We start from the raw sequence: 57,303 nt of genomic DNA on the forward strand, positions 1-57,303 counted from the left end.
GCCGTGGGGTACAGTGGACTCAAGGACAAGCATGCCATTACCCGCCAGTGGTTCAGCCTGCACCTGCCGGGCAAGGACGATCCTGACTTTGTCTGGCCTGAAGGACTGCGGCTTTTGCAGGGGATACGGCACCGGCGCAAGCTGAATCGGGGTACCCACCGGGCCAACGGCTTTGTGCTTCGCGTTACCGGTTTTCAGGGTGATCGTCAGACTGTGGAGCAGCAACTGGCGACCATTGATCGCCAGGGCGTGCCGAATTATTTCGGCGAGCAACGCTTTGGTCGTGGTGAAGGCAATCTGGTTCGCGGTACAGCATGGTTGAGTGGCGGCGAAGCGCCCCGCAAGAAAGCCCTGCGCAGCTTATGGCTGTCAGCAGTGCGCAGCGACCTGTTCAATCGTGTGCTGGCCGAGCGCGTTGAACGCCAATGCTGGGACCGGGTACTGGCTGGCGACCTGCTGCAGCCGGAAGGCAGTCGTGGTCTGTTTCCGGCGGACGAGGATCCTGACGCCGGGGAAAGGGTGATTGCCGGTCAGGTTCATCCCACCGGCCCTTTGCCGGGGGTGCCGGGCATGGCATCATCTGGCCCTTGCCGGGAACTGGAGCAGCAGGTGCTTGCTCCGCATGCCACCGTTATCCACGGCCTGTGCAAGATGGGTGTTGACGAAGCTCGTCGGGCCACACGCTTGCCGGTACGGGACTTGCAATGGTCCTGGCAATCGGAAAGGGAAGGAGAAGCGTGTCTGGAGCTGGCGTTTACGCTGCCTACAGGCGCTTTTGCCACGACAGTGATGGCGGAAATTATAAAGCCTGAATAATCCGCCGAGAGGCAAATCCAGAGGCAAAAGAAGTACAGATGGATATCCAACTTAGTGGCATCGGCATGACCTCTGCACGGACCCGGGATCGTCTGGTGCAGCGGCTACGCGATGCCGCCATCAGTGATGAGCGGGTACTTGATGCCATTCGCAATACTCCACGTCACCTGTTTATTGAAGAAGCCCTGGCTCACCAGGCCTACGACGATACCGCGCTGCCCATCGGCCACGGCCAGACCATTTCCCAGCCGTGGGTGGTGGCACGTATGACCGAATTGTTGATCGCTAACGGCAGGCCCACCAAGGTACTGGAGATTGGCACTGGCTGTGGTTATCAGACCGCGGTGCTGGCCCAGTTCTGTGATGCACTTTATTCCGTGGAACGGATCCGGCCGTTACAGGATCAGGCGCGCAAGCGGTTGATAAAGCTGGGCCTGGCGCGGGTACAACTCAAACATGCGGATGGCGGTTTCGGCTGGAAGAGCGAAGCGCCTTTTGATGGCATTCTCGCCGCCTGTGCCCGTGCAGAAATTCCCGATGATTTGTTGTCACAACTGGCAGACGGCGGTCGTCTGGTGATGCCGGTGGGTGGTGACCGTCAGCAGATCCTCACGGTCGTCGACCGCGACGGAGACAAGTTTCATGTGCAATCACTGGATGCGGTCCGCTTCGTGCCGTTCCAGCGTGGGGTAATGCGATAAGGCAGCTACAAGCTTCAAACTGCAAGCTACAAGGCGCGACCAGAATGGAAATTAGCGAATAAGCATTGCCCGCGGCCAATCGTCTGGAGCGCGGAATCTGGTGGCGATGAAACTACAATACTGAGCCCGTGTTGCAGCTTGAAGCTTGTAGCTTGCGGCTTATCAACAACGCAGGGGCAACATGATCCGACCCGGTATTTTTTTTCGCGGCATGGCCATGGGCGCGGCCGATGTGGTGCCCGGTGTGTCTGGTGGCACCCTGGCGTTGATCACGGGCATTTATGAAGAGTTGATCGATACCTTGGGGGGGCTGACACCGCGCCTGCTGAAGGTGTGGCGCCAGCAGGGTTTCATGGCGTTCTGGGTCCAGGCCAACCTGACTTTTCTGATCACCCTGTTAGCGGGCATCGTCACGAGTATTGCCCTGCTGGCCCGCCTGATAACCTGGCTGCTGGATACCCATCCAGTGCCGGTATGGGCCTTCTTCAGCGGCCTGATTCTGGCCAGTATCTTTCTGGTGTTAAAACCCCTGCAACAGCGAGGGGGCGCTCAGGTTATGGCTTTTCTGGCAGGCACCGCCGTGGCCGTTGCTATCGGCTTGGCCCCCGCCCTGTCGGCAGTGGGGAGCGGCGCCACGGTGTTTTTCTTCAGTGGCATGCTGGCTATCTGTGCCATGATCCTGCCCGGCATTTCCGGCAGTTTTATCCTTCTTTTACTGGGAATGTACCAACCGGTGCTGGAGGCCGTGAAGCAAGGTGAGATACCGTTGTTGCTGGCTTTTATGGCCGGCTGCGCCATCGGGCTGCTGAGTTTTGTGCATGTGCTTAAATGGACCCTGCACCGTTACCACGACACGGTAATGGCGTTGCTCGCCGGGTTTATGGCCGGTTCGCTGCTGAAACTGTGGCCCTGGCGGATAGCGGAAGGTGAGGGTGTGGCTGATCGCTGGCTCACACCCGCGCAATACGCCACCCTGACCGGCGAGGGGTCGCAACTGGGACTGGCCCTGTTGGCCGCGCTGCTGGCGTCCGTGCTGGTGTGGCTATTGTATCGGCTGGCGCCGGTGCATAATGTTGCGCAGGGCTCGTAGCCAATGCATTTCGGTACCGCGGGCGGGTACCCTTACGACGGAGTGGGTAATGGTTTGCCAACAGGCGACAGGTAGCAATTCCTTCTGATGCGTACCCTGGCGACGGCATTGATATTCCTGATGGTCAGCGGCTGCAGTGCGCGTAATTTCGCGCCGGTTGTTGATATCTACGGACAAGAGCCGCGAACCAGCAAGGTAACGGCGGGGACCCATGAAGTGCGTCGCGGCGAGACGCTTTACTCCATTGCCTGGCGTTATGGCTGGGACTATCGAGAGCTGGCCCGCGCCAACCGCATACCGGCGCCCTATACCATTTATCCGGGGCAGCGAATTTCCCTGGCCTTGAAAGCGCCCGCCAGCGGTGGCTCCACTTCGTCAACCGGCAACAGAAAACCGGCAACGCAAGCGGCAAGCAAACCTCAACGCCAACCCGTCAGTAAGCCGGAACCGGCCAAGCCGCAAACCCCGCCTGCCTCCAAACCGTCTGATACTGCTTCTGCCGGCTCCACGGTGGGTCCGGTGAGCTGGCGTTGGCCAGCAGGGGGCCAGGTTGTGGAGACCTTTTCCAGTGCCAACCATGGTCGCAAGGGGATTGCTATTTCCGGTAAAAACAACAGCCCGGTGGTGGCAGCCGCAGACGGCCGGGTGGTGTATCGCGGCAGCGGCTTGACCGGGTACGGCAATCTGCTCATTCTCAAGCACAGTGATCGCTGGTTAAGCGCCTACGCCCATAATGACAAGATGCTGGTGAAAGAAGGCGATGCAGTGAAAGCCGGACAGCAAATCGCCGCCATGGGAGCCACCGGTACTTTCCGGACTCAGCTGCATTTCGAGATTCGCAAGGACGGCAAACCCGTGGATCCGCTCCTCTATCTGCCGAAGAAATAGCCTCCATGGTCGCTAACGGAATGCATTCATGACCAGTGAAAACCGCCGGGAACATCGCCTGTTGATGATCGCCGCACTGGCGTCAATCGTCACCGCGTTGCTGCTGATTGCCGCCAAGACGGTGGCCTGGCTGATGACCGGGTCGGTGAGTCTGCTGGCATCCCTGGTGGATTCGGTGATGGATTCGCTGGCCTCGCTGATCAATTTCTTTGCCATTCGCTATTCCCTGGTGCCCGCGGATGAGGAGCATCGCTTTGGCCATGGCAAGGCGGAAGCCCTGGCGGGTCTGGGGCAGGCAATTTTCATTGCCGGCTCGTCGTTATTCCTGATCCAGCAGTCCGTTTTCAAATTGATGGATCCGCAACCGATTGAGCAGAACGCCGTGGGGGTCGCGGTGATGGTTTTTTCCATCGTGCTGACTTTCGGACTGCTGCTGATCCAGAAATTCGTGGTCAGAGAGACCGGTTCAACCGCCATCGAGGCGGATTCGCTTCACTATCTGTCAGATCTCTCTGTCAATGCAGGGATCATCCTGGTGCTGGTGGTCAGCCAATACGGTTTTCTGTGGCTGGATGGGGCCATGGGGCTAGTGATAGCCCTGTTTATTCTTTACAGCGCCTGGTCGATTGCCGGCGAGTCCATCCAGTTGCTGCTGGACCGTGAGATACCCGGTGATGTGCGCGATGTGATTGGCGCCATTGTGGCGGAGCATTCCCCGGCATTGGGTTTCCATGACCTGCGTACCCGCCAGTCTGGGCGCACCCAGTTTATCCAACTGCATGTGGATATGGATCAGAACCTGTCATTGCGGGAAGCCCATGATCTGGCCGAACGTATCGAGCGGGGAATCCGTCAGGCTTATCCGGCGGCGGATGTGATTATCCATCAGGATCCGGTGGCGGTGGGCCCCAGCGTGCCGGTGTCCCGTCCAGAAAAAAACGATTCCTGATCCCTGTTTACCGGCCAATTGTTCTGTGCGGTCAAGTCTCCCTGTCTGAGTAAACACATTGTATTCATGTGGTCTTTTGAGTAGCTTCAAGGCTGTATTTTTGCGTTGAGGACAGACCATGAAAAGCCAGCTTCAGGCGCGGCGGATTTCCGCCATGTGGCAACAGGGCATGGCCCGCCGACGGTTTCTGAAATGGGGCCTGCTGGGCTCTGCCGGCGTGGCTGCGGTGGCCGCCGGCGGCTTTGCCTTGCTGCGCCGTTCTCCCCTGGACCAGCAATCCTCACCGGCCTGGGCGAAGGGCCTGTCCGATGCGGAATACCATCTTTTCAATCGTGCCCGGCAGGTGCTGTTACCCGTTGACGGCACAGCGTTGCTGCCCAGCGAACAGGTGCCAGTGGTGCAAAATGTGCAAACCCTGTTGGGGCACCTGCACCCGCTGACACGCAAGGAGGTAGCCTCCGGTCTGGGTCTGTTCGACAACGCTGCAGTGCTGACCCGGGGCAGTCGGTTTGTGGACCTGAATGATGAGGATGCCCGCGCCTATTTCGATAGCTGGGGGCAGGGCAATGTGATCCAGCGAACCTTGGCCACCGTGATCAAGCAACTGGTCTACAGCGCTTATTGGCAGGACCCTGCCACCTGGCCGCCCACCGAGTTCGATGGCCCGGTGAGTGACAAGTGGGGGTTGGCGTATCTGGGCAATGCACCCCTGCCGGAGAGTGTGGCTGACGGGGAGGCACGGGCATGAGCGAAGTGAAATGGCAGGCATCCGGTTTGCGTGTTCACCAGGCCAGTGATGTCACCCGTGACCAGCTGCAGCTGGACGCCGATGTGGTGATTGTCGGTTCCGGGGCGGGTGGGGCGGTGAGCGCCTATGAACTGGCCAAACGAGGTTTCAAGGTAGTGGTACTGGAAGCGGGTCCGTATGTGCCCTCGAAAGACTTCACCGAGAACTTTACCGACAGCCTGGATACCCTCTATCAGGATCACGGTGGTCAGAGTAACAATGATGGCGATTTGCTGGTCTTGCAGGGGGCCTGTGTGGGCGGCTCCACCGTGGTCAACGGTTGTGTCTGCTTCCGTACCCCGGATTTCATTCTTCAGGACTGGCAGCGGGATTTCGGGCTGAATGAACTCACCGTTGACGAACTGGCGCCGTACTTCGATGAAGTGGAAAAGAACCTGGCGGTTCATGATAACGGTGAGCACGAAATCCCCCGGCATGGTCGCCTGATTCGCGCCGGCGCCAACCGACTGGGCTGGTCGGTGAAACCTCTCAAGCGCAATATCCGGCAATGCGGGCTTACCGGTCATTGCCTGTCCGGCTGCAAAACCGAACGCAAGCAATCCATGCTGGTCACCTATCTGCCCTGGGCTGCGGCCCATGGCGCGCAGATTTATGCGGATACCCGGGTGGAAAAAATCCTTACCCGTGACGGCAAGGCCAGCGGTGTGGAGGCGATCATCACTGGCCGCGACGGGGCGGTGGCGGCAACCTTGACGGTGTCTGCGCCCCGGGTCATCCTGGCCGCCGGGGCGGTTCAGACTCCCTTGCTCCTGCTCAAGAGCGGACTGGCTAACCGGTCCGGTCAGGTGGGCAAAAACTTCGCCTGCCACCCCTCATTGTATGTGCCGGCCCGTTACCCGGAGCCGGTATACCCCTGGCGGGGCGCCATGCTGGGGGTCTATGTGGATGAGTTCATGCATCCGGACAAGGGCGGTTTTGTGCTGGAAGATGGGGGAGCAGGGCTGGTGGAGCTGACCATGGCCGCAGAACCCGGCACCGGCAAACCGTTCATGGACTACATGGCAAATGCCAAGTATCTGGCCGGACTGGTTACCCTTATCCACGATCATAATGTGGGCAGCATTGAATGGGATGGCGAGCGCAAAAAAATCAACTACAAGCTCAGTGATACCGACTTTCCTTCCATGCAGCGGGCGTTGAAAGCCGCTGCCCGGTTGCACCTTGCCTCCGGGGCGACCGAAGTCTATGTGCCAGCCAGTGATCAGCGGGTTATCCGTAGTGAAGCAGAGATTGATAGTCAGGTGGACAGCCTGGAAAACCTGCCTCAGCACCTGCGTATGGTCAGCTACCACCCGCAGGGTACCTGTCGGATGGGAGCCGATCCGGCGCAGAGCGTTGTCGCCGCCAATGGCCAGACCCATGATGTGCCAGGCTTGTACGTGGCAGACGCCAGTGTGCTGCCCACTTCCATCATCGTTAACCCGCAGATTACCGTGTATGCCTTGGCGACACGGATTGCCCGCCAGATGGCCTGACTCAGGTCCTGCGACCCGACCGGGAAATGCCTGACAGGGGGGCAGGCTGTTCCCGGTCATCGGGGAGCCTCTTAATCCCCCCTTGAATGCCCGGTCTGGATGACCCGGGAGCATGGGCTGAGCACGACAGAGCCAGGGCCTGCTCTGAAGGGCCCATCGGCTGCGTGCTGTCGCCGGGAACGGGAACCACCGGCATCCTTCTGGCCACGCTGAGTACCCAAGGGGTTATTCAGGGCTCCCAAGGGCTTTGGCGTTTGTAACGGTTTGTTATAGACTGGGGTCTGCGTCCGTAGCCTCATGGCGATGCCTGACGTAAGCCGTTGCCGTTACAGTAAATTTTCTTCAGTCGGTTGTGTTCCCAGATACGCCGCTTGTTCATGAAAGGCCTGTGACAACAACGTCTTCGCCATGCATCCCCGCTAGGGCCACGGATTCGGATCGCTAAAAAATTACCGCTCCACCAATAACAACAAGGGCCCAATGGACGCCGGGCCTGCCCAGGAGAGGGTTCGATGAATAACAACAAGCGTGCGCCGCTGCCCGGCTTCCTTGCCGGCCTGGAGCCGTTGAGCCGCCGCAGTTTTCTGCGTAGCTCCGTGCTTGCCAGCGCTGCAGTCACTTCCGGTTGTGCCAGCATGTTCGGGCGCAGAGACGCTCCGCAGACGCTGCAATATCACAGTCTCAATCAGGATGAAGCCCGGGTTATCAGCCGCCTCACGGAAGTGATGCTACCCACGGCTCAATACGGACTGCCGTCCAGCACCGAGGTTGTGCCCACCGTCAAAAACGTGGATGCCATGGCGCAGCGGATGCCTCAGCAGACCCGTGAGTTGCTTGGTCTCGGGATCTGGGTATTCAACAATCGGCCAATGGTCAGCTTCAAGTTCAGTCAGTTCACCTCCCTCTCCGACGACAAGGCCCTGGATTACGTCAACGCCATGCAGGAAGGCTCCTTTTTCGAGCGAGGCCTGATGACCACGTTGAAAGCGCTGGTGGCGTTGAACTATTGGCGTGATGAGCGCACCTGGCCGGGACTGGAATACCACGGTCCGGTAACCGAAGTATGGGGCGTGCGACGCCTCGGTAATGCGCCGTTGCCGCGAGCCTGAGGGGGAATTATGGCTTTTGTACGTGTCGCCCGTGACGGTGTCCCTGTCACCGAGGCAAAAGATGTGGCCCTGGACGCAAACCTGGGCAAACGGTTCACCCTGAAAACCGATGTGGTTGTGGTTGGTTCCGGCGCGGCCGGTTCCATTGTCGCCTATGAAATGGCGAAAGCCGGCCGGGACGTGTTGGTGCTGGAATCCGGTCGCTATTACCCCAGCTCCAAGTTTACCGAACACCTGGGCGATACCATGACCCAGATCTATCAGGATCAGGTTGGCCAGGTGAATACCACTGCGGACATCATCTTTGTCCAGGGGGCCTGTGTCGGTGGCTCCACGGTGATCGGCGCTTGCGTGATGGAAGAGCCTGGCGATGAGGTACTGGATCGCTGGGCCAGCGACTATGGTCTTGAGAACCTGGCGGCGAAAAAATTCCGCCCCTATCTGGATGGGGTGGCCGACCAGTTGCAGATCCACATCAATGAAGCGCACGAAATCAACGCCTGCGCCCACAAGGTGATTCAGGGCTGCGAGAAAATGCAGTTTTCCTGGAAACCGGCCCAGCGCAACGTGAAACAATGTGCCCTTACCGGGCACTGTCTGGCAGGCTGCCCCTCCGACCGAAAAATGAGTTCCCTGGTGACCCATCTGCCATGGGCGGCCGCCCATGGCGCGCGGATTTTCTCGGATACGGAAGTGGTCCGTGTGCGCACCCGTGATGGTCGTGCCCGGGGGGTAGAAGCGCGCATTACCGATCCCGACAGCGGCGCCCACGTGGCTGACATGCAGGTGGATGCGGACATGGTGGTACTGGCCGCCGGGGCTATCCATACGCCACTGATCATGCAGCGTAGCCAGCTGGCGGATCGCAGTGGTCAGCTGGGTCGAAATCTGTCTATTCAGCCTTTCACTCAGGTTCTGGGCAAGTTCAAGGAGCCGCTCTATGGCTTCCGTGGAGCACTGGTCGGCGTGCAGGTTGACGAGTTTACCCGCAGCGATGGTTACACCATTTTCTCCGGTTTGGCTGAACCGGAATCCCTGTTGGCTCAGGGTGACATGAAGGCGGGCAAGGCCCATATCGACTTCATGAAAGACTACAAGTACTACGCCGGTGTAAATGCCTTCAGCACCGACCAGGGCAGGGGATATGTGGAATGGTCCGGGGATGCCTACAGCGGTGACAAGACCATCCACTGGAATCCCAACCGGGAAGAATTCAATAACATGAAGGCTTCCGCCGCCCTGGCAGCACGTATTTTCTTTTCCGGTGGTGCGGAAAAGGTTTACATGCCGACGTTCCAGAATCTGGAGGTGGATTCCGTGTTCGCCCTGGATGAAACCCTGGAAAAGGTGGATTACGGTCTGAAGGGCATGTACACCTTCCGGGCCAACAGCTTCAGCCCCCACGGAACCTGTCGCATGGGAGCTGATCCCTATGAGGCGGTGGTGGCTCCCACTGGCCAGGTCTATGGCACTGCGGGGTTGTTCGTGGCGGATGCCAGCCTGATTCCGGCGCCCATGACCGCACCGATTCAGTGGACCGTGCAGGCCCTGGCCCAGTACGTCAGTGACCAGATCAACGAAAACGCACACAATTACTTTATCGGTTGACCGCTAACGGCTCGGGACAACCGTGTCCCGGGCCTGCCTTCCTGTCCGATTCCGGTTTGATTCTGTTAACGCCATTGTCTCGGGTGAAGCGGATTTTTGGCGTGCGTCGACAGGCTGGCGCGACGCAAAATGCCGCTCCCACGGCGTCATCCGCCATCCCCGCCTGTGCTAGCATTGATGCCTCAGTCGGCACGTTTTTTCAGGAGAGTCATCATGCCGGGTTTCGAATTCGCAACCACCCATCGTGTGCTGGTAGAGGCGGGTGCTGCCGGCCGTCTGCCGGCCCTCTGTCAGGAGCGCGGCGCCAGTCGGGTACTGCTTGTCACGGATCCGGGTATTCGCAGCACGCCACTGCTGGAACCGGTGGAAGACAGCTTTCGTCAAGCGGGTATGCCGCTGACCGTCTTTGATCAGGTTAGCGCTGATCCGGCAGATACCATTGTGCTGGATGCCGCACGGCAGGCGAAGGAAGCGAAAGCAGATCTGGTGATTGGCTTCGGTGGCGGTTCCTCCATGGATGTGGCCAAGCTGGTGGCGTTGCTGGCACACCCGGATGCCAGCCAGCAATTGTCGGATATCTATGGTGTGGGAATGGCAACCGGACCCCGCTTGCCGCTGATACAGGTGCCAACCACGGCGGGCACCGGTTCGGAGGTGACTCCGGTGGCCATTGTCACCACCGGTGCCACCACCAAGGCAGGTGTGGTGGCGCCATCGTTGCTGCCGGATCTGGCGGTGCTTGATGCAACGCTGACCCTTGGCTTGCCGGCCCATGTGACGGCGGCCACCGGTGTGGATGCCATGGTTCATGCCATTGAGGCCTACACCAGTGCCCACAAGAAAAACCCCTATTCGGATATGCTGGCCCGTGAAGCACTACGCCTGCTGGGGGGCAACCTGGTGACCGCGGTGAAAGAGGGCGACAACCTGGCGGCCCGGGAAGCCTGTTTGCTGGGAGCGATGATGGCCGGGCAGGCGTTTGCCAATGCACCGGTGGCCGCGGTCCATGCGCTGGCTTATCCGCTCGGTGGCCATTTCCATATTCCCCACGGACTGAGTAATTCCCTGGTGTTGCCGGAGGTGCTGAAATTCAACGCCACCGTGGCGGCCCCGCTGTATGCGGAGTTGGCGCCGATTCTCAGCGACCGCCCCTTCGCGGATGCCAATGACGGTGCCCAGGCGCTCATAGCAGCCCTGGAGGCGATGATCGATGCGGTTGGCTTGCCGGTGCGTTTGCGCGATGCCGGCGTCACTGAAGAGAGCCTGGAAACCCTGGCATCGGATGCCATGCTTCAACAGCGCTTGCTGGTCAACAATCCCCGGGACGTTTCCGAAGCGGATGCGTTGGCAATCTACAAGGCGGTGTACTGATGGCAGAGAAAGGGAGCCGGCCTGAGCGCGGCGAGTATGGTTATCTGTGTCCCGTTGACAGTCGCTGGAGCGATAACGATATCTACGGTCACATCAATAATGTGGTCTATTACAGCTATTTCGATTCCACCATCAACCGTTACCTGATCGACGAGGGCGGCCTGGATATTCACGATGGGGAGCAGATTGCTTTTGTGGTGAGCTCGGGTTGTGAATATCTGGAAGCCGCTGCCTATCCGGATTCATTGGTGGTGGGCATGAAGGTGGAAAAACTGGGCAGCAGTTCGGTGCGCTACGGTCTGGCCCTGTTCGGGGCTGAAGGGCCGGCGAAGGCCACCGGCTTTGTGGTTCACGTTTTTGTCAACCGGGAAAGCGGACGGCCGGTACCGATCCCGGCGTCGTTGCGCGCAGCGCTGGAGGCGCTTGCCTGACAGGCAGGCGCGTTTTGACTTTGGCAGCCACCCAATGGTGTCTGGGATAGGGTGCAGTTCGCCTGAGGCTCAGTGCACCCTGCGCATTAACAGCCAGGACGAGGTTGCCCCATCACAAAAAAAGCCCGGCCTTTTGAGCCGGGCTTTTTTTGTGGCTGATCTTCAGGATCAGTTCGGGAAGAAGTTCAACTTGTAGTCTCCCTTCCAGGTTTCCACATTCATGGCACCGAAGTTCATGCCTTTGGCAATCAGCATGATGCGTCTTTCCAGTTGGCTGTCGCCCAGCTGGCTGGATTTCACTTTCACATCCTGTACCTCGCCGCTGGGGGCAATCACCAGGTAGAGCACGACAGTCCCCTGCAGGGCAGGGTTGCTGCGCAGCGCCCGCTGGTACTGACTGTTGAACTTGCCAGCGTAACGGTCGAATACGCGACGTAGCTGCTCCTGGGTGCGGCGGCTCTTGCCGTCACTGCCCTTGCGGGTGGTGCTGGCTGCCTGACCGGATTCGGCGATCTTGCTATCCACCTTGCCGCCGCCAACCGTGCCGGCCGACAGGGTGCCGCCACCGCCGCCACCGCTGGATGCTCTGGCGGTGGCAATTCCTCCGGAGCCGGCACCGGCACGCTTGCCGATCAGGTCACGTTCGGCCTTGGCGGCGCTATCCCCACCGGTACGCAGGTTGTCGCCGGCATTGACCAGGGGACCGATATCATCCAGCCCGGCCAGTGAGTCTCCCAGATCTTCTTCCAGCTTGGCCTGGGCTTTTTCCCGTGCCTGTTCCCGTTCCACCTCAGCAGGCCGTGGTTCCGGTTCTGGCTCAGGCTTGGGTTCCGGCTTTGGCTCTTCCGGTTCGGGCTTTTCTTCAGGCTCTTCTTCCTCAGGTTCGGGCTCCGGTTCGGGTTCTGGCGGTGGCGGTTCTTTTTGTTTTTCAAGAACCAGCTGTGCCAGTCGTTCCGGGATTTCCTGCTGTTCTCGCGGATCCGGTTTTTCAATGGTCACTGATTCCACCACGATCATCAGCAGCAGCGACAGAATCAGCAAAATGACAATGATGCCGTACAGTCGCCGGTCTTCCCCCTCTTGTTTGTCCCAGGGCAGTGAGCCATCGATGAGTATGCGCAGCGTGTTATTGTTTTTCTGCGTCATTCAGACTCCTCCTCTGCCACTTTCAGGACAGCAAAGGCGACCTTGGTATAGGGCGTTTCCATGCAGCTGCGCATCAGTTTCTTGATCACTGCATAGGGCACATCCCGGTCAGCCTGAATCATGACTTCCCGCTCTTCTTCCGAATCCAGGGCAAGTGCCCGGGAAGCCCGGAATTTCAGCTCTTCTACCAGAGCCTCAACGGTGCGCTCTTCCTGTGCTCTTACCGCCTGGGTATCGGCAATCTTGCGCCCATCAATCACCACCGAGGAGGGGCTCACCTGAATAATGAGCACATCGTTAGGCAGTTCCTGAGCGGTGGATTCCGGTAACTGGATATCCTGATCATCCGGCAATTTGGCGGCATTGTTGTTATTGACCAACAGAAAGATCAGCAGGATGGTGAAGATATCCATCAATGCGGTCAGGTTCAGGGTGGCAACCATCTTGTGGCGACCATGGTGTCGTGCCATACGGCGTGCGCGGGCAGACTTTTTCATGCCTCACCTCCCGCTGCCGCAGTCTGATCCTGGGGTGCCGAGCCAATGCTGATACTCGGGAACAGCTCTTTCTTGATGGTCTGGCCATTGATCTGCGTGTTGTAAAGACGCACTGCGTCCATGGTGTGGATCATCACCTCATAGGGGGTGTCATCCTCACAGAGCAGGGTAATGGCTGTCTCTTCAGGGAATTTCTCTTTCAGGGTGACAAGATAGTCGTGCAGGGCTTTACTATCGTGTTTGTCCCCCTGGTTATCGACAATTTTCAGTACGGCACTGGTGTTGCGGTCCACCACTTCATAGCGGTTACCGTAAATCAGTACTTCGAGTACCAGTTTGTCTTTTTCGTCGTCTTCCGAGGGAGTGCTGCTGTCATTCACCGCGGGCAGATTCAACTGCAGGATGGAGACCTGCGCGAAGACCGCGTTGATCAGCAGAAAAGGAATCAGCACTACCATCAGATTCAGAAAGGCAGTGATGTTCAGTTCCACATCGGTGTCGCGCGAACGTCGTCTGCGAAATCGCATACCAGATCCTTACACCAGATTGGCGAAAACAAGAAAATACGGCTTATTGGCCGTCGTTCTTGCGCTCTTGCTGGGCAGAAACCTGGCGGAAGACGTTAACGAATTTCACCGAGGCCATTTCCATGCTGTCCACCAGTTTGCCGGCCATGGCGTTGATAAAGGCAAAGGCCAGAAGCATGGGGATAGCGGCAATCAGGCCGAAGGCGGTGGTGTTCATGGCCACGGAAATGGAGGCAGACAACAGATCGGCTTTCTGTGCCGGGTCGGCACTGGCTACGGCGGTAAACGCGCTGATCAGACCCAGAATCGTCCCCAGCAGGCCGAGCAGGGTGGCGATGTTGGCAAAGGTGCCGATGTAGGGAGTACGGGCTTCCAGGCGCGGGATGATTTCCATCAGGCCTTCTTCCATGGCCAGTTCGATATCGTCGTGACGCTTGGCAGTCTTGGCTCGCTCAAGACCATAGCCGATCACCTTGGCCATGCCGGTATTGCTGTTACTGACCACATCCAGGGCCTGACGGAATTGGCCCTTGGCGATCAGCGGGTAAACATCTTTCCAGGTTTTCTGGTTCTTTGCCTTGGTGGCCTGGAGGTAAATGATACGTTCCAGGGACAGGGCTAGGCCCAGTGCCAGGACAACCAGAATGGGATACATGAAGAAACCGCCATCCTGAATAAAGGTGATTGCGGTCTCAACAACGCCGGTGTTCTGCGCGGTGGCGGTGGTGGGCATGGACTTCTCCTGCGGTATACCTGTTAGAGTTATTGTTTCCCATGCGACATTGCCCGGACTCGGGTTGCCGCACCTTCCCCAAAGTGCCAATTTTTATCAGAAAAAAGGCGTGGGTGCATCTAATGATATTGATGGATGTGTTATTTCAGGAACAGATCGTCGTTATCCGGCTCCTGATTCAGTAGCTGGTGATACTCGATTTCCCGCATCAACACCTCCTGATCAAGGGGTTCCAGAACCCGATTGAGCAGGGACGAGGTGGGATCTTTCTTCTCCAGCTTCACCTCACGGTCTTTCCAGGGCACCACATTCAATACCGTGGGGGCTTCCTGGGTGCCGATCACATTGGTTGACGCTTCCTGTCCAGTGTCATCAGCCTGGCTGACGCAGGCACAGGCGAGGGCAGCCATGACGAGTAATAGTCGCATCAGTTCAGTTCTCCATTCTTGTTCCCGGCATCCTGGTTTGCCACTGGCTGGGCGGGGGACTCCGGCGCCCGGCGTTGCAAGTCCACAATCCAGTTGGCGACGTTCTCATCGGGCTGTTTCTGTAGATTCTGGTAGGCCTGGAAATGCTTCAGTGCCAGATTCAGATCCTGCAAGTAGAGCTCGGCGAGCACGGCCATGTTGAAATGGGCACGGGCATATTTTGGATCCAGAACCAGCGCCCGTTCGTAATGAATGCGCGCATCATCGAACTTTCCCTGTTCCCGCAACGCCAGGCCAAGGCCATTGTGGGCATAAGGGTTTGCATCGTTGATGGCCAGGGATTGTTCGAAGGCCTGCTGTGCTTTGGGGTAGTCCTCCTGTTCCATGTAGATCAGACCCACATTGAGCGCAGGACCGGACAGTTGCGGAAAACGCTCACTCAGTGAGCGAAACATCACCAGGGCTTGCTTGTCGTTGCCAGCCATTCGTGCCTGCAGGGCACGGGCATATTCCGCCATGGCCTGCTCGGCGATCTTTTCCACCTTGGGGTCATGGGGGACTGGCGGAATATGAATGGCGTCACTGTCGGCGGCAGCACCACCGTCTTTCTGTTGCTCATATTTGCTGGTGCCGCCTTCGCCGGAGCCTTCCAGTCCGAGGCCGCCCTTGCTGGCACAACCTGACAGCACCAATGCAGCGAGCAATGCGGTGGCCGCGCCCAGGCGGCCGCGATCAGTAAATAATGTCCACATAGCTTTCTACCTGTTCAAACTTCGCATAGCGGCCGGGAATCAATTCTGCCAGGGCACCAAAACTTTTCTTTACCCACTGGTCATAGATGTCATCAGTCACCAGGTTGGTATTGGCGATAAGAATATCGATGGCCTGGTCCTCGTAGGGGAAGGCCTTGTCCTCCAGAAGCATGGTGTACTCTTCCAGCTCCAGTTCATCCAGGCCTTTGGGGCGTTCGGATGCGATCAGATCTCGGGCCAGAACCCGGTACATCTCACCAATCTTGTAGTTGGCGGCGGTGGCGTATTCTGCCACACCGATATCGGCGACCGCCTGATAATCCGCAAGGGCTTTTTTCATCACATCGGTCTTGGCGGCCAGTGAGGTCTTCAGGGGTTGGCTGAGCGAGATACGCTTGAATTCCTGGAAGTTGGGCTCTGCCAGCGTAAAGCTGGCGTAGGCGGCCAACCAGGCAACCCGGTCGTTGGCCTCGTTACCGGCTTCCCGGTAACTGGTGACCAGTTGTTGCAGCCAATATGTTTCCCGTTCGCTGTTGCCGGTTTTCCGGTTCAGCTCCACCAGCCGGAACTGGGCCTCAGAGCGGAAATCATAGGGCTGTGGCCATTCCTGCAGGTATTGCTGATAGAGGGCGATGGACGCCTGGGGTTGTTCGGCCCGGTCCTGCATTTCTGCCGCTTTCCACAATGCCTGGCGGGACAGTTCCGGATCATCACTCTTGTAATTGGCGGCGATCAACTGCAACTCGCCGGCGGCCGCTGTGTAGTTGCCTTCTTTCTCGTAGGCAATGGCGAGCTTGTCCGGAATGGTGTCGGTCAATGGATCGTCGGGATAGCGTTCGCGGAAGGCTTCCAGAACCGGGATTGCAGCGGTGCTGCGCCCCTGATTGATGAACAGGGTCGCGGCATCGAATTCTGCGTTCTTGCGCACCGCCGCTTCCGGTACTGTCTGGCCCACCCGCAGGAAGGTGGCAGCAGCGATATCCAGATTGCCTTGTTCCTGCTGCTGCTCGGCCTGGCGGTAAATGCTGACGGCGAGTTTTTCCCGGTACAGGCTGCGCTGTTCGGGGGACATCTGCATATCAAGCAGTTTGCCATAGGCCATTTCCGCCACCTTGAAGCGACCCAGGTCGAATTCGCCATTGGCAATGGTGGCCCACCCGTAGCGCATTAGCTCGGCAGAAGGCGGCGGCTGGCGGTTGACCAGAATACCGGCGGTCTTGACCGCACCTTCCACGTCACCCAGTGCCAGCTGATCCTCGGCGGTGTCATGCAGCACATTGGGGACTTCCGGGTGCGCGGGGAAGCGTTGGCCGTATTGCTGAGCACTGGCAATTTTCTTTTTCCGCCAGGCGTTTTCCTGTTCGGCGTCCGGATTGCCGTCGAGAATTTTCTGGTAGGCAACCAGGGCATTGAAGGCGGCGTCTCCCCCTTTCTCGTAATCCGGGTATTGATAGGCGGTGCGTTCAAACTCGCTGATGGCGGTGGCGTAGTCCTCTGCGGCGTAGAGCACTTCCGCATAGCGGTGATTGACCTTGCCCTGATCTTCGCTGGCTGGCGGGGTATTCAGATATTCCTGGTACCAGCGGGCCGGCTCGCGGTAATCCGCGGGCTTGCCTGATTGCTGGGCGAGCACATGGTGGTATTCGGCCAGGTCAAGAATATGTCCCTTGAGCAGCGATACATACTGTTCGCGAATGTCCGGGTGGCGTCCCCAGTAATCGCTGTTGATGCCATAGTGCTGGATAAACTTCTCTTTTGCCGGAAGCACCAGGGTAGGGAAGCCGCCTTTCTGATAGGCCTCGATCTGCAGGCTGGAGAACTCCGGCGCCAGGGTCGAATCCGGATACACCTGAACGAACATATCAAAGGCTTCTGCCGCATCCCGGAAACGCTCCTGGCCAAGATAGACCTGGCCAAGAGAGCGGTAAATCGCCGGTTCATAGTCCCGGTTGCCGTTGCGGGCAAACCAGTTTCTCACCGAATCCGGACCATCCAGATTACTGAAGGCCAGGCTGACCACGCGCTGGGTATCAGTGAACAGCTTGTTTTCCATGCTGGTGTCGTCAGCCAGTTCGCTGCTGCCGTTCAGATTGTCCAGCAGGGTGAAGAAGCTGCCCTGGGCCAATTCATAGTCACCCAGTTTGTAATGGCTCCAGCCTCGTTTGTAGAGCGCCTGGTTATAGAATTCATTGTCGGTGCCACGCTTTATCACGTCCGCGTAGGCCTGTTCTGCGTACTCATAGTCGCCATCGGAAAACAGCATTTCACCGCGGCGGAACTGGGATTCCAGGGCCCATTCACTGTTCGGGTATTGGCTGACCAGAGCGTCCAGACTGGCCTGGGCCTGCTCCAGGTTGCCATCCATGGCATAGGCCTTGGACAGCAGGTAATAGGCTTCGGCCCGTTGGCCGGGATCGTCGGTACTATTGAGCAGCTCCTGATACAGGGAAATGGCGGTGTCGTAGTCCACATCATGGTCCGCCAGTGAGGGTGCCATGGTGCCGGCCAGATCCAGCAGCGCCATCTTACGCTCGTTATCCGGGGTGGTATTCACCTGTTCCATGGTGTTGTCGTAAACCACCTTGTCCACTTTCTGTTCCAGATCACTGTCATCCTCGCTACCCATTTCCTGTTCGGTAGCCGATGTCAGTGCCAGGTCCGCCATGCGACGCAGGGTTTTGGCCCGGCGTTCCGGATCATCAAACAGTTCGGCAGCCTGGCGATAGCTGTTCAAGGCATCCTGGGTGCTGGCGCTTTCCAGTTGCTGCTCTTCAATGATGATGTCGGTACTTTCCAGATCCGCCAGGGTGGTCCCGCCGAAGCGAGCCTGTTGTTCCAGGGTGCCGTTTTGTGGGGCAGACGCGCAGCCGCCCAGGGCAATCATTGCGGCGGCCAGGCCATGCAGGCGAAATCGGGTCACGATCCTTTCCTCTGTGTACTGCCGTCGGATACCGAAGAGTCCTGCAGGCGAGCAACGGCCAGATGGGCCTCGGCCAACTGGTCGGCCAGTCTTTGCTGGTTGGCGAGCAGAAGCGCAAGGGCGTCGGCTTTCATGCTCTTTTCCAGAGCCTCGAGTGTGTCTTCGGTAAGACGTTTTATTGTTTCAATTCGCTGGGTTTGCCCGGCCAGTCGCTGGCCCAGGTCGTCCCGTGTGCGCAGGGTGGCATCACGTATTTGCTGTTGCACAGCAGCGATTCGTTCGCCAAGCACGCTGCTTTCTTCCCGTAATTGGGTAGCAGCTTGCTCCTGTTTTTCCCGTTGTTCTATCGACTGGTGGGCAATATCCCACAACAACAGGCCGCGAACCTTGCGCAGCCTCAGTGCATTGGCGTGGGTGGAGCCGGGCAGCGTGCCGAACTGGCGAGCCAGGGCATCCACTTTTTTCCACATAACAGCCTGTTCCGGGGTGGCCACGTCCGCGGGGTTGCTCATGTCGACGAAGTTGGGGATGGCGGCGGAGACCCGGTCGCTGGCCATGGCCAGCTGTTCCTGGCGGCTCATGTGACGGGTCATTTCCCCGCGCACATGGGGCAGATTGCGACTCAGGCGCTGTTGCTGGATTTGGTGGGTTTCCTGGAGCGCAGGCAAGGCCTGCTGCCAATTTTCTACCATGGTCTTGATCTGGTGGATCTGCCGGTAGTGCTCGAATCGCTGGGCGAAGTCGTTGCTGGAAAAAAGCTTGTACAGATAGGAAAGCTCACTGCCCTGGGCAAGATCGCCGCTGTTGGCCGGCAGCAGACCGGTCTGGTTGCGATCCTCCGGTAACAAGGCCTCTGACCAGCCCGGCTTGGCGATATTATCGATGGCCCGCTGGACATCCTTCAGGGCCTGGCGATATTCGGCGGCGGCATATTGGTAACCAGCCAGCGCCTGGGGCAGCCCGCCCAGCTCTTCATAGGCGCGCGGGGCAAGCATCAGTGCTTCCTGGACGGACGGGTGGCTGCTGTTGCGCCGAACGGCTTCCAGCCACAGGGGCAGGGCACGCTTCACCTCGCCGGCCCGGTAGTTTGCCAGGCCCAGAGCCAGCAGGGCATCTTCGGAAAAGGGGCCATCGCTGCGTACCTGACGCAGGTCGGCGCGGGCGCTTTGCAGGTTGCCTTCGCGTAGTGCCGTCAGGCCAGCAGCCAGAGCTGCCCGGTCACGCAGGGCGAGCGCCTGATCGGAACTGCCTCCGGCCTCCAGCAGGGATTTCAGCAAGGCCACTCCCTGATCGCGATGACCACCACGGATCAATGCCACACCCATGTTATAAGTGGCATAGCGGCCTTCGTCCGTGCTGAGGGGGACCGAGTGCAGGTAATCCAGGGCGCCGGTGAAGTCTTCCTCGGCCATCAGGATATTCGCCAGCATCAGGCGCCGCCGGGCGTCGTCAGCCGGGTCCAGGCCTTCCACGTTTTCACCGTCGAGGATCATGGCGGCTTCTGCCAGATTGCCTTCGCGGTAGTGTAATGCGGCTTTATGAAGCCAGGTTTGCGCCCGGGTCCGGCTGAGAATGTCCTTTTCCAGAAGCCGGTTGAAGATCACCTCGGCCTTGCCAGGCAGGCCGTAAGTGACATACAGGTCACCCAGCAGCAGTTCCGCGTAATCGGTATCCTCGTTGAACAGCGACAGCTCCTGATTGACCAGAAGCTTGTTGATCGCATTGAAATTGGCGTGTCGATAGTAGTCGAACATGACCTCGCCAAAGGCCAGATAACGATGTTCTTCCATACCAAGCGGAACGGGGCCTTCGTTGATATCATCGAAAAACTCGACCTTGGCCGCCTGGGCAGGGGATAACAGAGTGGCGAAGCACGCCGCGACCAGCCACCGTTTTCGCCGCCGCTGTATCATTGCTGGTTCCACTCACGGAATTCAAACTTGTGTTGCTGCTTGTTCAGGTCATCCACCACCTGCATTTCCACCATTTTTTTGCCAGGTCCCTTGGTAAAGGTATAGCTGGTGGTCTTCTGGTAGTCCTTGCCGAGGGGGTCGTAGCCGGTAATGGTGGCTTCCATCACGTGACGACCACTGGCCAGGTTGCCGGTGTAAAGGCGCTGGATGCCCCCTTTGGTGAGGGCTTCGAATTCCTGGTCGCTGTAGAAATGGTAGCCCACATGCTCGCCATCAATGGTCAGATTGATATCAACCAGGCGAATGGGCGTGCCCACATCCACGGACACGAAGATACTGGTCTGCGGGCTGGCGTAGAGCAGCTCCTGTTCCAGAAGGGTCAGGTCACGGTTCAGGTCCAGCGCTTCGCTTTTCAACTGGCGGATCTGTTCGGACAGACCGTCGTCATCAGCGGCGCTGGCGAACGAACACAGGCCGACAAGGAAGGCGCCGCACAGGGGCAAGATTGCTTTCATGGGGTGGCGATCGCTTTATGTTGTTGTTATTGGCCGGTAACCCGGCTGGCGTAATGCCTAGTTGTAATCAGAAGAATGGCTTAAATCAAGGGGAACAGTCAGTCATTATTGGCCGCGAGAGCCGATTTTGGTGGCTTCTATAGTCAAAGAGTTGCGTTTATTTTTATGAAATTACCTGTATTGCTGCAACAGGGGCTGAATGAAGCTGGCCTGGAGGGCAACTGGACCCTGACGCCGATGGCGGGGGGCGACACCGCCCGTAGCGCGATGCTCGAGGACGGAGAGAGCCGTTATTTCGTCAAACAGCATCGTAATCCCCTGTTGCTGGAGGCGGAAGCCCTCGGCCTGGAGACGCTGGCATCCACCCTGAGAGTTCCCCGGGTGGTGCATTGCCATTCGGCCCCGGAGGGCGGGGTGCTGATTCTTGAATACCTGGACATTGCCCCTCTCACTGGCAGTAGCCAGTGGATGGCCGCCGGATCAGCACTGGCCTGTCTGCACCGCACCGAGTGCCCGGCCCTCTATGGCAATCACCCGGACAACTTTATTGGCGGTAGCGCACAGAGCAATACGAGCCACAGCGACTGGGTGGCCTTTTTTGCCAACGAAAGACTGCTGCCCCAATGGCAACGGGCGCGGCAACGGGGGTTGCCGACCACGGCGGTTGAACGGACCGGGCAGGTCATTGACCAGCTGCACCGCTGGCTACCTTCCCGGCCACCCTGTGCCCGGCTCCATGGTGATCTCTGGCAGGGCAACCTGGGTCAGGTTAACGGCGAGCCGGTGTTCTACGATCCGGCCTGTTATCATGGCGACCCACAGGTGGACCTGGCCATGCTCAATCTGTTTGGTGGAGTGCCTGCAGCGTTCTTTGAGGGCTATCAGTCGGAGTCTGCCACGGTGTTGCAATACCGGGCCTGGCCAGTCTATGACCTGTACCATTGGCTGAATCACTACAACCTTTTTGGTGGCCAGTATGCCCGGGCAGTGGATGATACCGCCCGTCGTCTGCTGGCTGCCCGCTGACGGGAAAACCGATGCATATCGTTGCCGATGCCAATATGCCCGGGCTGGAGCCCTTTGCTGCCATGGGGGCCGTGACACGGGTGGAGGGGCGCAACCTGACCCGGCAGCAACTGGGGGACGCGGACGTCTTGTTGGTCCGCTCGGTGACCCGGGTGGATGCGGCGTTACTGGCAGGGTCCCGGGTCCGCTTTGTGGGCTCGGCAACCATTGGCACCGACCATGTGGACCTGACCTATCTGCAACAGCAGGGCATTCGTTTTGCGCATGCGCCGGGCTGTAACGCCCGGGCAGTGGCCGAGTATGTGCTGCAGGCGGTGCTGTTGCTCTGTCAGGCAGGCAACCGGTCACCCCGTGGCGCTTCGGTGGCAGTGGTGGGGTTGGGAAATGTGGGGCACCGGGTGGCGGACTGGCTGGCTGATCTGGGGATGCAGGTGCGTGCCTGTGACCCGCCGCTGGCAGAACAGGGCTACAGCGGCCCTTATCGTCTCGAATCCCTGGATGCCATACTCGATGCGGACCTGATTACCTTGCATGTGCCGCTGACAGACCGGGGTGACCATGCTACCCGGCATTTGCTGGATGCGGATCGGCTGGCGCGGTTATCAGCATCACAGATGTTGATCAACACCTGTCGGGGGCCCGTGATTGATAATCAGGCCCTGCTGGCAAGCCTGCAGGCGGGCCAGGGCCCGGCCACGATTCTGGATGTCTGGGAAAGTGAACCCCGGGTGCCGCCTTCGCTGTTTGAGCAGGTTCTGCTCGGCTCTCCGCATATTGCCGGATACAGCGCCGAGGGCAAGCTCAAGGGGTCCCAGATGCTTTATCTGGCGTTCTGTGACTGGCTGGGTGTGACGGCTGCCCCCGCTCCCCAGGCAGCAAGGAATGGCATTATCCGCCAGGCGGTGGCAAACGAAGAGGATTTGCTCAGGGTATTGCAGGTGGCATACCGGTTAGCAGTGGACCACCAGGCGCTGGGAAACAGCCTTGGTGCCGCGGAGCCGGCTACGGCCTTTGACCGGCTGCGCAAGGAATACCCGGTGCGCCACGAGCTTCATGACTGGTGCCACCAGGGTGAAATCGCCGCGCCCTGGCAACGGATCATGCGCCGGCTTTTTGCCCGGGATTGAGTGAACGGGCAGGGGGCTGCCAGCTCTTTTCCAGGCGCTGGAACGCCTGCTGGATCATCGCTTCGGTAATGGGAATTTCCCGGCCCTGCTCATCAATGATGGCTCCACCGTGGAAAGGATTGCCGGGTTGCTGGCTGTCGAGATTCATGGCTGCATCCCTGTAAATATGCATGATTAAGTTGTTTATTTAGGCGCTGGTCCCCGTGGACAGCAATGCCATTTTTGTATCTGGATATGACCGCTTTATGAAAGTCGACCAAAGTCTCTGCCTCGGTGTTCTGGTCAACCCCTACGCGGGCCTGGGTGGCAGCGTCGCCCTCAAGGGCAGTGATGGTGAGGCAACCCGCGAAGAGGCCCTGCGACGGGGTGCCAAGCCGCAGGCGCCCGCCAGAATGAGCCGTGCACTCAAGGCCCTGTCCGCTGCCCGAAACCTGACGGTGCTCACCTGGGCCGGCGAGATGGGCGAGGCAAGCTGCCGCGAAGCCGGATTGCCCTGTCAGGTCATCGGTGAGTCCGCCATGCCCAGCGGTCCCCAGGACACCCGCCGGGCTGCAGAAGCGCTGAAAAATGCCGGGGCGGAGCTGATCCTGTTCGCCGGCGGGGATGGTACTGCCCGGGATCTGGTGGATGCGGTGGGACAGGGAACCCCGGTGTTGGGGGTACCTGCCGGCTGCAAGATGCACTCTGCGGTTTACGCCATCAATCCGGAAGCGGCAGGCAGCCTGCTGACAGAACTGGCCAGCGGCGAACTGGTGGGTTTGCAACTGGCAGAAGTACGGGATATCGATGAGGACGCTTTCCGCGAGGGAGTTGTCCGTGCCCGTCATTATGGCGAGCTACAGGTTCCTGCCGAGGCCCGTTACCTGCAGCAGGTCAAGTGCGGAGGCCGGGAAGTGGAAGACCTGGTGGTGACGGAAGTGGCGGCCTGGATGGCGGATAACCTGGAAGACGACACCTATTACCTGATGGGCTCCGGTTCCACCGTGGCGCTGGTCATGGAGCAACTGGGTCTGGAAAACACCCTGCTGGGGGTGGATCTGGTCTACAACCACGAAGTGGTCGGTCGGGATCTGGGCGCCAGGGCCCTGCTGGAGGAAATCGGCGATGCCCCGGCCCGGGCGGTTATTACCGTGATCGGCGGCCAGGGGCATCTATTCGGCCGTGGCAACCAGCAATTCAGTCCGGCGCTCATTCGGCGCCTGGGCAAGGACAATATCCAGATACTGGCAACCCGCACCAAACTGAAGACGCTGGCAGGGCGACCACTGGTGGTGGATACCGGCGATGCAGAGCTCGACCGGGAGTTATGTGGGCTGTGGCCGGTGACGACCGGCTATGAAGATCAGGTGTTGTATCGGGTGAGTACAGAGGCAGTTAACAGTGAATAGTTAACAGTGAACAGCGCCGCGGAAGAGGTTGTCATGCTTTGGAATGCAAGAGGCCGCGCCCAAACCATGGGCGCGGCCTCTTGCGTCTCAGGAGCTAAGTGCGCTGATCGCGCACTGTTAACTATTAACTGTTCACTATCCTCAGCCGTGCCGCTTCTCCTGCAGGGCGGCAATCCGATCATCCAGCGGCGGGTGAGAAGCAAACAACGCTTTCAGGCCCTTGGCGAGGCCGGAGTTGATACCGAAGGCAACCAGGGTGTCGGGCATCTGGTTGGGCATCTGGGATTCCGCCTTCAGCCGTTGCAGGGCCGAGATCATGTCGCGGCGGTCTGCCAGCTGGGCGCCGGCCACATCGGCCCGGTATTCCCGGAAGCGCGAGAACCACATGACAATGGCGCTGGCAGCGATACCGAAGATGATCTCCGCCACGATCACCACAATGAAGTAACCGAAGCCCAGGCCGCCACCGCCGTCACGGCGCATGAAACTGTCCACCACATAGCCCACCACGCGGGCGGCAAAGATAACGAAGGTGTTCACCACGCCTTGTACCAGGCTCAGGGTAACCATGTCGCCATTGGCCACATGGCCGATTTCATGGGCCAATACCGCGCGCACTTCTTCCGGACGGAAGCGGGACAGCAGACCCTGGGAAACCGCTACCAGGGCGTCATTCTTGTTCCACCCGGTGGCAAAGGCATTGGATTGCTGGGCCGGGAAAATCCCCACTTCCGGCATCTTGATGCCAGCCTTGTCAGACAGCTCTTTGACGGTCTGCAGCAGCCACCGCTCCGCGTCATTGCCGGGTTGCTCGATGATCTTCACCCGCGCAGACCATTTGGCCATGGGCTTGGAGATCAACAGGGAAATCAGCGAGCCGGCAAAACCGAATACGGCACTGAAAATCAGCAGGCTGGTCAGGTCCAGCCCGGAACCGCTGGCGGCAAAATAGGAATTCACCCCGAGCAGGCTCAGAGTAATGCTGGCGACCACAATCACCGCCAGGTTAGTCAGCAGATAAAGCGCTATGCGCATCATCGTCGGTTATCTCCACGTCTCATCGGAACACTTGATTATGGGGGCGAAGGCCGTGAAGGCAAGGTATACTGCGCGGCAAACGTACCCGCCACATGCTCTCCCGGTCCTATGCATTCCTCCCAATTGTCAGACCTGCTTGCTCCGTATCTGGTTCCCCCCTCGCAGCCTCGCCATCGTCTTTTTCACGGCCGGGGGAAAACCGTACCCGCCCTGGAGTGGCTGACCGTCGATTGCTTCGCGCCGGTACTGGTCGCCACGGTATTCCGGTCCCAGGACGAGACCACCTTGCAGGAGCTGGAAAACTGTCTGACCGCAAGGCTGAACGACCTGGGTTGTGACACCCTGGTGATTCAGCATCGCTATGACGGCAAAGCCGACAATGTGCTGGTATGTGGTGAGCTGCCGGAGTCGCCCCTGGCGAAAGAGGATGGACTGGTCTACAAGCTGGATTTCCAGCGCGGACAGAATCTGGGTTTCTTTGCCGATATGGCGCAAGGGCGGCGCTGGATTCGTGAGCGCGCCGAGGGCAAGAAAGTCCTCAACCTGTTCAGCTTTACCTGCAGTTTTTCCGTGGCGGCCCTGGCCGGTGGTGCGGAATCGGTGGTGAATATTGATCTTTCCGATCCGGCGCTCAGGCTGGGGCAGCAGAACCACGGACTTAACGGGTTCGAGAATGCCAGGGTGCATTACCTGCCACACAACATTTTCCGTAGCTGGAAAAAACTCCACAGCCTGGGCCGTTACGACATTATCGTGATCGATCCACCCAGCGCCCAAAAAGGCAGTTTCATGGTCGAAAAAGACTATGCCAGGGTGTTGAAGAAGCTGCACAAACTGCTCGCTCCCGAAGCGGAAATTCTCGCCTGTGTGAATGCGCCGTGGCTGGATTATGGCTGGCTGGAAGCCTGTGTGGAGCAGAATCTGCCGGGAGCAGAGCGGGTAGGGCGTTTACCGGGGGCTCCGGGATTTGACGAAGTCGGGGAACCTGCGCTGAAGACGGTGCATTATCACTACCGGCGACCGGCAGAGCTCGATAGTTGAGACGGAGCGCTGGCTCCTGCATTTGCAACAGCTACCGTAGGGTGCACTGAGCCTAAGGCGAACTGCACCGATCCGGCGTTTGGTGGTGCAGTTCGCCTTAGGCTCAGTGCCCCTACGCATAGGCAACGGGCGGGGATTAAAAGCCGTCTTCGGTGGCGAAGGGCGGGCTGTCTTCCGGCTTCAGGAGATCGGCGAACTCTTCGGCTTGAACCGGTTCCGGCTGCCGTGACAGCAGATAGCGGACCACCGCTGTGGTTCGCACCGAATCCCGGGCACGAATGGCTTGCAGGAACTGTTCGGCCAGTGTCGCCTTTTCGTGCTTTACGGTGGCGGGCAAAGATGGATCGGGTTGCTCGAAACGCAACTGGCTGATGGCGGTCAACACTACGAAAGCCTTGTTGGTCAGTATCGCCTGCTCAATCCCTTCCTGAAAGATGGTCGCCTCATAGCGAAGCCAACCTTCTTCAGCCAGCCACATCATGGCGCCCAGGCAAGCCATGTGTCGGCTGCTGTGCAGCCCCACATCGTCCACTTCCGTCGGCCCGATAATATCTTCCACATACAACGCCCCGGGGCGCGGGAAGTTCATATACGCCTGCATGAGAATGCGGGCAACATCATGGCTGAAGTCGTCGATGTGCAGGTGTGACATGTTCAATGCTTCCAGGCAACTGCAGGAGTATCGCTGGCGGTGTGATAACGAGAGTTTCGCGTTGTGAGCAGCGGGTTTCGAAAGTCCAAACCTGAACAAATGGGAGCTTGATTTTCGCTTCTCGAAACTCGCACCTCGTTACTGGGTTATCGCGCCGCGAGCGACGCTCCTACAGGCGTTTTTTTATTTTTTTCGTACCCGATCAAGATAACGTGCAATCCGGCCGATGGAATCTTCCAGGTCGTCCACCCGGGGCAGGAACACCACGCGGAAGTGATCCGGCTCCGGCCAGTTGAAGGCGGTGCCCTGGACAATCAGTACCTTCTCTTCGCGCAGCAGGTCCAGTGCAAAGGCTTCATCGTCTTCAAACGGGAAGACCTTCGGATCCAGCTTCGGGAACAGGTACAGGGCGGATTTGGGTTTTACGCAACTGACACCGGGAATCGAGTCGAGCATTTCCCAGGCCAGATCCCGCTGGCGTCCCAGTCGCCCGGTGGGGAGCACCAGATCGCCAATGCTTTGATAGCCGCCCAGGGCTGTCTGGATGGCATGCTGGCTGGGCACGTTGGCGCACAGGCGCATGCTGGCGAGCATATCCAGGCCTTCGATATAGCTCTCTGCCCGGTGTTTGGCGCCTGAGATCACCATCCAGCCGGCGCGGAAACCGGCGGCGCGATAATTCTTGGACAGGCCGTTGAAGGTGATAAAGAGAAGATCGTCGGCCATGGAGGCGATCGAGGTGTGCTCTTCGCCGTCGTAGAGAATTTTGTCGTAGATCTCGTCGGCAAACACGATCAGGTTGTTTTCCCGGGCAATCTGCAGCAGCTCTTGCAGCATGGCCGGTTCGTAGTTGGCGCCGGTGGGATTGTTCGGGTTGATGATCACCAGGGCCTTGGTGTTCTTGTTCACCTTGGCACGGATATCTTCCAGTGACGGTTGCCAGTCTTGCTGCTCATCACACAGATAGTGAACCGGGGTGCCACCGGACATGCGCACGGCCGCGGTCCAGAGTGGGTAGTCCGGTGCCGGCAACAACACTTCATCACCGCTGTTGAGCAGCGCCTGCATGGACATGACGATCAATTCGGAAACACCGTTGCCGATGATCACATCATCCACGGTGACGCCTTCGATGCCTTTGGTCTGGGTGAACTGCATCACCGCCTTGCGGGCCGGGAACAACCCTTTGGAGTGACAGTAGCCGGTGGATTCCGGCAGATTGCTGATCACGTCCTGAAGCAGCTCTTCCGGAGCCTCGAAGCCAAATGGGGCCGGGTTGCCGATGTTCAGTTTGATCACCCGGTGACCTTCGTCTTCCAGGCGGTGGGCTTCACGCAGCACCGGGCCGCGGATGTCGTAACATACGCCGCGTAATTTGTCGGATTTGTTGACGTGGTATTGGTCGATGGTCATGCCGGTCCCGTTGAATTGGATAGAGCCAAGAGGCTGATTCTACAATGTCCCCAAATTACTGTATATCGAGTCACTACAAACGATATGGAACTGGAGCAGCCCGTGACCCCATTCAAGGATTTGCTGGCCCTGGCGGTAACCCGCAAGGGCTCCCTGAAAGCCGTAAAAGGACAGTTGCCGACTGTGGCAGATGCGGGCCTGCTGCGCAGCCGGGATGATGCCTTCTACCTGTCGGCGCTGACCCGCCGCATTTTCCGGGCCGGCCTCAAGCACTCTTTGGTGGACAATAAATGGCCGGCGTTCGAGGAGGCCTTTTTCGGCTTTGATCCGGAAAAACTGGTGCTGATGCCCGACACCATGCTGGATGAGCGCATGCAGGACACGCGTCTGATCCGTCATTGGGGAAAAATGAAAGCCATCCGTCACAATGCCCAGCTGGTGCTGGACCTGGCGGAGGAGTACGGCAGCGTTGGCAACTGGCTGGCGGATTGGCCCGCCGATGACACCGTGGGCATGTGGCTGCTACTCAAAAAACGCGGTAAACAGCTGGGGGGCAACTCCGGGGCGGCTTTTCTGCGCATGGTGGGGCGCGATACCTGGTATCCCACCGGGGATGTGATTGCCGCCCTCAAGGCCCAAAACATCATCGATAAACCGCCGGCCAGCCAGCGAGACCAACGGGCCGCCCAGGCGGCGTTCAATTCCTGGCAGCAGGAAAGTGGCTGGCCCCAGGCGCATATCAGCAAGGTACTGGCCTTTACCATCGGTTAACAGGATTCCGGGGGAGTGGTGCGGTTGATGGCAGGGGGTATTTAAATGATAATGCCTCTCCTTTTCATCGTGAACCCGGTTCATTTTATGGTTTTTTTTCCCGCCAAAGTGCGTATTCCCGCGCTGCTCCTGTCCGTTCTGTTTCTTTGCCTGCCCGCCTATGCCAGCAACCAGACCGCCCTGGTGCAGTTGGTGGAATACGTGGGGGCGGATTACATCAATGCGGTGGTGGAAGGCGAAATTGTCAGCCCGGAAGAGTATGCCGAGATGGAGGAGTTCACGGCCCTGTTGGCGGAAGGCGTGGCGCAGCTGCCGGATGCGGATGGCAAGCAAGACCTGCAGAGACAGGCGGAAGCATTGCAACAGGCGGTGACCGACAAGGCGGGAGAGCCCCGTATCAAGACGCTGGCCCAGTCCATTCGTGCCACCCTGGTTTCAGTTTACGGCATCCCGGTGTCGCCAAAAGCCGCGCCGGATCTGGATCGTGCTGCCACGCTGTATCAAACCCAGTGCGCCGCCTGCCATGGCCCGGAAGGTCGGGGAGATGGTCCCGCGGGTGCGGCAATGGAGCCGGCGCCCACCGATTTTACCGACCTGGCCCGCTACAACGGTCGCTCACTGCTGGGGCTGCACACAACCATCACCCAGGGGGTAGATGGCACGGGTATGGCCGCCTACGGCGACACCCTCAGTGACGAGGATCGCTGGGCCCTGGCGTTCTACGTGGGGGCAAAGGCGGTCAGCGAGGAGATGGCGGAAACCGGCAAAACCGCGTTCAACCGGATTCCCGGCATGAAGACCTCCCTCTCTCTGGATACGCTGGTAGCGCAGGCTCCGGAAGATGTGCTGAAAGAGCAGGGTGAGCAGGCCTATGCGGCGCTGGGCTATCTGCGTCGGCAGCCATCCGCGTTGTTCAATCAAAACCGCTTTATTGCCCTGAGTGATGCCCGTTTGAAAGAGGCCGGGCAGGCGTATGCGAACGGTGATCGTCAGCGGGCAAGGAGTGCGGCGTTGTCCGCCTATCTGGACGGGTTCGAGATGATCGAGCAGCAGTTGGCCGCGGTGGATGGGGACCTGATGCGCCGGGCCGAGACGGATTTCATGGCCGTGCGGGAAGCCATTGATCGCAACCAGGGGGCAGAGCGCGTCAGCGAGCGGGTGGCGACAGCCCGTACCTCCCTGGCGGAAGCCACGGAAGCGCTGTCCGGTGACGGCCTCAGTCCGGCAGCCACATTCTCCGCCAGCTTTTTTATTCTGTTCCGTGAAGGTCTGGAAGCCCTGTTGGTGGTGGCGGCTCTGCTCACGTTCACCCGCAAGGCCAATGCCACAAACGCCACCCGGCATATCCATCTTGGCTGGATGGCGGCGTTGCTCGCTGGCGGCCTCACCTGGTATGCGGCCAACTCCCTGATCACTTTCAGCGGTGCCTCCCGGGAAATGACCGAAGGGGTGGCCGGGGTGGTCGCCGCGTTGATCCTGTTTTACGTGGGTTTCTGGATGCACAGCAACAGCAATAGCCAGAAATGGCTGGGTTACATCCGCAACAAGGTGGACGATGCCCTGGGCAGAGGAACCGTCTGGGTGTTGACCTTCGTTGCCTTTATTTCGGTGTATCGGGAAATCTTCGAGACCATCCTGTTTTACCAGGCCCTGTGGAGTCAGGTGACCTCGGCCACCCAGGCCTTTCTCTTTTACGGTATTGCGGCGGCGGTGGCATCTCTGGCAGTGGTCTGCGTCCTGTTCTTCCGTGTTGGCATGAGGCTGCCACTGAGCCTGTTCTTCCGGGTGACCAGTCTGGTGTTGCTGGTGCTCTCGGTGGTGCTGCTGGGTCGAGGTATTGCTGCCCTCCAGGAAGCCGGTGTATTGAGTGCCTACTACCTGGGCGTCCCTACCATCGAGTGGCTGGGATTCTTCCCCACCGTGCAGGGAGTCGCGGCTCAGGTGCTTGCGGTACTGCTCGGTGTGGTGTTGTGGTTGCGAGGCAACCAGCGGCAGGAATGACGATAGGAATGCTGGCAGGGGTGCCACATCCGCCGTAATCAGGAATAATTGCCCCCAGTCCATTCAGGAGCGCCAGGTTTGGCGTTCCCGAGATTTTTTCTGTCGCATGTGCCCCGGGCCATGTGCTCTGTCAATCGGCTTTCCCATGTCACAACCTGCGATCAGTTTTCTTGGTGTTGGCCTGATGGGGGCGCCCATGGTGGCGCGCCTGTTGGAGGCCGGCTTTTCCCTGACACTCTGGAACCGGACACCCGCAAAAGCGCAGGTGTTCTCCGGTCGTGCGCGCCTCGCGTCGAGCCCGTCGGAAGCCGTCGCCGGCGCGGATGTGGTCATTACCATGCTCGAAAGTGGCCAGGTGGTGGATCAGGTGCTTTACCAGAGTGGCGCAATTCGTCAGCTTCGGCAGGGCGCGCTGGTGATTGACATGAGCTCAATCGAACCGGGGCTGGCCCGGGGCCATGGGGCCCAGGTGGAAGCACTGGGTGGTGGATACCTGGATGCTCCGGTGTCCGGCGGCACCCGGGGGGCACAGGCGGGTACGCTGTCGATCATGGTGGGGGGGAGTGACGAGACCTTTGTGCGGGCGGCGGCGGTCTTTCAGCCTTTGGGGACAGTGACCCATATCGGCCCCGTGGGCAGCGGCCAACTGGCCAAACTGGCCAATCAGGCCATCGTTGGCATCACGATCGGGGCGGTTTCCGAAGCCCTGTTGCTGGCGGCGAAAGGTGGAGCAAGACCGGAAAAAGTCCGTGAGGCCCTGCTGGGTGGTTTTGCCGGCAGCAAGATTCTGGAACAGCATGGCGAGCGCATGCTGCAGCGTGATTTTGCCCCCGGAGCACCGGCCCGGATTCAGCTCAAGGACCTGCGCATGATCCTTGATGAGGCGCGCAGTGAGGGGCTTACCTTGCCGCTCAGCCAGCGTGTGTTCGAGCAGTACCGGGCCCTGTTGGCCAGCGGCAATGGCGAAGTCGACCATAGCGGCCTGTTGCTGGAACTGGAGCGGCTCAATGGCGTCCGACTTGGCAGCGCTGACGAGGAAAGCTGATGCCAAGATTTGCTGCCAACCTGTCCCTGTTATTCACTGAGCTGCCGTTTCTGGATCGCTTTGCTGCCGCCGCAGAAGCGGGGTTTCAGGGGGTGGAGTACCTGTTTCCCTATGACTGGCCGGCTGACACTCTGGCAGCAAGGTTGAAGGCGCACTCTCTTACCCAGGTACTGTTCAACCTGCCGCCGGGAGACTGGCAGGCCGGTGAGCGAGGCATTGCCTGCCTGCCAGACCGGGTGGAGGAATTTCGAGAAGGCGTCATTCAGGCTCTGGAATACGCGCAGGCACTGGGTTGCCAGCGGATTAATTGCCTGGCCGGAATTCGACCTGCCTCCCTGCCTGATGAGGTGGCGTTTCAGACCCTGGTCGATAACCTGCGTTTTGCCGCTGATCTTCTGGCAGCCCAGGGGCACATCCTGACCGTGGAAGCGATCAATTCGAAAGTGGATATGCCCGGATTCTTTCTGGATACTTCCCTGAAAGCCATGGCGGCCATCAACGAAGCAGGGCGGGACAATATCCGTTTGCAGTTCGATTTGTACCACATGCAAATCATGGAGGGTGACCTGTGCCGTTCCCTTTCACGACTTTGTCCCCATATAGGACATATTCAGTTCGCCGACAATCCGGGACGTCATGAACCGGGAACCGGCGAAATTCATTTTGATACGGTGTTTGCCCATCTTGATGGCCTCGATTATCAGGGCTGGGTCAGTGCGGAATATCGCCCGCAACGGGACACCAAGACCAGCCTGGGCTGGTTCAGACCACGGATTGACTGATTCATGATGCAACTTAACTGGGGCGGCAAAATTATTCTCGGTCTGCTCGGGATGCTGGTGGGGGGTCCCATCGGCCTGGGCATCGGCCTGTTTGTTGGCCACATGCTCGACAAGGGCGCGGCCCAGGTGCAAAACGTTCGCCCGCAGCAGGCACAAGTCCAGAAAGCCCTGTTTGATACGGTGTTTTCCATCATGGGACATCTGGCCAAGGCGGATGGCCGGGTCAGCGAGGATGAAATCGCCCAGGCCCGGGCGGTGATGGACCGCATGCAGCTCAATGAGGAACAGCGCCGCGAAGCCATCGCCCTGTTCAATCGTGGCAAGGAGGCGGATTTCCCGCTGGATGCCACCGTGGCTGACTTCGCCAACACCGTAAAACACCGCAAGCAGCTTATCCTGGTGCTGCTGGAGATACTGTTGCAGGTGGCGCTGGCAGACGGACAGATTGATCAGGCGGAAGAGGCGATACTGGTGCGGGTAGCTGAGGGGCTGGGAGTGCCGCGTGCCCAGTTCCAGCAGATTCTCAATATGCTGCTGGCCCAGGCCCAGTTTTCCGGCGCTGGCCGCGCCCATCGGGGCGGGCAGGGCGCTGCGGGACCCTCACGGCCCTCGCTGGGGCAGGCTTACCAGGTACTGGGAGTGACCGGGTCGGCGTCCAATCAGGAGATCAAGAAGGCCTATCGCAAGCTGATGAGTGAGCATCATCCGGACAAGCTGGCAGCCAAAGGGGTGCCGGAAGAGATGATCCGCATGGCCACGGACAAGACAGCGGAAATCAGCAAGGCCTACGACATGATCAAGGATAGCCGCGGTTTTAAATAGGCGGCCCACAACACGCAAGACGCCCACGGTTGGAGCTTTGCTTGCAAAGCGAATGTTCCAGCAACGACGTTGCTTTCATCCTTCGCTTTGCAAGCAAAGCTCCAACGGTTATCCGCCGCCTGCAGCGTGAAGCCTGTTGCGTCTCTCAATAACTCACGCTGGGTAACCGATCCACTTTCGGGATCGACCAGCCGCTGTTCACCAGATCGCTTTCTCCTGTCCACCATCGGTTGAGCAGCCGGGTGGCGAGGTCAGCACGGGCCCGACCGCCAAGGCGCTGGCTGGCCTCGTGATAGGCGGGCTGGTAGCGCAGTCGCGGTGGCAAACGGCGGGTAATATCCATCAATTTTTTCAGGTGTTTCTGGTAGGCGCGATGGCTGTCCAACCCGGTTTGCGGCAGGCGGAATGTCTGCCTCAGAAACTCGGGAATCTGGAACGATGCCAGCGGCAGATACTGGCCGTAGGGCAGACGGCCCGGGTAGCCCTGTTCACGGATCAGATCATGGCCAAGTTGACGGCGCCGGTCACTGACCGGCCCGGAATGGTTGAGACGCCGCTGCCACCAGCGGCGATATGCGTGCCAGTCCGCAGGGCGCCGGTTTTCAGGAATCCCCATGACCTGGGCCAGTAGCATGGTTTCCTCGAACAGCCGTTCCTGATGAGCGGAATTCAGCGGCTCAATCACTTCCTGATAGACCAGCAGACAGGAATCCATCCACGCCGACAGGGCATACAGCAGGGTTTCGCTGTCTTCCACATCAAACAAGGTTTTGCGCCGCATGCGGGGGCTGTCCAGTGCCAGTAAGGCCTGGTCCAGATTGCCAAACACCAACCTCAGCATGAAGACCTGGGTATGCTGAATCCGCTGTACCAGATCGTGGGGGTTGGCCAGTAACTGGGACAGCCGGCTGTCCGCCAGGGCCAGCAAGGCCACCCGACCCTGGGCCAGTGAAGTGAGGTTTTCGCGCATCAGTTGCCAGCAGATAGAGCCGGGGCCAAACAGACCCGCATCGGGATGCTGGCACTGTTCGCTAGCCTGGATCAGGCCTTCCTGGAAATGGTCGCGGGTCAGTAATTGCGGTAACGCCATGTGCACGCCTCCTTTGTGCAGTGTGGGTTCCCACTACCACCGAACTGCCGGTGACAACGTAGTGTCTTGGAGATCCTCTGCGTCACGCCTTTGGGCCTGAAGTCCTGGCAGGATCTGGAGGCGCTGCTGCTGTGTTTTGTCGTCACGGGCAGAGCCGTTTTCCTTCGCTGGCGACCAAACCGGGCAGATGAGGGCGGACTCAGAGGCTCCTTTTCATCTTACGAGCCTGTCTGATTGAATCTAATCGGGAAATGTGGTGATTTAATGATGTATGGGAACAGTGGCGCAGTTTTTTGTGTCAGAGGGTTAGAGGTGTTCCTACCGGGTTACTCAACGTTACGGCAAAGGAGTCAGTTCCATGCTGGGAGAGAATCACAGTATCCATCACGAATTTCCGGATCAGCGCCAGAAGATTGATGAACTGGTGAGCAATGATCCCGCTTTTCGTGCGTTGGTGGCAGATCATGACAAACTGGATAAACAGATTCGGGGTCTGGAAATGCGTGAAAGCCCCATTGCCGACTTGGACATGGAACGCTTGAAGCGGGAAAGAATTCGATTGAAGGATGAGGTGTACCATCGTCTCAATAATGGCGCGGGTTAATCTGAATATGTTACGGATTGGATAAAGCCACTCGTTGCGAGTCACGAGGTACGAGCTTTGAAAAATACGGCGTTCGCTCCTCGTAACTCGCTTCTCGCAACCTAGAAATCCACCCTTCCTGTCACAATGAACTGGACATCGTCCACCTGATCCTGGTCCACCAGCGGTGCCGCCACATCCAGGTGTAGCACCCGATCCACACGAAACTTGCTGGGACTAAGCCGCAGGCCCAGCCCTGCATTGGCCAGCGTGCTACCGCGGGGTTGGCCCTGTTCCCAGGCCTGCCCGGCATCCACATAAACGGCACCGCCCACATAGGCCAGATTGAAAATCTGCCAGTTGGTAAAACGGCGTCGCTCCACGGAGAACACCCAGCGGCGATCGCCGCGTTGGTAGTCAGTGGGATAGCCGCGCAGATTGTCGTTACCGCCAATGGTCAGTTGTTCGTCCTGCCGCAAATTACTGCCGGCATCCAGATTGAGCCGGGCAAACCAGCGATTGTTCTGGTTCAGGAAATAATAGTAATTCAGGCTCCCGCCGTAGAGCGTGCTGACAAAGTCGTCATCCTCATAGCGACCACCGGCAGACAGACCGCTGCGGAAGAGATGGTGCTGTCGTACAAAGCGGGTATTGCTGGTGCTCAGATTGAAAACCACCGATTCCGCATTACTGCCCAGGGATTCGCTGGCATGACCCACGCGCACGAAGTGATACCAGCCCAGTCGGATATCTTCCTGGCGCTGGGCGCGATTCAGGTTCGAGGCCACCAGATGCCTGTTTTCCTGATACTCCCAGGATAACCAGGGGTAAACACGGCGCTCATCCTCGGGCAGGGAGGTGGTTTCACCGGGGACATCACTGAAGCGCTCTTCCTCGTCGGTGATACCCAGGCGCCAACGGCTGACCGCGCTGTCCTGAACCCCGGGGGACCAACCCACAAAGACGTCGTAACGGTTGTCCTCCAGACGATAGCGGTTCACGGTCTGGTCATTCTCCTCGATACGCTCGAGCAGATTTTCCCGTTGCACATCGAGGCCTGCAGACCAGCGGCTATTGAGTTGATAAAAGGGGCGAAGCAGGCCGCCGGAAAGGGACTCCCCATCGCTGGCGTTGGTATAGCTGAGATTCAGCTGCACCCGGGCAGGCAGTAATGGATTGCGGTAACTGAAGAAGTGGCCGCTGCGATCGGCATCATCGAAGTAGCCGGTGGCCACCCGCTGGCCCGTGCCCAGCAGGTTGCTCTCGGTAAAGCCGGCACTGGTGCTGTCATCGCCCCCGGAACGGGATGCCGAAGCAGAAGGGGAAAAGGTCCAGACATCCCGAACCACGACCAGCAGGTCAATACGATCTGCACAAACCCGGTGAGGCACGATCATCGCATCCACCAGGTAATCATTACGGCGCAAAAGCCGCTCGTTCTCACGGATGTGATCCCGGTCGAGGGGGTCGCCGGGACTCACGATCATCTGTTTTTCGAGGGTCGTCTCCCGCGTTTCGATATGCAGAAAATTGGCCGCACGGTACAGCCAATTATTCTCTGCGGGATCGTCCTCATTGAAGATGGGCAGCACCCTGTAGTGAATCTCGCCAATGGCGCGTCCCTGATAAAGGCCGAAATCCACGCTCTGACGGGTTTCAACAAACTCGAACAGGGACGGGTCACCCAGATCATAGATCAGTTCACAGCGATCATCAGGAAGGGGGGACGCCCAGATCTGCAACGACCAGAGCAAAAGGGCAGCTGCCAGCCAGAAAGGACGAAAGCCGGCCCGGGAGAGTTGTTTCCGCTGCGTGCCGGGACACAGTGCCTGCATGAACGAACGCCTGACCGGGAGAGTCTTCACTCTACAAACCCCATGGCGCTAATGACAAGTCGTGGTGTGCCGTCCGTGGCAATTTTCATGCTATTTTAATTTCAGACGAGTGTGCGGGTTATCCAGTTGCTGGTTGGCATAGTCGCCGGGCGCCAGCCCATGGCTGTCCTTGCTGAAGTACAGGCGGGTGACGAAATAAAACTCTTTGCCAAACGGAATATCGGTCAGTGAAAACCCCACATTGGGAAGCTGGCCGGCAAATCGTTCCGGCTCATTGGCCAGTGACGCATCGTCCTGATAGAGCAGGCGGGCAGGGGTATCAAAGCCTTTCAGGAAGGCCAGCTGGGCTAGCAAGTCGAAGCCCCGGCCGGTGCTGAACCAGATCCAGTTATCGCCTTTCAGCGGCTGATCGAGCATGGCGTTTTCCGCATCCGAGAGTCGCCCATCAGTGATGGCCACATGATTACCGGTCCAACTGGTCATTAGCTGACTGTCATAGAGCCCGTTGCCGTCCAGGGAGATATCCAGTGCGGGCCGTTTCACGACGGTTTCTGCAATACCCGGCAGGGTAAAGCGGCTGTGTATCTCCACCTGCTTGGGCATTACCAGAAAATAGTTGTTGATACGCAACACAGGAACCCTGGCCACGGTCACCGAGGTTGAGGCGTAGACCAGTGAGGCCAGGGGGCCGTTGATCACCTGTTTGACCTTGGGATCCAGGTTGTTGTTGTTCAGGGTAACCCGGTTGTTTTCGCCGAACAGGCCCGCACTGAGCCGTAATTTGAGAGTATCGAGAATACTCTGCCTCTCACCGTTTTCACCCTCAAAGCCGCGGAAGTAGAAATCGCTCCATTTGAACAAATTCCCGTCTGCCATACTCAGGGCGTAGTCCGTGCTTTTGATGGTCATGGATTGCGCGTCGAACTGCACGTAGCGGTCGGTATTCTGCAGATAGGCGTTTTTCACCAGATAGAAAAAGCGGGTTTCGCCGGCTTGTTCCACGGCCAGCTCAGCGGCGACTTGCTCGGTGACCGGACCGTCCAGGGGTTGGCCGCCATCCTCGAAACGTAGCAGCAGCCGGTCCTCGGCATCGATACGGGCTGGATCCCCCACCGGGTCGGTGCTGTCGTCCTGTTCAAAATAGGGGTAACCCTGCTTCGACCACTGCACCCACTGGTGGGGGACGGGTGCCAGTCGGCCATCCTGCATGGCGAAGAACGAATACAGACCGTTCTGTTTGCCATGCAGTGCTTTGAAGCTCTCGCCGGTGAGCGTAATGATCTGGGCATGCAGGGAGCCGGACATTGCCGACAGCAGCAGGGCAACTATTACCGTAGATATCGGCAAGTATTTATTATTCTTCATTTTTACATCACTGGGCCGGTACAACCTTACATGATGCGCCTTTAAACCGGGCCGTCAATGGCCCGGTAAACGGGTGGTCAATTTGCCAGCTCAGGAAGGTTGGAGAAGTGCTCCAGGGCTTGCGGATTGGCCAGGGCATTGCGGTTGGTCACCGGGCGCCCGTGGATCACTTCGCGAACCGCCAGTTCCACAATCTTGCCGCTCACTGTGCGTGGGATTTCCGGCACCTCGGCAATCACCGCCGGCACATGGCGGGGCGTGGCGCCTTCGCGAATGGCCTTGCGGATTCGTGCTTGTAACGCCTCGTCGAGACTGACGCCATCGGCAAGCACCACAAACAGCACCACGCGCACATCGCCTTGCCATTCCTGACCGACCACAATGGCCTCGCGGATTTCATCAAGCGTTTCCACCTGGCGGTAGATTTCTGCCGTGCCGATGCGCACGCCGCCCGGGTTGAGTACCGCATCGGAACGGCCGTGAATGATCAGCCCGGTATGCTGTTCATGGGGAACCAGTTGGGCGTAGTCCCCATGGGCCCAGACGCCGTCGAAACGGGCAAAGTAGGCCCGGTGGAAGCGGCTGCCATCCGGATCGTTCCAGAATGCTACCGGGCAGGAAGGGAAGGGCTGTCGGCACACCAGTTCGCCCTTGCTGTCTGCCAGCGGCTCACCGTTGTCGTCAAACACGGCCACATCCATGCCCAGCCCCGCGCACTGCAATTCACCGCGATAGACCGGCAGCAGCGGATTGCCCAGTGCAAAGCAGGAGATGATGTCGGTTCCCCCGGAAATGGAGCTGACCAGCAGATTCGGCTTTACCTGTTGGTACAGGTAGTCATAGCTCTCATGCAGCAAGGGAGAGCCGGTGGAGAAGAGCGTTCGCAGGGTAGCAAGATCATGACTTTCACAGGGTCCGAGGCCGGACTTCTCTACGGCCTGGATAAACTTGGCGCTGGTGCCGAAATGGGTGATGCCTTCGCCATCCACCAGATCGAACAAGCGGGCGGTGTTCGGGTAGGCCGGGTTGCCGTCGTAAAGCACCAGGGTGGCCCCGGTATGCAGGCCACAGATCAGCCAGTTCCACATCATCCAGCCGCAGGTGGTGAAATAGAACAGGGTGTCCTCGGGGCCCACATCCCCGTGCAACTGCAGTTCCTTGGTCTGTTGCAGCAGGGTGCCACCGGCACCGTGCACGATGCACTTGGGTTGGCCGGTGGTTCCGGAGGAGTAAAGAATGAATAGCGGGTGATTGAACGGCAGGGCAGCAAAATCCGGGGCCGGCCCGGCGCTGTCCAGCCAGGTTTGCCAGATCAATGCCCGTCTTACCGGGGTACTGGTGCCTTTGCCGGGCACCACCACCAGCAGCTCCGGCTTCAAGGCATCGTGCAGGGCATCAATGCGATCCCCCAGGTCGATCCACTTGCCGTTGTAGTGGTAACCGTCACAGGCCACCAGCACGGCAGGTTCGATCTGCCCGAAGCGGTCGAGTACGCCGGACACGCCGAAGTCCGGCGAACAGGATGACCATACCGCGCCGATCCAGGCCGCGCCCAGGGCAGCGATCACCGTCTCAATCCGGTTGGGCATGTAGCCGGCGACCCGGTCGCCGGGTTTCACACCGGCGGCGAGCAACTGGGCGGCTACCTTGCCGGCGGCCACACGCAGGTCAGCGTAACTGACTTCGCGGCGGGTGCCGTCCTCCAGCACGCTGATCAGCGCAGGGTGGGTGTCGTTGCGGTGCAGCAGATTTTCCGCGTAGTTCAGGCGAGCCTGGGGAAACCAGTGGGTGTCCTGAAAACGATCACGACGGGTGAGCACGGTATCGCCGGGCTCGCCCACCACACCACAGAAGTCCCACACCTGTTGCCAGAACGCCTCCGGCTGCTCCACGGACCAGGCATGCAGGGCATTGTAGTCGGCCAGCGGCTGGCCGCTGTGGTGGCGGGCCTGTTCCCAGAACCTGGCCAGTCGGCTGTGCTGTTGCGCGTCACCCGGTTGCCAAAGCGGTGCGGACATTCTGTTCTCCCAAGTGTCTGGTGTCCGGCAGCAAGTGTCCGGTGGTTTCCATCAGGTTGCTCATAGCGCGGGCCCACAGGCCGCGGCTGTCAGTCGCCGGTGTTCTCTTCAAATTCCACCAGCAAGGTGCCTTCGCTGACGCTGTCTCCGGTTGCCACATGAAAGTCATGCACGGTCCCCGGCACCGTAGCGCGCAGGGTGTGCTCCATTTTCATGGCTTCCAGTGTAATGACTGCATCGCCAGCAGCAACGGCATCGCCCGCGGACACATGGAGGGCAACGATGGTGCCACTCATGGGCGCGATGAAGCCGGCTGCATCGTCATGTTGGGCACTGTCGCGGCTGGGATTGAGAGTGATTTCATGGTCCTGTCCGGCCACGAACAACAGCAGGGTGCTGTCATCTTTGCGGGCATGGCGTGCGCGCAAACCGTTGGTGCCCCAATGCAGGTTGATGGTTTGGGCATCCCGTGTCGCAACAAGGGGCGCCTGTTTGTCGCCCACGGAGGCAACGCCGTCCTGTTCGCGGACGGTGATCAGGTTGCCATCCACCTGAAGCAGGGTTTGCCGAAAACGCCGGCCCATGGGTCGCCAGCCTTGCAGACTTTGCCAGGGGGAGTCGTTGATGCTGTCGGCAGCGATTACCTTGCTGGCGGCCAGGGCCAGTAGCGCGGGTTCGGTCACCGTGGCCTCGAGCAGGTGTGGGCGGTGTTCCAGAAGACGGGTATCCAGGTCGCCATCGGCAAAGGCATCGTCGTTGAGCACCCGGTGCAGGAAGGGGGCATTGTGGTGGATGCCTTTCAGCTCCAGGGTGTCCAGAGCCGTGATCAGTTTCTGGCGGGCCTCATGGCGGGACGCACCATGGCAGATCAACTTGGCGATCATGGGATCGTAGTGATCATCCACCCGGTCGCCATGCTCATATCCGGCATCCACCCGGGCCACCTCATGGGGCCAGCGCAGATGGCTGAGCAGGCCGGAAGAGGGCAAGAAGCCCTGTTCCGGGTTCTCCGCATAGAGACGCACTTCCATGGCGTGGCCGTGACGTTCGATCTGGTGCTGCGCTTTGGGCAGGGGATCGCCGGCGGCGACGGCCAGCTGCCAGGCGACCAGGTCTTCGCCGGTGATCATTTCCGTCACCGGGTGTTCTACCTGCAGGCGAGTGTTCATTTCCATAAAGTAGAACTGGCCATCGGGTCCGTAGAGGAACTCGACGGTACCCGCACCGCGGTAATCAATGGCCTTGGCGGCCTGGACCGCGGCGTCACCAAAGGCGTTCCGGGTGGCCTCGTCCAGCCCCGGCGCCGGGGCCTCCTCGATGATTTTCTGGTGGCGACGCTGTACCGAACAGTCCCGCTCGAACAGATGCACCGCGTTACCGTGATTGTCGGCGAATACCTGGACCTCCACGTGGCGGGCTGTTGGCAGATAGCGCTCCAGCAGCACCCGGTCATCGCCAAAGGCACCGCTGGCTTCGCGTCGTGCGGCTGCCAGCGCTTCACTGAACTCGCTGGCGCTATTGACCACACGCATGCCCTTGCCGCCACCACCGGCTACAGCCTTGATCAGTAGCGGAAAACCTACCTGTTCGCTGGCACGAATCAGGTCATCATCACTGGCGCCTTCCTCATCGAAACCGGGCAATACAGGCACGCCGCTGTTCGCCATTAATTGTCGGGCAGCGGCCTTGTCGCCCATGACCTCGATGGCTCGGGCATTGGGGCCGACAAAAATGATACCCGCGTTTTCACAGGCGGCAGCAAAGGCGGTGTTCTCGGAAAGGAATCCGTACCCCGGGTGAATGGCATCGGCGCCGGTTTCTCTGGCGGCGGCGATGACCTTGTCGATCACCAGATAGCTCTCCCGCGCCGGCGCCGGACCCAGGCAGACTGCCTGATCCGCCTCACGGACATGGGGCAGGGAGGCATCCACATCGGAGTAGACCGCCACGGTAGCGATGCCTTGCTGGCGGCAGGTGCGGATAATGCGCCGGGCGATTTCGCCTCGGTTGGCGATCAGGAGTTTTTTTATCGTTGCCATGGTGTTGCCTTTGTCCTGCCGTAGGAGCGTCGCTGGCGGCGCGATTTCGTCGTGGCTTATCGCGCCGCCAGCGACGCTCCTACGGGTAGTGGATCAGATCCAGTTGGGTGTTCGTTTTTCCAGAAAGGCACTCAGCCCTTCCTGGCCTTCTTCGCCGGTGCGCAGTCGGGCGATCAGGTCGGCGGTGTCGTTGAGCATGGTCTGATCAATGGGGCCGTGGCCGACGCGGGCGATCAGGTTGCGGGCTTCGATCTGTGCCTGAGGGCCGGCGGCGAGCAGGGCGTTGATCAGGGAATCCACGCTGTCGTTTAGCTCGCTTTCCGGAACGACCTCATGGGCAATGCCCAGCGCTACGGCCCGCTCGGCGGGGATCACTTCCGCCGTCATGAAATAACGATTGGCCTGCCGGGCGCCCATAGCCCGCACGACATAGGGGCTGATCACCGCTGGCACGATGCCCAGCTTCACTTCGCTGAGGCAGAAGCGGGCATTGTCGGCGGCCACCGCCATGTCGGCGGCGCAGATCAGGCCCAGAGCACCGCCAAAGGCTGCGCCCTGAACCCGGGCGATAACAGGCTTGGGGCACTGGTCGATAGACTGCATCAGCCGCGCCAGCTTCAATGCATCGTCGCGGTTCTGTTGCGCGTCCAGCTTGCCCATGGCGCGCATCCAGTTGAGATCGGCGCCTGCGGAAAAATGTTTGCCGGCGGCTTGCAACACCACCACGCGGACACCGTCATCGCTGCCGGCTTGTTCAAAAGCTTCCGTCAGCGAGGCAATGATGCGGTCATCGAAGGCGTTGCGTTTTTCCGGGTTATCCAGAGTGATTCTGGCCACCGAACCTTCTGTTTGTATTGTTACGCTCATATCCTGCTCCAGGTTTTTGAGCGTCGGACGTCAGACGTCGGACGTCCGACCCAATCACATCCGAAACACGCCATACCGTGTCTCTTCAATCGGCGCATTCAAGCTGGCAGAAATGGCCAGGCCGAGCACATCGCGGGTGTCGGCGGGATCGATCACGCCGTCGTCCCACAGCCGTGCGCTGGCGTACCAGGGTTGCGCCATTTCTTCGTAGCGCTCGGTCATATCTGCCTGGAAGGCGGCAGCTTCCTCGTCACTCCATTGCTGACCTTTCTTCTTCAACGAGGCCTGCTTTACCTGAGTCAGCACGCTGGCGGCCTGTTCCCCGCCCATTACGCCAATACGGGCATTGGGCCACATGAACATGAAGCGCGGATCGTAGGAGCGTCCACACATGCCATAATTACCGGCGCCGAAGCTGCCACCGGTGATCACGGTGAATTTGGGTACGCTGGCACAGGCCACAGCGTTGACCATCTTGGCGCCGTGTTTGGCGATGCCTTCGGACTCGTATTTCTTGCCCACCATGAAGCCGGTGATGTTCTGCAGGAACAGCAGCGGAATCTTTCGCTGATTGCACAGTTCGATAAAGTGCGCGCCTTTCTGGGCAGACTCAGAATAAAGCACCCCATCGTTGGCAAGAATGCCCACCGGATAACCGTGGATATGAGCAAAGCCGCACACCAGGGTAGTGCCATAGCGGGCCTTGAATTCATCCAGTTCGGAGCCGTCCACGATGCGCGCAATCAGTTCCCGTGCCGGCATGGGCTGGCGGGTGGTGGTGGGAATGACGCCGTAAAGCTCGTTGGGATCGTAAGCTGGCGGCCGTACCGGCTGACGGTTGACCTGATCGGGCTTGTGCCAGTTCAGGTGCGCGATGGTGCGACGTGCCAGTTCCAGGGCGTGGGGTTCGTCGTCAGCCAGATGGTCGGCCACCCCGGATTGTTCGCAGTGCAGGTTGGCGCCGCCCAGCTCTTCGGCGGTAACCACCTCACCGGTGGCCGCCTTCACCAGGGGCGGGCCGGCCAGGAAGATGGTGGCCTGTTCCTTGACCATGATCACTTCGTCGGCCATGGCCGGCACGTAGGCGCCGCCGGCGGTGCAGGAGCCCAGTACCACACTGATCTGGGGAATGCCGCGGGCGGACATGTTGGCCATGTTGAAGAAGATGCGGCCGAAGTGATCCCGGTCCGGAAACACTTCGTCCTGACGGGGCAGGTTGGCACCGCCGGAATCCACCAGATAGACACAGGGAAGCCGGTTTTCGGCGGCAATGGCCTGGGCCCGCAGGTGTTTCTTCACGGTCAGCGGGTAGTAGCTGCCGCCTTTTACCGAGGGATCGTTAGCGACGATCATGCATTCCACGCCGTGGATCTGACCGATGCCGCCCACACAGCCCGCCGCCGGCACGTCTTCCCCATAGACGCCTTCGGCGGCCAAGGCGGAAATCTCCAGAAACGGGGAGCCCGGGTCCAGTAGCAGGTTTATGCGTTCACGGACCGGCAGCTTGCCGCGCTCGCGCAGGCGCTGTTCGGCGGCTTGGCCACCGCCGTGGGCGATGTGGTCCAGTTTTTCCTGCAGCTGCTGGCGCAGTGTCAGGTTGTGTTCCCGATTGGCCTGAAACTCCGGGCTGGCGGGATTGATCTGACTGTTGATCTTGGGCATGGCATTTGAGGTCTGACGTCGGCTCTCTGACGTCAGACGTCCTCTCCAGCGGATGTTGTCTTGTCGTCAGACGTCCGACCTCAGACGTCCGACCCCCTTATGCTGTTTCGTTGAACAACTCACGGCCAATCAGCATGCGACGGATTTCACTGGTGCCGGCGCCGATTTCATAGAGCTTGGCGTCGCGCAGCAGGCGACCGGTGTTGTAGTCGTTGATGTAGCCGTTACCGCCCAGGGTCTGGATCGCTTCCAGTGCCATCTTGGTGGCATTTTCGGCGCAGTAGAGGATCACGCCGGCGGCATCCTTGCGGTTGGTCTCGCCGCGGTCACAGGCCTGGGCCACATGGTAGAGGTAGCTGCGGCTGGTATTGAGCATCACGTACATGTCGGCGATCTTGCCCTGCATCAGCTGGAACTCGCCGATGGCCTGACCAAATTGTTTGCGCTCGTGGATGTATGGCACCACTTCGTCCATACAGGCCTGCATCACGCCTACCGGGCCCCCGGAAAGAATGGTGCGCTCGTAATCCAGTCCACTCATCAGTACTTTCACACCCTCGTTTTCCTTGCCGAGGATGTTTTCGGCGGGGACTTCGCAGTCTTCGAACACCAGCTCGCAGGTGTTGGAGCCACGCATGCCCAGTTTGTCCAGCTTTTGAGCGCGGGAGAAGCCAGGGAAATCACGCTCGACGATGAACGCCGTGATGCCTCGGGGGCCTGCATTGCTGTCAGTCTTGGCGTAGATCACATAGGTATGGGCGTCAGGGCCGTTGGTAATCCACATCTTGTTGCCATTGAGGATGTAGCGGTCGCCTTTCTTTTCGGCGCGCAGCTTCATGCTGACCACATCGGACCCGGCACCGGGCTCGCTCATGGCCAGGGCACCGATATGGTCACCGCTGATCAGTTTGGGCAGGTACCGGGCTTTCTGCTCGTCGGTACCGTTGATAACAATCTGGTTGACGCACAGGTTGGAGTGGGCGCCGTAGGAGAGACCGATAGACGCAGAAGCCCGGGAAATTTCCTCTACCACAATGGTGTGGGCCAGGTAGCCCATGTTGGCGCCGCCGTATTCTTCGTCAGCGGTAATGCCCAGCAGGCCCAGATCGCCCATTTTTTTCCACAACGGCAGGGGGAACTCATTGCTGCGGTCGATTTCGGCGGCCAGGGGGGCAATTTCTTTCTGGGCAAAGGCACGAGCCGTATCACGGAGCGCATCGATAGTTTCGCCCAGATGAAAATTGAAAGTGCTGTTGAACATTATTGTGTCTCCAGATCGTGAAGGGCGTCCAGGCAGCGCTGCTCGGCGTCATCGAGTTCCCGCTGCATGACCTGAATATCCCGAAGTTGTTGTTCCAATTGTGCTCGGCGCTGGTGAATCTTTCCCTGCAGGGCGAGAAGCTGACTGCGGTTATCGCCCTGGGGCTGGTACATGCGGATCAACTCTTTGGATTCGGCCAGGGAAAAGCCCAGTCGTTTACCGCGCAGTATCAATTTCAGGGTGACCCGATCGGCGGGGGTGTAGACCCGAGTCTGGCCCCGTCGTTGCGGAGTCACCAGGCCCTGATCTTCGTAAAAGCGGATGGTACGGGTGGTCACGTCGAATTCCCGGGCCAGCTCGCCGATGCTGTAGGTCAGTTTTTTACTCATGGAAAAAGAATAGGGGAAGTTTACGTTAACGTAAAGTTTTTGATTTTGGCCTGTTCGGTCCGTGACACGGTGTTTACCTCTGCATAGACTTTCGTCCCAGATCAATGGGGGTAACGAATGAAAGACGCTTGGAGTCGCTGGGTGGTCGCCCATCCGGTGTGGGTACTGCTGGTCTGCACGGGCCTGTGCCTTGCCATGGCTGCGGGTATGAGCCATTTCCACAACAACAACGATCCGCGCATTTTCTTCACGGAAGAGAACCCGGATTTCAAACGCTTTGTCTCCCTGGAAGACAGCTTCACGGCCAACGAAATGGTGTTGTTCGTCGTCCACCCGAAGAATGACCGGGTGTTTGAGCCGCAGGCCCTGGCGGCGATCGAAGCCCTGACCGACGATGCCTGGACGCTGCCACATTCCACCCGGGTGGATTCGCTGACCAATTTCCAGCACACGGAAGTGGAGGGGGATGACCTTTTTGTGGCGCCCCTGGTGGAAAACGCCCTTTCCATGTCGGCGGACGAGATTGATCAGGCCCGTGACATTGCCCTCAACGAGCCGGCGTTGGTGGGACGTCTGGTGTCGGACAAGGGCCATGTGGCCGGGGTGGTGGCCACGGTGACCATGAGCGAGGGCAATACCGAGGCCCCGGAAATCACCGCTGCGGCTCGGGAAATGGCTCGGTCCTACGCAGAGCAATACCCGGATATCGACTTCATGGTGACCGGTACTGTGGTGTTCTCCCAGGCGTCAGCGGAGGCCACGGAGCAGTCCATGGCGACCACGCTGCCACTGGCTTTTGTGGTCATGCTGCTTTGCCTGTGGCTGATCCTGCGCAGCCTCATGTTTGTGGCCGTTACCGTGGTGGTGATTGCCTTCTCCATTGCCTCGGCCATGGGAATCGCCATGTGGTTGGGGATCGAGTTTTCTCCCATCGTGGGGATGGCCCCGGCCATGATTCTGACCCTGGCGGTGGCGGATTCCGTGCACATTCTTGCCAGTTATCGTCATGAACGCCTGCTGGGGATTGCCAAGACGCCAGCACTGATGGAAAGCCTGCGTATCAATCTGCAGCCGATCTGGCTGACCAGCCTGACCACGGCAATCGGGTTTGCCATCCTCAATTTTTCCGAATCCCAGCCGTTCCGGGCACTGGGAAATGTGGTGCTGATTGGCGTCTTGCTGGCTTTTGTCTTCTCGGTATTGCTGTTACCGGCACTGGTGATGCTGTTGCCGCACCGTATCGAGCCCGGCAGGCAGCGGGATTATGCCCCGTGGATGAGTGCCCTGGCTGCGCACTTGAACCGTCACTACAAGCGCTGGCTGGCGGGTATGTCGGTGGTGGTAGTGCTGCTGACGGCCAGTGTGGGACTCAACCGGACCAATGATGTGTTCAATGAATACTTCGACGAGACGTTCGAGGTAAGGCGGGTCAACGATTTTGCTATGGCGGAAATGACCGGTATGCACCGTATTGATTATGCGGTGCCCTCCGGCGAATCCGGGGGGACCATGGAGCCGGCGTATCTTCAGCATCTGGATGCGCTGATGACATGGCTGGAGCAACAGGATGAAGTGGTCTATGCCACCTCATACACCAATGTGATCAAGCGACTTAACCGCGACTTGCACGGTGGCGATCCCGCTTACTACCGAATCCCCGATTCCCGGGAACTGATTTCCCAGTACACCCTTCTGTATGAGCTGTCCTTGCCCCAGGGGCTCGGGCTGGAAGATCAACTGGATATCGACAAGCGCCAGGCGCGGGCCATCGTGGTGCTGAAGAATATCGGGTCAAAGCCGGTGCTGGACTTCAACGACCGGGTAGAGCAGTGGATGCAGGATAACTGGCCGGCGACCATGCAGACCCGGGGAACAGGGATGGATATCCTGTTTGGCCGCGTCACCATGCGCAACATCGAAAGCATGCTGGGTGGGGCGCTGATTGCCTTGGTCAGTGTGTCGGTACTGCTGATTCTGGCTCTGCGTTCAGTCCGCTATGGCCTGCTTTCCCTGATTCCCAATCTGCTGCCGGCGGCCATGGCGTTCGGCCTCTGGGGGTTGATCAATGGTGAGATCGGGCTGGCCGTGTCGGTGGTGGCCTGCATGACACTGGGGATCGTGGTGGATGATACGGTGCATTTCCTCAGCAAGTATGTCCGTGCCAAGCGAGAGCTGGGTCTGAATACCGAGAAAGCCGTGGATTATGCCTTCCGCACCGTGGGGGTGGCCCTGGTCGCGACCTCTGTGGTGCTGGTGGCCAATTTCGCGATCATTGGCACCAGCCACTTCTATCCCAATGCCAGTATGGGGCTGTTGTCGGCGATCACCATCGCCATGGCGCTGTTTGTGGACTTTTTCTTCTTCGTGCCGCTGCTGATTGCGCTGGATCGTGCGAGGCGGAGTAGCCAGCCCGGAAAAGCAGTGATAACGTAGCGCGACACATCCAAACAGGTTCCACGGAACGCGACACGGTGTCATACAAGAAAGATCGCAAGGTTCTCAAGCGCGTCGATTACGGGGCCGCCAAGAATTCCCTGATGGGCGTTCTGGCGGCCCTTCTGATTTATGCCCTGGTTTTTGCCTGGGGGCAGGTTTATCAGAGTTTCGAACTGGAAGCGCTCATTGGAGGCGGGGCCGTTCTGGCCGTCACCGCCTATCGGTTATGGCTGGTTGCCCGATTCGATGCCCTCTATGGCTCGGGGCCGGCACGCTGGCGCAAGCTGTTTGGTGTCGGTCTGGCCATGCATGCCCTGCTGTGGGGGCTGCTTCCTGCCTGGCTGGCCTGGCGGCTGGGCTCGGGCTTCAACTTCTTCGCGGTACTCCTCTATAACGTCGGCGTGACCACGGCTCTGGGCAGCTCCTGGATGGCCGGGCTGCGGGTACGTCAGGCCTATATCGTGCTGATGTTCCTGCCCACCGTGTTGGTACTGCTGATCACCGGATCCCTGCACGACTGGGTGATCGCGATCATGATCAGCATTTATGCCTTCTACCTGTTCCGACTCTACCGCGGCCAGTATGAAACCTTCTGGCATGCCATGACTCGGGAGCGGCGGGGACGCGGTGAAAGCAGCAGCCAGCAGCCGGTGAGAAGCAGTACGGAGGTGCAGCTCAGCCTCGTGTACCGGCTTGCCCATGAACTGCGTATACCAATGAATTCCCTCATGGGCATGATGTCATTGCTGGAAGACACCCGTCTGGATGACGAGCAGAAAGATTACCTCCAGGTGGCCGGACGCAGCGGCAAGCTGTTGCTGTCGTTGATTGATGATGTGCTGGATTATTCCCGCATCCTGTCGCGCCGAATCACGCTGAATTCCGAATTCTTCGATTTCCGCACCGCCATTGAACAGGCCCTGGAAGCCTTTGGCCCCATGGCACAGAACACCGGGCTGGAGCTGACCTGTGTCATCGACCGGTTGTTGCCCAAGCGCATTCGCGGTGACCGTGAGCGCCTTATGCAGGTGCTCAACAATCTGTTCAGTAATGCCATCAAGTTCAGCGATAACGGGGAAATCCGCCTGGATGTGGATTTCACCGTGGAAAGCGAAAGCAGTGGCGTACTGCGGGTAAGGCTCAGTGACGAGGGCGTGGGCATGGACCCGGAAACCCTGCGTCATCTGTTCCAGGATCGGTTTATCGATGAAGGGCAGGATGTCTACAGCAGCCGCCATACCGGTTTCGGCTTGCTGGTCTGCAAGGGGCTGATTGACGCCATGGGGGGCACACTGGGGGCAGAGAGCGTGCCCGGTGAAGGGTCGACCTTCTGGTTTACGGTGCCGGTGCAGATGCAACCGGACATGCGCGAATCCCAGGATCTGGTGCGGGCGCTGGATGGGGCAGAGGCCGTGGTTGTGGGAGCGGCTTCCGGCACCGTGGCCTGTTTGCAGGAAGAACTGGAAACCCTGGATTGTCAGTGTTCGTCGGCCCAGGGTTACGACCATGCCCTGCAGGCCCTGCGGGCCGGTCACCGGGAACATAGTGATTTTGATCTGCTGCTGGTGGACACCTGGACGCGGCCGGAACTGGCCCTGAATCTGTGCCGTAATGTCCTGGAGGACCCGTCCCTGCGGCCGGTGCGACTGGTTCTCCTGGCCACCATCGAAGAGCGTGGTACCCCGGCGGTCCAGAAACTGATCGATAAACATGATCTGGTGGTGCTGGTGCGCCCGGCCCATCGGCGCAGTTTGCGCAGCGCCCTGGCCCGACTGGTGGGGCTGCAACGCCAGCAACCGGTGGGGGATGCCCCCATGCAAACCCGTGAGGAGCGCCTGCGCCGCAAGCAATTCCGGTTGATGCTGGTGGAAGATAACGAGGTCAACCAACTGGTGACCCGCGGCATGCTCAGCAAGCTGGGGTATCAGGTCAAGACCGTCAGCAACGGCGAGACCGCACTGGCCCTGCTGGATCAGGAAAATTTCGATCTGATTCTGATGGATTGCATGATGCCGGAAATGGATGGCTTTGAAGTCACCCGTCAGCTCCGCGCCCGGGAGAAACAGAACGATGGTCAGCGTACCCCTGTGGTGGCGATCACTGCCAACACCGCGGAAGGGGTGCAGGCCCGTTGTCTGGCGGCGGGAATGGATGATTTTCTGGCAAAACCGGTACACCTTGATGCACTGGAGACCGTATTGCGGCGCTGGTTGCCTGCCGAGCCGGATCACGATGAGGATGAAGAATGACAAGAAAAGCCTTGCTGCTGGGGGCAACGGGACTGGTAGGCCAAGATTGTCTTGCCAATCTGCTTGAGAGCGATGAATACGACCAGGTACGGGTACTGTGTCGCCGACCGTTATCGGTCGAGCATCCCAAACTGGATGTGCAGGTGATTGACCTGGATGACATGCAAGCCTGCCAGTCATCGTTCCAGGTGGATGATGTGTTCTGCTGCCTGGGTACCACCATGAAAAAAGCCGGCTCCCGGCAAGCGTTTCGTCATGTGGATCATGATCTGGTGGTGCTGGCGGGGCAGATGGCCCTGCGTGCCGGCGTGCAGCGCTTTCTGGTGGTATCGGCGGTCAATGCCAATTCCCGCTCACCGTTTTTCTACTCCCGCGTAAAGGGGCAGATGGAAAGGGCGCTGATCAAGCTGGAATTGCCATTGCTGGCCATCCTGCAGCCATCCCTTTTACGGGGCCAGCGTGAAGACCGGCGCCCGGCGGAAGACTGGGGAAATATCTTCAACCGGGTCATCGAGCCGCTCACCCGCTGGACTGATGCCCACTGGTTACCGGTGGACAGCCACAAGGTTGCTGATGCCATGGTGGGCATGGCGCTGGAAGGGCCGCAGACCGGTCTCTATAAATTACGCTACCGGGACTTTCTGGTATTTGCCGGCAAGTTCCGAAACCAACGGGAAATGAAAGGCGAGTAGGGCAAGCGGGTGGAGTTGATCCCAGCCTGCTGTCCGCCACAGCGAATTCGCCATTGTTTTAGGAGTCAGTATGACCTTTGTGACCTGTGATCTTTGTGACGACAACGCCGACAGTGTTTCTGTGGTAACCGGCCATAACTGGTTCAGCTATGGCGGTCGCAACGCCTTCGGTGGTGAAGTGGTGACGGTGAAATGTTTCGAGGACAACAGCCGGGTCAAGGAGCACCTTGGCACGGATGGCAAGGGCAAGGTGCTGGTGGTTGATGGCGGCGGCAGCCTGCGCAACGCCCTGATCGGCGACATGATTGCCGAAAATGCGGTAAAGAATGGCTGGGAAGGGGTGATCATCTACGGTGCATGCCGGGATGTGGACGAGCTGGCCAAGCTGGATATCGGTGTTGTCACCCTTGGCTGCGTACCCATCAAGTCCGTGCGTCGCGATGAGGGGCAACTCAATATCGAGATTACCTTTGGTGGGGCCACGTTCCGCCCGGGTGATTATGTCTATGCGGACAACAACGGCATCATCACTTCACCAAAGCCTTTACTGTAGTTACCGCCTGATTCCCGGGTTACCGGGTGCACGGGCCAGTTTCAGGCCGAAGCTCTCTTTGGCCTGAATGTCTCTCAGGTAAAACGTCAGGTCATTTTCGGCTTCTTCGCGGCTCTCAAAGGGGCCCTCGATAGTATTTTCCCTTGTTGCGTAGTACCACTGACTGCCTTCGGTGAAAAACCGGTCACTACGAAATCTGTTGCAGGTCGTTACATCTTCTTTTCTGCGGTTCATTGTGTACCCCTCCATGGGATTATATTTTTTCTGCAAAACTACGCGTATTGCACTGCTTTGACCACAGCCGCTCGTCTTATGCCGTTATGGGGTCGAATGCGGTGGTCTTATAGGGTTTTTCTGCTATAAAGGAGGCTGGTTGCGCCACCCTATGACGGGAGCGTCAGGCAGAGGACGTCGACCCGCTGGTCGCGTATAAAAGGGAAGCCATTATGCTCAAGTCCATCAAGGTTGCGGATTATATGACCCGGCGGCTGGTGACCATCCGCCCGGAGATGTCGGTGAATGAGGCCATCCGTGTATTTCTCGAGCACAAGATTTCCGGGGCACCGGTGGTTGATGAAAATGGCAGTCTGGTCGGGGTTTTCTCTGAATCCGATTGTCTCAAAGGGGCCCTCGAAGCCAGCTATCACGGCACGGAAATCGGGCCGGTGAAGGAATACATGAGCGTGGACCTGCAGACGGTGACCGGGGAAACCTCCATTCTGGATGTGGCGGAAGTGTTTCTGGCGGACCACCGTCGGCGTTTGCCGGTGCTGGAAGGTGGCCGTTTGGTGGGGCAGATCAGTCGTCGGGATTTGCTGCGGGCCATGGACGACTTCAGTCGTCGGCATACTCTTTAGTTTTGATTCACAAAAACTTGTCTATTAGGGGGACAACATGAACCAGCCTTACCAGGCGCCAAAGGCCGATGTGTCTATGACCGGTGTTGGCAATTATCAGCCCAAGTTCCTGTCGTTATCCGGCCGGATAGGCCGCATGCGTTATTTCGCTTATGCCACAGGCCTGACGCTGATGTTTTATGCGGTACTTGGGGTTCTTGCTGCGATCATGATTCCGGCATTTGCTGATAGTTCTATGGGGGTCGTTATTGGTTTGCTGTTTGCTGTGGGCGCTATCGTGGTGTTGGTGTTTTCCTGGGGTTACATGGTACGCCGCCTGAATGACATCAATGCCAGCGGGTGGTTAAGTCTGTTGATGTTGGTGCCTTTGGTGAATATCGTGCTTGGGCTGGTGTTGCTGTTCAAAAAAGGTTCAGAGGGAGAAAATAACTACGGCGCTGCGCCGGTGGCAAATTCGGGCGGTGTAATAGCGGCCTTCTGGATTTTTCTGCTGTTGATGGTGGGTTACGTGGGAGTGGTGATTCCCATGGCCATGACTCAGTACGAAGGCTATCTGCAGCGCAGCGAGGCGATGCAAATGGAATATGAACAGGGTTATGACTACTGAGCTTGGCTAGAAGCCAAACACAAAAAAGGGGCTCCGAAGAGCCCCTTTTTCATGCCTGCGAAACCTTACGGCAGCAGGTGGGAAACGGCGTCACGTTCTTCCGCCAGTTCCTTCTCGGTGGCTTCCATCTTGCCACGGGAGAAATCGTTCACTTCCAGACCCTGAACGATGCTCCAGTCGCCATCCTTGCAGGTGCAGGGGAAGGAGTAGATCAGGCCTTCCTGGATGCCGTAGGAACCGTCGCTGTAGATGCCCATGGAGACCCAGTCACCGTCGGCAGTGCCGAGGGCCCAGGAACGCATGTGGTCCACAGCGGCAGAAGCAGCGGAAGCGGCAGAGGAGGCGCCACGGGCCTTGATGATGGCGGCACCGCGCTGCTGGACTTCCGGGATGTAGGTGCCTTCGTACCAGTCTTGCTCCACCTGGTCGATGGCTGCCTTGCCGTCCACTTCACAGTGGTGCAGGTCCGGGTACTGGGTAGAGGAATGGTTGCCCCAGATGGTCATCTTGGTGATGTCGTTGACCGTTTTGCCCAGTTTGTTGGCCAGCTGCGCCATGCCACGGTTGTGGTCCAGGCGGGTCATGGCAGTAAACTGACGGGGGTTGATGTCCGGCGCGTTGCGCTGGGCGATCAGGGCATTGGTGTTGGCCGGGTTGCCGACAACCAGCACTTTGATGTCTTTGCTGGCGTTGTCATTGATGGCTTTACCCTGGGCAGAGAAGATTGCTGCGTTGGCTTCCAGCAGATCTTTACGCTCCATGCCCGGTCCACGGGGACGAGCACCAACCAGCAACGCGTAGTTGGCGTCCTTGAAGGCCACGTTGGCGTCGTCGGTGCCAACAATGCCGGCGACCAGCGGGAAGGCACCATCTTCCAGTTCCATGATAACGCCCTTCAGGGCTTCCATGGCCGGGGTGATTTCCAGCAGTTGCAGAATAACGGGCTGGTCTTTGCCGAGCATGTCGCCGGAGGCGATACGGAACAGCAGGGAATAGCTGATTTGGCCAGCGGCGCCGGTAACGGCTACGCGTACGGGTGCTTTCATTAACAATCTCCTAGCTTGAATTCGGGAGAACTTATGGGGCTGAAACCAGGGGAGCCACTGAGCAATGGCAAATCCCGCCATGGGTCAGGGGTCCCGGACGGGGCGCATTATAAAGGAAGCACAGGCCTATTCATACTTGGACCGAAGTCCGTTTGACTGACTCGAGGCATGGAATGACCCAATGGGATGTGATAATCGTCGGAGCGGCCCAGGCCGGCTGTGCCGCCGCCTGGGATCTGGCGGCGGCAGGGCGGCGTGTCCTGGTGCTGTCCCGTGCCGGGGGACAGGAAAAACCCTGTGCCGGCGGAGTGACGGCCAAAACCCTGAATCGCTACCGCTTCTCCATTGCTCCCGTGGTCCGTGAGGTGGTATCCACTCTCCGGATCGGGCGCTTTCCAGGCAGGGACCGGTCGCTGCAGGCCCCGGCCCCGTTCTGTGTGATGACCGAACGGGGCGAACTGGATGCCTTTTGCCGCCAACAGGCAGAACAGCAGGGGGCCTGTTTCCGACAGACCCGGGGGATTCATGCCATCAAGCAGGATGGCAACGGGGTCACCGTAACCACCCGCGAGGGAGAGCGTTTCCAGAGCGACACACTGATTGCCGCTGATGGTGCCAATAGCCCGGTGCGAAAACTCCTGGGAGAACGTCGTTACCCCGGCGCCATGGCGATTGAAGGCTGTGTGCCCCGGGATCGACTGACCCGGTATCCGGGCATGACCCTGGATTTTGCGGCAATCAAGGGGGGCTACGGCTGGCTGTTTCCCAAGGGGGATCATGTCAATGTGGGGCTTTATGTGTGGCGCCATGGCCTGGCTTCCCCCGGCCGTGAGCAGCTTGAGCGCTACAGTCAGCAACGGCTGGGGGTCAGTCCCTCCCATATGCAGGGTTACCCGCTGGGCACCTGGCTGCCCCGCGCCCGCTTGTGTCACGGGCGCATCCTGTTTGCCGGGGATGCGGCCGGTTGCACCGAAGCGCTGCTGGGGGAGGGCATCTATGGTGCTGTGCTCAGTGGGCAACTGGCCGCCCAGGCCATTCTTGCCGGCCAGCTGTCCAGCTACCCGCACTGGCTGGCGGGCTGGCGGGAAGAAGTGGCTACGGTGGAGCAACTGGCGGGGCTCTACTATCGGTTAATGCCCATGTCCACCCGCATGTTGCAGGGGCATCTGGGCGAGACCCTGGTGGATGGATTTGCCCGGGGGCTGACCCTCGGGCAATGCAAGCGTCGCTGGCGGGGCGCCTCAATCGTCGGGGGTTAGCGCGCTGCCGGGTTGTTCCCGGTAGTGCACCGGGGTCACACCGAACCAGCGCTTGAAGGCCCGGTTGAAGGCACTTTGCTCCGAGTAACCCAGATCCAGGGCGATCTGGTTTACGGAACGGTCGCTGTGCAGCAGCCAGTCGCAGGCCAGGCGCCGACGCTCGTCTTCCAGCAAGCTGGAAAAGTCCGTGTTCTCCGCGCGCAGCTGACGACGCAAGGTCCAGGGCTTGATGCCCAACTGGTCGGCGATCGGCTCCAGCTGTGGGACACCCTGCTGCAGGCGTTTCTGAATCTCCAGACGTACCTGCTCCAGCAGGTTATCGCGGGCATGGTACTGGGTAACGGCCCGTTGCATGCGCGAACGGGCCACCTTGTGCATTTCCGGGTCCGCATCGCGCAACGGCAGGTCCAGCAAATCCGCTTCCAGCACGATGGCATTGAGTGGCTGTTCAAAGGCCACGTCACAGCGGAATATCCGCTGATATTCCTGCTCATCGCCCTGGGGGGCATGGTGAAACAGCACCCGGGTCGGAGACAGTTCCTTGCCGATCAGCCAGCGGCCGTAGATGATAGCGCCGGCGAAGTGGGCATCAATGCGGGCCGGATAAGTGGAGAGCGCTTCCAGATCACTTTCCCAGATCAGCCAAAGGTGTTTGTCGCGCCACTCGAAGCGTAATTTGGCGCATTCGCTGGTGACATTGGCAAAAGGGATC

Annotated in this window: 53 protein-coding genes (1 of these 53 only partly in view); 28 read left to right on the forward strand and 25 right to left on the reverse strand. The window is 59.2% G+C overall.

Annotation, left to right across the window (positions count from 1 at the left end; genetic code table 11):
- From truD to A0251_RS12555, 11 genes are all read left to right on the forward strand, one after another.
- The coding region (gene truD, locus A0251_RS12505; RefSeq protein WP_062817192.1) for a tRNA pseudouridine(13) synthase TruD at positions 1-816 on the forward strand (816 nt) is incomplete at its 5' end.
- A gap of 38 nt (positions 817-854) precedes the next feature.
- Positions 855-1,517, forward strand: a complete 663-nt coding sequence (locus A0251_RS12510) for a protein-L-isoaspartate(D-aspartate) O-methyltransferase (RefSeq protein ID WP_062817193.1) — start codon at positions 855-857, stop codon at positions 1,515-1,517.
- A 181-nt stretch (positions 1,518-1,698) separates the two neighbouring features.
- On the forward strand, positions 1,699-2,607 hold the full coding sequence (locus A0251_RS12515; protein ID WP_062817194.1) for a DUF368 domain-containing protein: 909 nt from the start codon (positions 1,699-1,701) through the stop codon (positions 2,605-2,607).
- Between the two features lie 87 nt (positions 2,608-2,694).
- Complete coding sequence (locus A0251_RS12520) at positions 2,695-3,495, forward strand: peptidoglycan DD-metalloendopeptidase family protein (protein ID WP_062817195.1); 801 nt, start codon at positions 2,695-2,697, stop codon at positions 3,493-3,495.
- A gap of 28 nt (positions 3,496-3,523) precedes the next feature.
- On the forward strand, positions 3,524-4,444 hold the full coding sequence (locus tag A0251_RS12525) for a cation diffusion facilitator family transporter (RefSeq protein ID WP_062817196.1): 921 nt from the start codon (positions 3,524-3,526) through the stop codon (positions 4,442-4,444).
- A 118-nt stretch (positions 4,445-4,562) separates the two neighbouring features.
- The gene (locus A0251_RS12530) at positions 4,563-5,192 is read left to right on the forward strand and encodes a hypothetical protein (protein ID WP_062817197.1); all 630 of its coding nucleotides are present in this window, start codon (positions 4,563-4,565) and stop codon (positions 5,190-5,192) included.
- Positions 5,189-6,727: a GMC family oxidoreductase gene (locus A0251_RS12535; RefSeq protein WP_062817198.1), complete on the forward strand. Its 1,539-nt coding sequence runs from the start codon at positions 5,189-5,191 to the stop codon at positions 6,725-6,727. The genes A0251_RS12530 and A0251_RS12535 overlap by 4 nt, the downstream gene beginning before the upstream one ends.
- A gap of 512 nt (positions 6,728-7,239) precedes the next feature.
- Complete coding sequence (locus A0251_RS12540; protein ID WP_062817199.1) at positions 7,240-7,836, forward strand: hypothetical protein; 597 nt, start codon at positions 7,240-7,242, stop codon at positions 7,834-7,836.
- Between the two features lie 9 nt (positions 7,837-7,845).
- A complete protein-coding gene (locus tag A0251_RS12545; protein WP_062817200.1) occupies positions 7,846-9,444 on the forward strand; it encodes a GMC family oxidoreductase N-terminal domain-containing protein in 1,599 nt (532 codons plus the stop codon).
- A 213-nt stretch (positions 9,445-9,657) separates the two neighbouring features.
- Positions 9,658-10,815: an iron-containing alcohol dehydrogenase gene (locus A0251_RS12550; protein ID WP_062817201.1), complete on the forward strand. Its 1,158-nt coding sequence runs from the start codon at positions 9,658-9,660 to the stop codon at positions 10,813-10,815.
- Positions 10,815-11,246: a thioesterase family protein gene (locus A0251_RS12555; protein WP_062817202.1), complete on the forward strand. Its 432-nt coding sequence runs from the start codon at positions 10,815-10,817 to the stop codon at positions 11,244-11,246. The genes A0251_RS12550 and A0251_RS12555 overlap by 1 nt, the downstream gene beginning before the upstream one ends.
- 168 nt (positions 11,247-11,414) lie before the next feature.
- On the opposite strand, the gene A0251_RS17415 is transcribed toward A0251_RS12555, so the two are convergent.
- The 9 genes from A0251_RS17415 to A0251_RS12600 form a co-directional block, all read right to left on the reverse strand.
- Positions 11,415-12,392: an AgmX/PglI C-terminal domain-containing protein gene (locus A0251_RS17415; RefSeq protein WP_062817203.1), complete on the reverse strand. Its 978-nt coding sequence runs from the start codon at positions 12,390-12,392 to the stop codon at positions 11,415-11,417.
- Positions 12,389-12,889 carry a biopolymer transporter ExbD gene (locus A0251_RS12565; RefSeq protein ID WP_062817204.1) on the reverse strand — a complete coding sequence of 167 codons (501 nt, stop codon included), beginning with the start codon at positions 12,887-12,889 and terminating at the stop codon, positions 12,389-12,391. Before A0251_RS12565 ends, A0251_RS17415 begins: the two co-directional genes overlap by 4 nt.
- Entirely contained in the window at positions 12,886-13,416 is a 531-nt protein-coding gene (locus tag A0251_RS12570; protein ID WP_062817205.1) for a biopolymer transporter ExbD, read from the reverse strand. The genes A0251_RS12565 and A0251_RS12570 overlap by 4 nt, the downstream gene beginning before the upstream one ends.
- Before the next feature lie 43 nt (positions 13,417-13,459).
- The gene (locus A0251_RS12575; RefSeq protein ID WP_062817206.1) at positions 13,460-14,149 is read right to left on the reverse strand and encodes a MotA/TolQ/ExbB proton channel family protein; all 690 of its coding nucleotides are present in this window, start codon (positions 14,147-14,149) and stop codon (positions 13,460-13,462) included.
- Positions 14,150-14,289: 140 nt separating this feature from the next.
- Positions 14,290-14,577, reverse strand: a complete 288-nt coding sequence (locus A0251_RS12580) for a hypothetical protein (protein WP_062817207.1) — start codon at positions 14,575-14,577, stop codon at positions 14,290-14,292.
- Positions 14,577-15,329: a tetratricopeptide repeat protein gene (locus tag A0251_RS12585; protein ID WP_082810878.1), complete on the reverse strand. Its 753-nt coding sequence runs from the start codon at positions 15,327-15,329 to the stop codon at positions 14,577-14,579. Before A0251_RS12585 ends, A0251_RS12580 begins: the two co-directional genes overlap by 1 nt.
- Positions 15,310-18,249 (reverse strand): tetratricopeptide repeat protein, encoded by a 2,940-nt coding sequence (locus A0251_RS12590; protein WP_231874232.1) that lies wholly within the window; start codon positions 18,247-18,249, stop codon positions 15,310-15,312. The genes A0251_RS12585 and A0251_RS12590 overlap by 20 nt, the downstream gene beginning before the upstream one ends.
- Complete coding sequence (locus A0251_RS12595; RefSeq protein ID WP_062817208.1) at positions 18,246-20,162, reverse strand: lipopolysaccharide assembly protein LapB; 1,917 nt, start codon at positions 20,160-20,162, stop codon at positions 18,246-18,248. The genes A0251_RS12590 and A0251_RS12595 overlap by 4 nt, the downstream gene beginning before the upstream one ends.
- Entirely contained in the window at positions 20,159-20,677 is a 519-nt protein-coding gene (locus tag A0251_RS12600; protein ID WP_062817209.1) for a hypothetical protein, read from the reverse strand. Before A0251_RS12600 ends, A0251_RS12595 begins: the two co-directional genes overlap by 4 nt.
- Before the next feature lie 165 nt (positions 20,678-20,842).
- Between A0251_RS12600 and A0251_RS12605 the strand changes: the two genes are divergently transcribed.
- Both A0251_RS12605 and A0251_RS12610 read left to right on the forward strand, forming a co-directional pair.
- Entirely contained in the window at positions 20,843-21,703 is an 861-nt protein-coding gene (locus tag A0251_RS12605) for a fructosamine kinase family protein (protein WP_231874233.1), read from the forward strand.
- Between the two features lie 11 nt (positions 21,704-21,714).
- On the forward strand, positions 21,715-22,830 hold the full coding sequence (locus tag A0251_RS12610) for a 4-phosphoerythronate dehydrogenase (RefSeq protein WP_062817210.1): 1,116 nt from the start codon (positions 21,715-21,717) through the stop codon (positions 22,828-22,830).
- Here A0251_RS12610 and A0251_RS17525 read toward each other — a convergent pair.
- Positions 22,802-23,002, reverse strand: a complete 201-nt coding sequence (locus A0251_RS17525; protein ID WP_348720684.1) for a PA1571 family protein — start codon at positions 23,000-23,002, stop codon at positions 22,802-22,804. The genes A0251_RS12610 and A0251_RS17525 overlap by 29 nt on opposite strands.
- 73 nt (positions 23,003-23,075) lie before the next feature.
- On the opposite strand from A0251_RS17525, the gene A0251_RS12615 reads away from it, so the two are divergent.
- Entirely contained in the window at positions 23,076-24,218 is a 1,143-nt protein-coding gene (locus A0251_RS12615) for an ATP-NAD kinase family protein (RefSeq protein WP_062817340.1), read from the forward strand.
- A gap of 141 nt (positions 24,219-24,359) precedes the next feature.
- Here A0251_RS12615 and htpX read toward each other — a convergent pair whose 3' ends face one another.
- Positions 24,360-25,256 (reverse strand): protease HtpX, encoded by an 897-nt coding sequence (gene htpX / locus A0251_RS12620; protein ID WP_062817211.1) that lies wholly within the window; start codon positions 25,254-25,256, stop codon positions 24,360-24,362.
- A 123-nt stretch (positions 25,257-25,379) separates the two neighbouring features.
- Between htpX and A0251_RS12625 the strand changes: the two genes are divergently transcribed.
- A complete protein-coding gene (locus A0251_RS12625; RefSeq protein WP_063509037.1) occupies positions 25,380-26,297 on the forward strand; it encodes a class I SAM-dependent methyltransferase in 918 nt (305 codons plus the stop codon).
- A 136-nt stretch (positions 26,298-26,433) separates the two neighbouring features.
- On the opposite strand, the gene A0251_RS12630 is transcribed toward A0251_RS12625, so the two are convergent.
- Positions 26,434-26,949, reverse strand: a complete 516-nt coding sequence (locus A0251_RS12630) for a hypothetical protein (RefSeq protein WP_062817213.1) — start codon at positions 26,947-26,949, stop codon at positions 26,434-26,436.
- A gap of 183 nt (positions 26,950-27,132) precedes the next feature.
- Positions 27,133-28,362: a pyridoxal phosphate-dependent aminotransferase gene (locus A0251_RS12635; RefSeq protein WP_062817214.1), complete on the reverse strand. Its 1,230-nt coding sequence runs from the start codon at positions 28,360-28,362 to the stop codon at positions 27,133-27,135.
- Between the two features lie 102 nt (positions 28,363-28,464).
- Between A0251_RS12635 and A0251_RS12640 the strand changes: the two genes are divergently transcribed.
- The 5 genes from A0251_RS12640 to djlA all read left to right on the forward strand — a co-directional run bounded on the left by A0251_RS12640 (position 28,465) and on the right by djlA (position 33,783).
- Entirely contained in the window at positions 28,465-29,133 is a 669-nt protein-coding gene (locus A0251_RS12640) for a DNA-3-methyladenine glycosylase I (RefSeq protein ID WP_082810892.1), read from the forward strand.
- Positions 29,134-29,220: 87 nt separating this feature from the next.
- Positions 29,221-31,134 carry an FTR1 family protein gene (locus A0251_RS12645; protein WP_062817341.1) on the forward strand — a complete coding sequence of 638 codons (1,914 nt, stop codon included), beginning with the start codon at positions 29,221-29,223 and terminating at the stop codon, positions 31,132-31,134.
- 145 nt (positions 31,135-31,279) lie between these two features.
- On the forward strand, positions 31,280-32,179 hold the full coding sequence (locus tag A0251_RS12650; protein WP_062817216.1) for an NAD(P)-dependent oxidoreductase: 900 nt from the start codon (positions 31,280-31,282) through the stop codon (positions 32,177-32,179).
- Positions 32,179-32,961 carry a hydroxypyruvate isomerase gene (hyi, locus tag A0251_RS12655; protein ID WP_062817217.1) on the forward strand — a complete coding sequence of 261 codons (783 nt, stop codon included), beginning with the start codon at positions 32,179-32,181 and terminating at the stop codon, positions 32,959-32,961. Before A0251_RS12650 ends, hyi begins: the two co-directional genes overlap by 1 nt.
- Before the next feature lie 3 nt (positions 32,962-32,964).
- A complete protein-coding gene (gene djlA / locus A0251_RS12660; RefSeq protein ID WP_062817218.1) occupies positions 32,965-33,783 on the forward strand; it encodes a co-chaperone DjlA in 819 nt (272 codons plus the stop codon).
- Between the two features lie 145 nt (positions 33,784-33,928).
- On the opposite strand, the gene A0251_RS12665 is transcribed toward djlA, so the two are convergent.
- Entirely contained in the window at positions 33,929-34,873 is a 945-nt protein-coding gene (locus tag A0251_RS12665) for an oxygenase MpaB family protein (protein WP_062817219.1), read from the reverse strand.
- Positions 34,874-35,231: 358 nt separating this feature from the next.
- Between A0251_RS12665 and A0251_RS12670 the strand changes: the two genes are divergently transcribed.
- Positions 35,232-35,477, forward strand: a complete 246-nt coding sequence (locus A0251_RS12670; protein ID WP_062817220.1) for a YdcH family protein — start codon at positions 35,232-35,234, stop codon at positions 35,475-35,477.
- Between the two features lie 101 nt (positions 35,478-35,578).
- Here the strand turns inward: A0251_RS12670 and A0251_RS12675 are convergent, their stop codons facing one another.
- The 8 genes from A0251_RS12675 to A0251_RS12710 all read right to left on the reverse strand — a co-directional run bounded on the left by A0251_RS12675 (position 35,579) and on the right by A0251_RS12710 (position 46,892).
- Positions 35,579-37,291 (reverse strand): ShlB/FhaC/HecB family hemolysin secretion/activation protein, encoded by a 1,713-nt coding sequence (locus tag A0251_RS12675; protein WP_062817221.1) that lies wholly within the window; start codon positions 37,289-37,291, stop codon positions 35,579-35,581.
- 90 nt (positions 37,292-37,381) lie between these two features.
- Positions 37,382-38,656: a hypothetical protein gene (locus tag A0251_RS12680; protein WP_062817222.1), complete on the reverse strand. Its 1,275-nt coding sequence runs from the start codon at positions 38,654-38,656 to the stop codon at positions 37,382-37,384.
- A gap of 77 nt (positions 38,657-38,733) precedes the next feature.
- A complete protein-coding gene (locus A0251_RS12685) occupies positions 38,734-40,674 on the reverse strand; it encodes an acetoacetate--CoA ligase (RefSeq protein ID WP_062817223.1) in 1,941 nt (646 codons plus the stop codon).
- 89 nt (positions 40,675-40,763) lie between these two features.
- Complete coding sequence (locus A0251_RS12690; RefSeq protein WP_062817224.1) at positions 40,764-42,713, reverse strand: biotin carboxylase N-terminal domain-containing protein; 1,950 nt, start codon at positions 42,711-42,713, stop codon at positions 40,764-40,766.
- A gap of 93 nt (positions 42,714-42,806) precedes the next feature.
- On the reverse strand, positions 42,807-43,580 hold the full coding sequence (locus A0251_RS12695; protein WP_082810881.1) for an enoyl-CoA hydratase/isomerase family protein: 774 nt from the start codon (positions 43,578-43,580) through the stop codon (positions 42,807-42,809).
- 54 nt (positions 43,581-43,634) lie between these two features.
- Positions 43,635-45,242, reverse strand: a complete 1,608-nt coding sequence (locus A0251_RS12700) for a carboxyl transferase domain-containing protein (RefSeq protein WP_062817226.1) — start codon at positions 45,240-45,242, stop codon at positions 43,635-43,637.
- A gap of 97 nt (positions 45,243-45,339) precedes the next feature.
- Entirely contained in the window at positions 45,340-46,503 is a 1,164-nt protein-coding gene (locus A0251_RS12705) for an isovaleryl-CoA dehydrogenase (protein WP_062817227.1), read from the reverse strand.
- Positions 46,503-46,892, reverse strand: a complete 390-nt coding sequence (locus tag A0251_RS12710; protein WP_062817228.1) for a MerR family DNA-binding transcriptional regulator — start codon at positions 46,890-46,892, stop codon at positions 46,503-46,505. Before A0251_RS12710 ends, A0251_RS12705 begins: the two co-directional genes overlap by 1 nt.
- Positions 46,893-47,009: 117 nt before the next feature.
- Here A0251_RS12710 and A0251_RS12715 point away from each other — a divergent pair, with 117 nt between their 5' ends.
- The 4 genes from A0251_RS12715 (at position 47,010) to rraA (ending at position 52,822) form a co-directional block, all read left to right on the forward strand.
- A complete protein-coding gene (locus A0251_RS12715; RefSeq protein WP_062817229.1) occupies positions 47,010-49,325 on the forward strand; it encodes an RND family transporter in 2,316 nt (771 codons plus the stop codon).
- A gap of 38 nt (positions 49,326-49,363) precedes the next feature.
- Complete coding sequence (locus A0251_RS12720) at positions 49,364-51,577, forward strand: response regulator (RefSeq protein ID WP_062817230.1); 2,214 nt, start codon at positions 49,364-49,366, stop codon at positions 51,575-51,577.
- On the forward strand, positions 51,574-52,269 hold the full coding sequence (locus A0251_RS12725) for an NAD(P)H-binding protein (RefSeq protein ID WP_062817231.1): 696 nt from the start codon (positions 51,574-51,576) through the stop codon (positions 52,267-52,269). The genes A0251_RS12720 and A0251_RS12725 overlap by 4 nt, the downstream gene beginning before the upstream one ends.
- A 70-nt stretch (positions 52,270-52,339) precedes the next feature.
- Entirely contained in the window at positions 52,340-52,822 is a 483-nt protein-coding gene (gene rraA, locus A0251_RS12730) for a ribonuclease E activity regulator RraA (RefSeq protein WP_062817232.1), read from the forward strand.
- Here the strand turns inward: rraA and A0251_RS12735 are convergent, their stop codons facing one another.
- Positions 52,823-53,056, reverse strand: coding sequence for a DUF6316 family protein (locus A0251_RS12735; RefSeq protein WP_062817233.1), 234 nt, complete (start codon positions 53,054-53,056; stop codon positions 52,823-52,825).
- A 212-nt stretch (positions 53,057-53,268) separates the two neighbouring features.
- Here A0251_RS12735 and A0251_RS12740 point away from each other — a divergent pair, with 212 nt between their 5' ends.
- A complete protein-coding gene (locus tag A0251_RS12740; protein ID WP_062817234.1) occupies positions 53,269-53,679 on the forward strand; it encodes a CBS domain-containing protein in 411 nt (136 codons plus the stop codon).
- A 37-nt stretch (positions 53,680-53,716) separates the two neighbouring features.
- Positions 53,717-54,286 carry a DUF805 domain-containing protein gene (locus tag A0251_RS12745; protein ID WP_062817235.1) on the forward strand — a complete coding sequence of 190 codons (570 nt, stop codon included), beginning with the start codon at positions 53,717-53,719 and terminating at the stop codon, positions 54,284-54,286.
- A gap of 65 nt (positions 54,287-54,351) precedes the next feature.
- Here A0251_RS12745 and A0251_RS12750 read toward each other — a convergent pair whose 3' ends face one another.
- On the reverse strand, positions 54,352-55,332 hold the full coding sequence (locus tag A0251_RS12750) for a malate dehydrogenase (protein WP_062817236.1): 981 nt from the start codon (positions 55,330-55,332) through the stop codon (positions 54,352-54,354).
- A gap of 173 nt (positions 55,333-55,505) precedes the next feature.
- Here A0251_RS12750 and A0251_RS12755 point away from each other — a divergent pair, with 173 nt between their 5' ends.
- Positions 55,506-56,591 carry a geranylgeranyl reductase family protein gene (locus tag A0251_RS12755; protein ID WP_062817237.1) on the forward strand — a complete coding sequence of 362 codons (1,086 nt, stop codon included), beginning with the start codon at positions 55,506-55,508 and terminating at the stop codon, positions 56,589-56,591.
- Here A0251_RS12755 and A0251_RS12760 read toward each other — a convergent pair.
- Positions 56,574-57,303, reverse strand: partial view of an AraC family transcriptional regulator gene (locus tag A0251_RS12760; RefSeq protein ID WP_062817238.1) — the 3' portion only. It continues 326 nt past the right edge of the window; the window shows 730 of its 1,056 coding nt (coding positions 327-1,056); its start codon lies beyond the right edge, outside the window; it ends in the stop codon at positions 56,574-56,576. The two genes, A0251_RS12755 and A0251_RS12760, sit on opposite strands and share 18 nt — an antisense overlap.

Source organism: Alcanivorax sp. NBRC 102024, from assembly GCF_001602235.1.
In the GTDB taxonomy this organism is placed as follows: domain Bacteria; phylum Pseudomonadota; class Gammaproteobacteria; order Pseudomonadales; family Alcanivoracaceae; genus Alcanivorax.

Bases quoted from the DNA above. Each gene is read 5' to 3' on its own strand.
- A0251_RS12735 (WP_062817233.1), bottom strand. From the start codon at position 53,056: ATGAACCGCAGAAAAGAAGATGTAACGACCTGCAACAGATTTCGTAGT.
- A0251_RS12645 (WP_062817341.1), top strand. From the start codon at position 29,221: ATGGTTTTTTTTCCCGCCAAAGTGCGTATTCCCGCGCTGCTCCTGTCC.
- A0251_RS17525 (WP_348720684.1), bottom strand. From the start codon at position 23,002: ATGCATATTTACAGGGATGCAGCCATGAATCTCGACAGCCAGCAACCC.
- A0251_RS12635 (WP_062817214.1), bottom strand. From the start codon at position 28,362: ATGACCATCGACCAATACCACGTCAACAAATCCGACAAATTACGCGGC.
- A0251_RS12555 (WP_062817202.1), top strand. From the start codon at position 10,815: ATGGCAGAGAAAGGGAGCCGGCCTGAGCGCGGCGAGTATGGTTATCTG.
- A0251_RS12630 (WP_062817213.1), bottom strand. From the start codon at position 26,949: ATGTCACACCTGCACATCGACGACTTCAGCCATGATGTTGCCCGCATT.
- A0251_RS12705 (WP_062817227.1), bottom strand. From the start codon at position 46,503: ATGTTCAACAGCACTTTCAATTTTCATCTGGGCGAAACTATCGATGCG.
- A0251_RS12535 (WP_062817198.1), top strand. From the start codon at position 5,189: ATGAGCGAAGTGAAATGGCAGGCATCCGGTTTGCGTGTTCACCAGGCC.
- A0251_RS12665 (WP_062817219.1), bottom strand. From the start codon at position 34,873: ATGGCGTTACCGCAATTACTGACCCGCGACCATTTCCAGGAAGGCCTG.
- A0251_RS12755 (WP_062817237.1), top strand. From the start codon at position 55,506: ATGACCCAATGGGATGTGATAATCGTCGGAGCGGCCCAGGCCGGCTGT.
- A0251_RS12540 (WP_062817199.1), top strand. From the start codon at position 7,240: ATGAATAACAACAAGCGTGCGCCGCTGCCCGGCTTCCTTGCCGGCCTG.
- hyi (WP_062817217.1), top strand. From the start codon at position 32,179: ATGCCAAGATTTGCTGCCAACCTGTCCCTGTTATTCACTGAGCTGCCG.
- djlA (WP_062817218.1), top strand. From the start codon at position 32,965: ATGATGCAACTTAACTGGGGCGGCAAAATTATTCTCGGTCTGCTCGGG.
- A0251_RS12670 (WP_062817220.1), top strand. From the start codon at position 35,232: ATGCTGGGAGAGAATCACAGTATCCATCACGAATTTCCGGATCAGCGC.
- A0251_RS12565 (WP_062817204.1), bottom strand. From the start codon at position 12,889: ATGAAAAAGTCTGCCCGCGCACGCCGTATGGCACGACACCATGGTCGC.
- A0251_RS12545 (WP_062817200.1), top strand. From the start codon at position 7,846: ATGGCTTTTGTACGTGTCGCCCGTGACGGTGTCCCTGTCACCGAGGCA.
- A0251_RS12685 (WP_062817223.1), bottom strand. From the start codon at position 40,674: ATGTCCGCACCGCTTTGGCAACCGGGTGACGCGCAACAGCACAGCCGA.
- A0251_RS12750 (WP_062817236.1), bottom strand. From the start codon at position 55,332: ATGAAAGCACCCGTACGCGTAGCCGTTACCGGCGCCGCTGGCCAAATC.
- A0251_RS12550 (WP_062817201.1), top strand. From the start codon at position 9,658: ATGCCGGGTTTCGAATTCGCAACCACCCATCGTGTGCTGGTAGAGGCG.
- A0251_RS12690 (WP_062817224.1), bottom strand. From the start codon at position 42,713: ATGGCAACGATAAAAAAACTCCTGATCGCCAACCGAGGCGAAATCGCC.
- A0251_RS17415 (WP_062817203.1), bottom strand. From the start codon at position 12,392: ATGACGCAGAAAAACAATAACACGCTGCGCATACTCATCGATGGCTCA.
- A0251_RS12725 (WP_062817231.1), top strand. From the start codon at position 51,574: ATGACAAGAAAAGCCTTGCTGCTGGGGGCAACGGGACTGGTAGGCCAA.
- A0251_RS12695 (WP_082810881.1), bottom strand. From the start codon at position 43,580: ATGAGCGTAACAATACAAACAGAAGGTTCGGTGGCCAGAATCACTCTG.
- A0251_RS12605 (WP_231874233.1), top strand. From the start codon at position 20,843: ATGAAATTACCTGTATTGCTGCAACAGGGGCTGAATGAAGCTGGCCTG.
- A0251_RS12580 (WP_062817207.1), bottom strand. From the start codon at position 14,577: ATGCGACTATTACTCGTCATGGCTGCCCTCGCCTGTGCCTGCGTCAGC.
- A0251_RS12570 (WP_062817205.1), bottom strand. From the start codon at position 13,416: ATGCGATTTCGCAGACGACGTTCGCGCGACACCGATGTGGAACTGAAC.
- A0251_RS12600 (WP_062817209.1), bottom strand. From the start codon at position 20,677: ATGAAAGCAATCTTGCCCCTGTGCGGCGCCTTCCTTGTCGGCCTGTGT.
- A0251_RS12710 (WP_062817228.1), bottom strand. From the start codon at position 46,892: ATGAGTAAAAAACTGACCTACAGCATCGGCGAGCTGGCCCGGGAATTC.
- A0251_RS12675 (WP_062817221.1), bottom strand. From the start codon at position 37,291: ATGCAGGCACTGTGTCCCGGCACGCAGCGGAAACAACTCTCCCGGGCC.
- A0251_RS12520 (WP_062817195.1), top strand. From the start codon at position 2,695: ATGCGTACCCTGGCGACGGCATTGATATTCCTGATGGTCAGCGGCTGC.
- A0251_RS12610 (WP_062817210.1), top strand. From the start codon at position 21,715: ATGCATATCGTTGCCGATGCCAATATGCCCGGGCTGGAGCCCTTTGCT.
- htpX (WP_062817211.1), bottom strand. From the start codon at position 25,256: ATGATGCGCATAGCGCTTTATCTGCTGACTAACCTGGCGGTGATTGTG.
- rraA (WP_062817232.1), top strand. From the start codon at position 52,340: ATGACCTTTGTGACCTGTGATCTTTGTGACGACAACGCCGACAGTGTT.
- A0251_RS12525 (WP_062817196.1), top strand. From the start codon at position 3,524: ATGACCAGTGAAAACCGCCGGGAACATCGCCTGTTGATGATCGCCGCA.
- A0251_RS12680 (WP_062817222.1), bottom strand. From the start codon at position 38,656: ATGAAGAATAATAAATACTTGCCGATATCTACGGTAATAGTTGCCCTG.
- A0251_RS12575 (WP_062817206.1), bottom strand. From the start codon at position 14,149: ATGCCCACCACCGCCACCGCGCAGAACACCGGCGTTGTTGAGACCGCA.
- A0251_RS12740 (WP_062817234.1), top strand. From the start codon at position 53,269: ATGCTCAAGTCCATCAAGGTTGCGGATTATATGACCCGGCGGCTGGTG.
- A0251_RS12700 (WP_062817226.1), bottom strand. From the start codon at position 45,242: ATGCCCAAGATCAACAGTCAGATCAATCCCGCCAGCCCGGAGTTTCAG.
- A0251_RS12515 (WP_062817194.1), top strand. From the start codon at position 1,699: ATGATCCGACCCGGTATTTTTTTTCGCGGCATGGCCATGGGCGCGGCC.
- A0251_RS12615 (WP_062817340.1), top strand. From the start codon at position 23,076: ATGAAAGTCGACCAAAGTCTCTGCCTCGGTGTTCTGGTCAACCCCTAC.
- A0251_RS12650 (WP_062817216.1), top strand. From the start codon at position 31,280: ATGTCACAACCTGCGATCAGTTTTCTTGGTGTTGGCCTGATGGGGGCG.
- A0251_RS12745 (WP_062817235.1), top strand. From the start codon at position 53,717: ATGAACCAGCCTTACCAGGCGCCAAAGGCCGATGTGTCTATGACCGGT.
- A0251_RS12585 (WP_082810878.1), bottom strand. From the start codon at position 15,329: ATGTGGACATTATTTACTGATCGCGGCCGCCTGGGCGCGGCCACCGCA.
- A0251_RS12715 (WP_062817229.1), top strand. From the start codon at position 47,010: ATGAAAGACGCTTGGAGTCGCTGGGTGGTCGCCCATCCGGTGTGGGTA.
- A0251_RS12510 (WP_062817193.1), top strand. From the start codon at position 855: ATGGATATCCAACTTAGTGGCATCGGCATGACCTCTGCACGGACCCGG.
- A0251_RS12595 (WP_062817208.1), bottom strand. From the start codon at position 20,162: ATGATACAGCGGCGGCGAAAACGGTGGCTGGTCGCGGCGTGCTTCGCC.
- A0251_RS12530 (WP_062817197.1), top strand. From the start codon at position 4,563: ATGAAAAGCCAGCTTCAGGCGCGGCGGATTTCCGCCATGTGGCAACAG.